General features: G+C 64.3%; 65 protein-coding genes and 1 riboswitch (2 of these 66 cut by a window edge). Of the genes, 31 read left to right on the top strand and 34 right to left on the bottom strand.

The features are described from left to right. Positions 1-949, bottom strand: partial view of a HAMP domain-containing protein gene (locus tag XH98_RS39670; protein WP_271621811.1) — the start only. Its footprint begins 5,345 nt before the window's first position; the window shows 949 of its 6,294 coding nt (coding positions 1-949); it begins with the start codon at positions 947-949; its stop codon lies off the left edge, out of view. A gap of 295 nt (positions 950-1,244) precedes the next feature. Here XH98_RS39670 and XH98_RS39675 point away from each other — a divergent pair, with 295 nt between their 5' ends. Then, positions 1,245-1,541 carry a hypothetical protein gene (locus XH98_RS39675; protein WP_271621812.1) on the top strand — a complete coding sequence of 99 codons (297 nt, stop codon included), beginning with the start codon at positions 1,245-1,247 and terminating at the stop codon, positions 1,539-1,541. 4 nt (positions 1,542-1,545) lie between these two features. Here XH98_RS39675 and XH98_RS39680 read toward each other — a convergent pair whose 3' ends face one another. After that, positions 1,546-2,058 (bottom strand): DUF4142 domain-containing protein, encoded by a 513-nt coding sequence (locus tag XH98_RS39680; protein ID WP_271621813.1) that lies wholly within the window; start codon positions 2,056-2,058, stop codon positions 1,546-1,548. A gap of 95 nt (positions 2,059-2,153) precedes the next feature. Here XH98_RS39680 and XH98_RS39685 point away from each other — a divergent pair, with 95 nt between their 5' ends. The 3 genes from XH98_RS39685 to XH98_RS39695 all read left to right on the top strand — a co-directional run bounded on the left by XH98_RS39685 (position 2,154) and on the right by XH98_RS39695 (position 2,907). Continuing rightward, the gene (locus XH98_RS39685) at positions 2,154-2,348 is read left to right on the top strand and encodes a hypothetical protein (RefSeq protein WP_220000590.1); all 195 of its coding nucleotides are present in this window, start codon (positions 2,154-2,156) and stop codon (positions 2,346-2,348) included. A gap of 136 nt (positions 2,349-2,484) precedes the next feature. Next, entirely contained in the window at positions 2,485-2,616 is a 132-nt protein-coding gene (locus XH98_RS39690) for a hypothetical protein (protein ID WP_271597155.1), read from the top strand. A gap of 84 nt (positions 2,617-2,700) precedes the next feature. Further along, a complete protein-coding gene (locus tag XH98_RS39695; protein ID WP_271597156.1) occupies positions 2,701-2,907 on the top strand; it encodes a hypothetical protein in 207 nt (68 codons plus the stop codon). 137 nt (positions 2,908-3,044) lie between these two features. Here the strand turns inward: XH98_RS39695 and XH98_RS39700 are convergent, their stop codons facing one another. Beyond that, positions 3,045-3,293 (bottom strand): hypothetical protein, encoded by a 249-nt coding sequence (locus XH98_RS39700; RefSeq protein WP_057753691.1) that lies wholly within the window; start codon positions 3,291-3,293, stop codon positions 3,045-3,047. A 173-nt stretch (positions 3,294-3,466) separates the two neighbouring features. Between XH98_RS39700 and XH98_RS39705 the strand changes: the two genes are divergently transcribed. Further along, entirely contained in the window at positions 3,467-3,637 is a 171-nt protein-coding gene (locus XH98_RS39705) for a hypothetical protein (protein ID WP_271597157.1), read from the top strand. Next, a complete protein-coding gene (locus XH98_RS39710; RefSeq protein ID WP_271621814.1) occupies positions 3,621-3,815 on the top strand; it encodes a hypothetical protein in 195 nt (64 codons plus the stop codon). The genes XH98_RS39705 and XH98_RS39710 overlap by 17 nt, the downstream gene beginning before the upstream one ends. 13 nt (positions 3,816-3,828) lie before the next feature. Here the strand turns inward: XH98_RS39710 and XH98_RS39715 are convergent, their stop codons facing one another. The 7 genes from XH98_RS39715 to XH98_RS39745 form a co-directional block, all read right to left on the bottom strand. Continuing rightward, entirely contained in the window at positions 3,829-4,269 is a 441-nt protein-coding gene (locus XH98_RS39715; RefSeq protein ID WP_271621815.1) for a hypothetical protein, read from the bottom strand. After that, entirely contained in the window at positions 4,269-4,616 is a 348-nt protein-coding gene (locus XH98_RS39720; RefSeq protein ID WP_271597159.1) for a DUF3147 family protein, read from the bottom strand. Before XH98_RS39720 ends, XH98_RS39715 begins: the two co-directional genes overlap by 1 nt. Continuing rightward, positions 4,609-5,193, bottom strand: a complete 585-nt coding sequence (locus XH98_RS39725) for a phosphatase PAP2 family protein (RefSeq protein ID WP_271597160.1) — start codon at positions 5,191-5,193, stop codon at positions 4,609-4,611. Before XH98_RS39725 ends, XH98_RS39720 begins: the two co-directional genes overlap by 8 nt. A gap of 81 nt (positions 5,194-5,274) precedes the next feature. After that, positions 5,275-6,165 (bottom strand): SDR family oxidoreductase, encoded by an 891-nt coding sequence (locus tag XH98_RS39730; protein ID WP_271621953.1) that lies wholly within the window; start codon positions 6,163-6,165, stop codon positions 5,275-5,277. A 215-nt stretch (positions 6,166-6,380) separates the two neighbouring features. Beyond that, positions 6,381-6,932 carry a DUF4142 domain-containing protein gene (locus XH98_RS39735; RefSeq protein WP_271621816.1) on the bottom strand — a complete coding sequence of 184 codons (552 nt, stop codon included), beginning with the start codon at positions 6,930-6,932 and terminating at the stop codon, positions 6,381-6,383. 81 nt (positions 6,933-7,013) lie between these two features. Further along, positions 7,014-7,241: a hypothetical protein gene (locus XH98_RS39740; protein ID WP_128953211.1), complete on the bottom strand. Its 228-nt coding sequence runs from the start codon at positions 7,239-7,241 to the stop codon at positions 7,014-7,016. Between the two features lie 8 nt (positions 7,242-7,249). Beyond that, positions 7,250-9,049, bottom strand: coding sequence for a thiamine pyrophosphate-requiring protein (locus XH98_RS39745; protein WP_271621817.1), 1,800 nt, complete (start codon positions 9,047-9,049; stop codon positions 7,250-7,252). Between the two features lie 155 nt (positions 9,050-9,204). On the opposite strand from XH98_RS39745, the gene XH98_RS39750 reads away from it, so the two are divergent. The 4 genes from XH98_RS39750 to XH98_RS39765 all read left to right on the top strand — a co-directional run bounded on the left by XH98_RS39750 (position 9,205) and on the right by XH98_RS39765 (position 12,725). After that, positions 9,205-9,579, top strand: a complete 375-nt coding sequence (locus XH98_RS39750; protein WP_271621818.1) for a PRC-barrel domain-containing protein — start codon at positions 9,205-9,207, stop codon at positions 9,577-9,579. 27 nt (positions 9,580-9,606) lie between these two features. Then, complete coding sequence (locus XH98_RS39755; protein ID WP_271621819.1) at positions 9,607-9,765, top strand: hypothetical protein; 159 nt, start codon at positions 9,607-9,609, stop codon at positions 9,763-9,765. Positions 9,766-9,951: 186 nt separating this feature from the next. After that, complete coding sequence (locus XH98_RS39760) at positions 9,952-11,109, top strand: HlyD family secretion protein (RefSeq protein ID WP_271621820.1); 1,158 nt, start codon at positions 9,952-9,954, stop codon at positions 11,107-11,109. After that, positions 11,106-12,725 (top strand): DHA2 family efflux MFS transporter permease subunit, encoded by a 1,620-nt coding sequence (locus XH98_RS39765; RefSeq protein WP_271621821.1) that lies wholly within the window; start codon positions 11,106-11,108, stop codon positions 12,723-12,725. Before XH98_RS39760 ends, XH98_RS39765 begins: the two co-directional genes overlap by 4 nt. A gap of 98 nt (positions 12,726-12,823) precedes the next feature. Here XH98_RS39765 and XH98_RS39770 read toward each other — a convergent pair whose 3' ends face one another. Next, positions 12,824-13,288: a winged helix-turn-helix transcriptional regulator gene (locus XH98_RS39770; protein ID WP_271601662.1), complete on the bottom strand. Its 465-nt coding sequence runs from the start codon at positions 13,286-13,288 to the stop codon at positions 12,824-12,826. A gap of 162 nt (positions 13,289-13,450) precedes the next feature. Between XH98_RS39770 and XH98_RS39775 the strand changes: the two genes are divergently transcribed. The 4 genes from XH98_RS39775 (at position 13,451) to XH98_RS39790 (ending at position 17,040) form a co-directional block, all read left to right on the top strand. Then, entirely contained in the window at positions 13,451-14,188 is a 738-nt protein-coding gene (locus tag XH98_RS39775) for an SDR family oxidoreductase (protein WP_271621822.1), read from the top strand. 65 nt (positions 14,189-14,253) lie between these two features. Beyond that, positions 14,254-15,255 (top strand): NAD(P)H-dependent flavin oxidoreductase, encoded by a 1,002-nt coding sequence (locus XH98_RS39780; RefSeq protein ID WP_271621823.1) that lies wholly within the window; start codon positions 14,254-14,256, stop codon positions 15,253-15,255. A gap of 108 nt (positions 15,256-15,363) precedes the next feature. Next, positions 15,364-15,798 (top strand): hypothetical protein, encoded by a 435-nt coding sequence (locus XH98_RS39785; RefSeq protein WP_271621824.1) that lies wholly within the window; start codon positions 15,364-15,366, stop codon positions 15,796-15,798. Positions 15,799-16,221: 423 nt separating this feature from the next. Then, positions 16,222-17,040, top strand: coding sequence for an aldo/keto reductase (locus XH98_RS39790; protein WP_271621825.1), 819 nt, complete (start codon positions 16,222-16,224; stop codon positions 17,038-17,040). 230 nt (positions 17,041-17,270) lie between these two features. On the opposite strand, the gene XH98_RS39795 is transcribed toward XH98_RS39790, so the two are convergent. Then, positions 17,271-17,489: a hypothetical protein gene (locus XH98_RS39795; protein WP_271601666.1), complete on the bottom strand. Its 219-nt coding sequence runs from the start codon at positions 17,487-17,489 to the stop codon at positions 17,271-17,273. A gap of 93 nt (positions 17,490-17,582) precedes the next feature. Then, the gene (locus XH98_RS39800; protein WP_271621826.1) at positions 17,583-18,047 is read right to left on the bottom strand and encodes a hypothetical protein; all 465 of its coding nucleotides are present in this window, start codon (positions 18,045-18,047) and stop codon (positions 17,583-17,585) included. Between the two features lie 162 nt (positions 18,048-18,209). On the opposite strand from XH98_RS39800, the gene XH98_RS39805 reads away from it, so the two are divergent. Beyond that, on the top strand, positions 18,210-18,482 hold the full coding sequence (locus tag XH98_RS39805; RefSeq protein ID WP_271601668.1) for a helix-turn-helix domain-containing protein: 273 nt from the start codon (positions 18,210-18,212) through the stop codon (positions 18,480-18,482). A 250-nt stretch (positions 18,483-18,732) separates the two neighbouring features. Here XH98_RS39805 and XH98_RS39810 read toward each other — a convergent pair whose 3' ends face one another. Together XH98_RS39810 and XH98_RS39815 are read right to left on the bottom strand one after the other, a co-directional pair. After that, the gene (locus tag XH98_RS39810; RefSeq protein WP_271621827.1) at positions 18,733-19,965 is read right to left on the bottom strand and encodes an aminotransferase-like domain-containing protein; all 1,233 of its coding nucleotides are present in this window, start codon (positions 19,963-19,965) and stop codon (positions 18,733-18,735) included. Between the two features lie 256 nt (positions 19,966-20,221). Beyond that, entirely contained in the window at positions 20,222-20,752 is a 531-nt protein-coding gene (locus XH98_RS39815; RefSeq protein ID WP_271621954.1) for a DUF3124 domain-containing protein, read from the bottom strand. A 288-nt stretch (positions 20,753-21,040) separates the two neighbouring features. Here XH98_RS39815 and ribB point away from each other — a divergent pair, with 288 nt between their 5' ends. The 3 genes from ribB (at position 21,041) to XH98_RS39830 (ending at position 24,471) form a co-directional block, all read left to right on the top strand. Further along, a complete protein-coding gene (gene ribB / locus XH98_RS39820; RefSeq protein WP_271621828.1) occupies positions 21,041-22,117 on the top strand; it encodes a 3,4-dihydroxy-2-butanone-4-phosphate synthase in 1,077 nt (358 codons plus the stop codon). A gap of 83 nt (positions 22,118-22,200) precedes the next feature. After that, positions 22,201-23,415, top strand: coding sequence for an acyl-CoA dehydrogenase (locus XH98_RS39825; RefSeq protein ID WP_271621829.1), 1,215 nt, complete (start codon positions 22,201-22,203; stop codon positions 23,413-23,415). A gap of 135 nt (positions 23,416-23,550) precedes the next feature. Further along, positions 23,551-24,471: an MBL fold metallo-hydrolase gene (locus XH98_RS39830; RefSeq protein ID WP_271621830.1), complete on the top strand. Its 921-nt coding sequence runs from the start codon at positions 23,551-23,553 to the stop codon at positions 24,469-24,471. Positions 24,472-24,577: 106 nt separating this feature from the next. On the opposite strand, the gene XH98_RS39835 is transcribed toward XH98_RS39830, so the two are convergent. Continuing rightward, positions 24,578-25,435, bottom strand: a complete 858-nt coding sequence (locus XH98_RS39835; protein ID WP_271621831.1) for a DUF1499 domain-containing protein — start codon at positions 25,433-25,435, stop codon at positions 24,578-24,580. A gap of 234 nt (positions 25,436-25,669) precedes the next feature. Continuing rightward, positions 25,670-27,298 (bottom strand): fatty-acid--CoA ligase, encoded by a 1,629-nt coding sequence (locus XH98_RS39840; RefSeq protein ID WP_057753623.1) that lies wholly within the window; start codon positions 27,296-27,298, stop codon positions 25,670-25,672. A 65-nt stretch (positions 27,299-27,363) separates the two neighbouring features. On the opposite strand from XH98_RS39840, the gene XH98_RS39845 reads away from it, so the two are divergent. After that, a complete protein-coding gene (locus XH98_RS39845) occupies positions 27,364-28,470 on the top strand; it encodes an extensin family protein (RefSeq protein ID WP_271621832.1) in 1,107 nt (368 codons plus the stop codon). A gap of 41 nt (positions 28,471-28,511) precedes the next feature. Here the strand turns inward: XH98_RS39845 and XH98_RS39850 are convergent, their stop codons facing one another. Beyond that, entirely contained in the window at positions 28,512-29,195 is a 684-nt protein-coding gene (locus XH98_RS39850) for a L,D-transpeptidase (protein WP_057753617.1), read from the bottom strand. A gap of 338 nt (positions 29,196-29,533) precedes the next feature. Here XH98_RS39850 and XH98_RS39855 point away from each other — a divergent pair, with 338 nt between their 5' ends. Next, positions 29,534-30,511: a magnesium transporter CorA family protein gene (locus XH98_RS39855; RefSeq protein ID WP_271621833.1), complete on the top strand. Its 978-nt coding sequence runs from the start codon at positions 29,534-29,536 to the stop codon at positions 30,509-30,511. Positions 30,512-30,718: 207 nt separating this feature from the next. Next, positions 30,719-30,937, top strand: coding sequence for a hypothetical protein (locus XH98_RS39860; RefSeq protein ID WP_271601674.1), 219 nt, complete (start codon positions 30,719-30,721; stop codon positions 30,935-30,937). Between the two features lie 179 nt (positions 30,938-31,116). Here XH98_RS39860 and XH98_RS39865 read toward each other — a convergent pair whose 3' ends face one another. Together XH98_RS39865 and pdxH are read right to left on the bottom strand one after the other, a co-directional pair. Beyond that, positions 31,117-31,869, bottom strand: a complete 753-nt coding sequence (locus tag XH98_RS39865; protein ID WP_271621834.1) for an SDR family NAD(P)-dependent oxidoreductase — start codon at positions 31,867-31,869, stop codon at positions 31,117-31,119. 38 nt (positions 31,870-31,907) lie between these two features. Further along, the gene (gene pdxH / locus XH98_RS39870) at positions 31,908-32,549 is read right to left on the bottom strand and encodes a pyridoxamine 5'-phosphate oxidase (RefSeq protein ID WP_057753611.1); all 642 of its coding nucleotides are present in this window, start codon (positions 32,547-32,549) and stop codon (positions 31,908-31,910) included. A gap of 92 nt (positions 32,550-32,641) precedes the next feature. Between pdxH and XH98_RS39875 the strand changes: the two genes are divergently transcribed. Continuing rightward, entirely contained in the window at positions 32,642-33,070 is a 429-nt protein-coding gene (locus XH98_RS39875; RefSeq protein ID WP_271621835.1) for an RT0821/Lpp0805 family surface protein, read from the top strand. A gap of 166 nt (positions 33,071-33,236) precedes the next feature. After that, positions 33,237-34,196, top strand: coding sequence for a DnaJ C-terminal domain-containing protein (locus tag XH98_RS39880; RefSeq protein WP_271621836.1), 960 nt, complete (start codon positions 33,237-33,239; stop codon positions 34,194-34,196). Between the two features lie 318 nt (positions 34,197-34,514). Here XH98_RS39880 and XH98_RS39885 read toward each other — a convergent pair whose 3' ends face one another. Together XH98_RS39885 and XH98_RS39890 are read right to left on the bottom strand one after the other, a co-directional pair. Beyond that, entirely contained in the window at positions 34,515-35,288 is a 774-nt protein-coding gene (locus XH98_RS39885) for an anti-sigma factor family protein (RefSeq protein ID WP_057753603.1), read from the bottom strand. 105 nt (positions 35,289-35,393) lie between these two features. Continuing rightward, positions 35,394-35,882 (bottom strand): sigma-70 family RNA polymerase sigma factor, encoded by a 489-nt coding sequence (locus XH98_RS39890; protein WP_057753870.1) that lies wholly within the window; start codon positions 35,880-35,882, stop codon positions 35,394-35,396. A 172-nt stretch (positions 35,883-36,054) separates the two neighbouring features. Here XH98_RS39890 and fabI point away from each other — a divergent pair, with 172 nt between their 5' ends. The 4 genes from fabI (at position 36,055) to XH98_RS39910 (ending at position 40,014) form a co-directional block, all read left to right on the top strand. Then, the gene (fabI, locus tag XH98_RS39895) at positions 36,055-36,879 is read left to right on the top strand and encodes an enoyl-ACP reductase FabI (RefSeq protein ID WP_271601679.1); all 825 of its coding nucleotides are present in this window, start codon (positions 36,055-36,057) and stop codon (positions 36,877-36,879) included. Positions 36,880-36,891: 12 nt separating this feature from the next. Further along, positions 36,892-37,491: a histidine phosphatase family protein gene (locus tag XH98_RS39900; protein ID WP_271621837.1), complete on the top strand. Its 600-nt coding sequence runs from the start codon at positions 36,892-36,894 to the stop codon at positions 37,489-37,491. A 173-nt stretch (positions 37,492-37,664) separates the two neighbouring features. Then, positions 37,665-38,753, top strand: a complete 1,089-nt coding sequence (aroC, locus tag XH98_RS39905) for a chorismate synthase (RefSeq protein ID WP_220000628.1) — start codon at positions 37,665-37,667, stop codon at positions 38,751-38,753. Positions 38,754-38,823: 70 nt separating this feature from the next. Further along, entirely contained in the window at positions 38,824-40,014 is a 1,191-nt protein-coding gene (locus tag XH98_RS39910) for an adenylate/guanylate cyclase domain-containing protein (RefSeq protein ID WP_271621838.1), read from the top strand. 50 nt (positions 40,015-40,064) lie between these two features. On the opposite strand, the gene XH98_RS39915 is transcribed toward XH98_RS39910, so the two are convergent. From XH98_RS39915 to leuC, 3 genes are read right to left on the bottom strand one after another with little or no spacing between them, the layout of a single operon-like run. Then, entirely contained in the window at positions 40,065-41,378 is a 1,314-nt protein-coding gene (locus XH98_RS39915) for a 2-hydroxycarboxylate transporter family protein (protein ID WP_271601683.1), read from the bottom strand. Between the two features lie 47 nt (positions 41,379-41,425). Further along, on the bottom strand, positions 41,426-42,025 hold the full coding sequence (leuD, locus tag XH98_RS39920; RefSeq protein ID WP_271621839.1) for a 3-isopropylmalate dehydratase small subunit: 600 nt from the start codon (positions 42,023-42,025) through the stop codon (positions 41,426-41,428). Then, entirely contained in the window at positions 42,022-43,446 is a 1,425-nt protein-coding gene (leuC, locus tag XH98_RS39925) for a 3-isopropylmalate dehydratase large subunit (protein WP_271621840.1), read from the bottom strand. Before leuC ends, leuD begins: the two co-directional genes overlap by 4 nt. Before the next feature lie 113 nt (positions 43,447-43,559). On the opposite strand from leuC, the gene XH98_RS39930 reads away from it, so the two are divergent. Next, positions 43,560-44,528, top strand: a complete 969-nt coding sequence (locus tag XH98_RS39930) for a LysR family transcriptional regulator (protein ID WP_271621841.1) — start codon at positions 43,560-43,562, stop codon at positions 44,526-44,528. Here XH98_RS39930 and clpS read toward each other — a convergent pair. Genes clpS through XH98_RS39955 form a run of 5 tightly spaced genes read right to left on the bottom strand, consistent with a single transcriptional unit; the run spans position 44,506 to position 47,249 of the window. Beyond that, positions 44,506-44,811, bottom strand: coding sequence for an ATP-dependent Clp protease adapter ClpS (gene clpS / locus XH98_RS39935; RefSeq protein WP_271601687.1), 306 nt, complete (start codon positions 44,809-44,811; stop codon positions 44,506-44,508). The two genes, XH98_RS39930 and clpS, sit on opposite strands and share 23 nt — an antisense overlap. A 44-nt stretch (positions 44,812-44,855) precedes the next feature. After that, on the bottom strand, positions 44,856-45,197 hold the full coding sequence (locus tag XH98_RS39940; RefSeq protein WP_271601688.1) for a DUF190 domain-containing protein: 342 nt from the start codon (positions 45,195-45,197) through the stop codon (positions 44,856-44,858). A gap of 2 nt (positions 45,198-45,199) precedes the next feature. Next, positions 45,200-45,625 (bottom strand): fluoride efflux transporter CrcB, encoded by a 426-nt coding sequence (gene crcB, locus XH98_RS39945; RefSeq protein WP_271601689.1) that lies wholly within the window; start codon positions 45,623-45,625, stop codon positions 45,200-45,202. Between the two features lie 6 nt (positions 45,626-45,631). Next, positions 45,632-46,021, bottom strand: coding sequence for a fluoride efflux transporter CrcB (gene crcB / locus XH98_RS39950; protein ID WP_442868689.1), 390 nt, complete (start codon positions 46,019-46,021; stop codon positions 45,632-45,634). A 19-nt stretch (positions 46,022-46,040) separates the two neighbouring features. Next, the gene (locus XH98_RS39955; RefSeq protein ID WP_271621842.1) at positions 46,041-47,249 is read right to left on the bottom strand and encodes an MFS transporter; all 1,209 of its coding nucleotides are present in this window, start codon (positions 47,247-47,249) and stop codon (positions 46,041-46,043) included. Between the two features lie 98 nt (positions 47,250-47,347). Then, positions 47,348-47,426, bottom strand: a riboswitch (Fluoride riboswitch). 318 nt (positions 47,427-47,744) lie between these two features. On the opposite strand from XH98_RS39955, the gene XH98_RS39960 reads away from it, so the two are divergent. Together XH98_RS39960 and XH98_RS39965 are read left to right on the top strand one after the other, a co-directional pair. Then, positions 47,745-48,617 carry a DUF1194 domain-containing protein gene (locus XH98_RS39960; protein ID WP_271621843.1) on the top strand — a complete coding sequence of 291 codons (873 nt, stop codon included), beginning with the start codon at positions 47,745-47,747 and terminating at the stop codon, positions 48,615-48,617. Positions 48,618-48,779: 162 nt separating this feature from the next. Continuing rightward, complete coding sequence (locus XH98_RS39965) at positions 48,780-49,415, top strand: hypothetical protein (RefSeq protein WP_271601692.1); 636 nt, start codon at positions 48,780-48,782, stop codon at positions 49,413-49,415. A 70-nt stretch (positions 49,416-49,485) separates the two neighbouring features. Here XH98_RS39965 and XH98_RS39970 read toward each other — a convergent pair whose 3' ends face one another. Further along, entirely contained in the window at positions 49,486-50,544 is a 1,059-nt protein-coding gene (locus XH98_RS39970) for a class I SAM-dependent methyltransferase (protein WP_271621844.1), read from the bottom strand. Positions 50,545-50,790: 246 nt separating this feature from the next. Here XH98_RS39970 and XH98_RS39975 point away from each other — a divergent pair, with 246 nt between their 5' ends. Then, positions 50,791-51,348 (top strand): hypothetical protein, encoded by a 558-nt coding sequence (locus tag XH98_RS39975; RefSeq protein ID WP_271621845.1) that lies wholly within the window; start codon positions 50,791-50,793, stop codon positions 51,346-51,348. A gap of 35 nt (positions 51,349-51,383) precedes the next feature. Here XH98_RS39975 and XH98_RS39980 read toward each other — a convergent pair whose 3' ends face one another. The 3 genes in view from XH98_RS39980 to XH98_RS39990 are tightly spaced (at most 22 nt apart) and all read right to left on the bottom strand, a layout consistent with a single transcriptional unit that may run on beyond the window. Next, on the bottom strand, positions 51,384-52,631 hold the full coding sequence (locus XH98_RS39980; protein ID WP_271621846.1) for a class I SAM-dependent RNA methyltransferase: 1,248 nt from the start codon (positions 52,629-52,631) through the stop codon (positions 51,384-51,386). Continuing rightward, complete coding sequence (locus XH98_RS39985) at positions 52,624-53,358, bottom strand: TlyA family RNA methyltransferase (protein WP_271621847.1); 735 nt, start codon at positions 53,356-53,358, stop codon at positions 52,624-52,626. Before XH98_RS39985 ends, XH98_RS39980 begins: the two co-directional genes overlap by 8 nt. A 22-nt stretch (positions 53,359-53,380) precedes the next feature. Further along, positions 53,381-53,471, bottom strand: partial view of a nucleoside 2-deoxyribosyltransferase gene (locus tag XH98_RS39990; RefSeq protein WP_271621848.1) — the end only. It continues 464 nt past the right edge of the window; 91 of the gene's 555 nt are visible here — the last part of the coding sequence; the start codon falls outside the window, past its right edge; it ends in the stop codon at positions 53,381-53,383.

The raw sequence follows: 53,471 nt of genomic DNA on the forward strand, positions 1-53,471 counted from the left end.
CGTTGGCGATGTTGCGAACCTGTGCGGTGAGGTTGCCGCACATCGCGTTGACGGAGTCGGTCAAGTCCTTCCAGGTTCCGGCAACGCCGGGCACGATGGCCTGGCCGCCGAGCTTGCCGTCGGTGCCGACTTCGCGCGCCACGCGCGTCACTTCCGAGGCGAAGGAGCGCAGCTGGTCGACCATCGTGTTGATGGCTTCCTTGAGCTGAAGGATCTCGCCGCGGACGTCGACGGTGATCTTTTTCGACAGGTCGCCGTTGGCGACCGCGATCGTCACCTCGGCGATGTTGCGAACCTGGTTGGTCAGGTTGTTCGCCATCGAGTTGACGCTCTCGGTCAGGTCCTTCCAGACGCCGGTCACCTCAGGCACCTGGGCCTGGCCGCCGAGCTTGCCTTCGGTGCCGACCTCGCGCGCGACGCGCGTCACCTCGGAGGTGAACACGCCGAGCTGCTTGATCATCGTGTTGACGATGGTCGCCGATTGCAGGAATTCGCCCCGCAGCGGGCGGCCATCGACGTCGAGCTTGACCGTCTGAAGCAGGTCGCCCTGCGCCACGGCCGCCACGGCGCGCGTCACCTCGCGCGTCGGCCAGAGCAGATCGTCGATCAAGGTGTTGACGGACCCTTCCATGTCGGCCCAGGAGCCGGAGGCGAGGCCGAACTTGACGCGCTGGCGCGTCTTGCCTTCGCGTCCGACCACCTGGCCGACCAGCTCGAGCTGCTGCGCCATGCGCTGGTTGGCTGCGATGATTTCGTTAAGAGTGTCGGCGATCTTGCCGTCGATGCCGAGATAGTCGCCGCTCATGCGCACGGAGAAATCGCCGCTGCGCATGGCCTGGAGCGCCAGCAGCAATTCCTGCCGAGCATCCGGCTCTGAGGTGCCATTGGGTTTGGGTTTTGGGACGCGACGACCGGAGCGTGATGCAGTTCCGGGATCGAGGTCGCTCATACTGATTCCCCCGCAGGCGTCCGCCGAATCTCTTGGCGCGACGCGTCTGGTCAAACTTAGAGCGTCAGCCAAATTCGAAATCAAGCGCCAAGGTAGCGACGCCGGGAATTGGAACCTGCCGTGCTCAGCCCGACGAAGCTAACGGCAAAGAGTATCGAGAGTTCCATCCGATTAGCTAAAAGTTCTTCGACCCTTAAGGGGGTGGGCGATGTTCCGGTTTCGAAACCCACGGCCCTGGGCTTTAGGAACGCCGGGACAGGTCCTGAGGTTAGCCGCAAACACAGGGAGAGCGCATATGAAAGCGGGATTGAGCGTCCTCATCGCCGCATTATTCACAACGGGGTCTGCGCTGGCGCAGGCCGGCGCGCCCAGCGGGCGCGGGGCCGCGACCGGAGATCCAGCCGCCAGCTCCGCCACGCCGCAGGCGGATTCGCAGACCACGGGGACCGCCACCAGGTCGAACCCCAGTGGCAGCGGCACCTCGACCTCGGGCGGCAAGGACGCCAATGGCGACGCCGGGCGGGACAACATGCCCAACAGCGATCGCACGGTGCGTCCGATGGATCAGCAACCTCATCCGCAGGACAAGTAAGGCACTACTTGTCGGCCATGGTGCGCTCGGCGTCCTTCAACTGGGCACGCAGCAGGGGAAGGTGCTCCCGCGCAAAGGCTGCGAGCGCGGGATTGTCGGGCGTCCTCAGATAGCGCTCGAGCAGCGTGATCGCGGACTCGTATTCGGGGATCTGGGCGGCATAGAAAGTTCTGACATAGGCCGGTCCCTCGGCATCATCGGGTTTTGCGAGGCCGATGCCGGTCGACGTCGCCTTGCTCAGGCGCGGCTCGGCGCCGATCGCATCCTGAATCTCCTTCAGCGTCTTGTCGCGCTTGACCGCCTCCTCGGCGCGAAGTGCGGCGAGGTTCTTGACTTCCGCATTGCCCTTGAGGTCGGTACTCTCCAACAGGCCCTGCTGAAATTGGCTGAAAGTGTAGAGGCCACTGATGAGCTCGGTGGCGTCAGGCACACGATCTCCGCGCATTTGCTCGCCGGTGCTGTCGGCAACGGCCGCAGTGCTGATGAAGGCCAGGATGATCGCGACAAATATCCGCATGATCATTCAATGACCTGTAAGGTGCAAAGTTCCGGCGGAGGTTACGATCCCGTTAGGCGGTTGCGGGCGCGGGGTTCCGTACCCACGTCTAAGGCATGAAACAGTCTGATATCTTCAGGGACAACGCAGAGAACTGCCTGCAATTGGCCGAGCGCTCCGAAGGGCGGCCCGCCTTCAATCGCTATTCCCGCATGGCGGATGCCTGGACGGCCTTGGCGAGAGAGCAGGACTGGCTCGACGGCGAAGTCCCGCCCGTCAGGGTCAGCGTCGTGCAAAGCCAGGGCGTCTGAAGCTAGGGCCGTCTGGCGGCTGCCTTTGTCGTGGCTCTGCGTGTGAGGCGGCTCACGGAATGAACTGCAGAAATCAATGATCATCCTGGAATAGTCGGTCGCATTGATTTTTCGATTCCAGAAGGAGGTTCTTGCGATGGCTCCACGTCTGGCACTTCTCTCACTCATTCTCGCCTTTGGCGTCTCCGTCGCGTTTGCGACGGTGACGACGATCCGGCAGGTCCATCAGGAAAACGCATCCGTGGCGGTGCACGCGGCGCACAGCTAGCACTGCTTCCTCTCGCGCTCGTAGGAACATTCGGTGCAGGGAAGCGTAAGCGCTTCGAGGCATCGGAAGAAGCGAGAGGACATCATGGCACATTCCGACCACGGCATCGTCAAGGACAAGCGCGGGGAGGATCAGCCGCGCGACAAGCACCGTGCGCAGACCGTGCACAAGACAAACGAAACCGGTTCGCCATCGCGCGAGGCGACGCGCGATCCCAAGCTCAACGACAACAGCAAGACGCCAGGCTCAGGCATGACGCCGGATGATTCCGGCGCTGCTCCGAGCGGCTAATTTTTCGCGAGGAACGAATCGTCCTGCGAAGAGTCGACTGATTGCTTCCGGTGACATGCCCCCGGTGCTCCGGAAGCAATCTCCAAGGACGGCCCTGGCACCCCCCGTGCCGGGGTCGTTTTGCTGTGAGGCCGTGATCAGCCCTGGGTGCCGTTTTCGGGATCGTTCTGAGTGTGCCCCTCCGGTCCGCGCCCGAATACGCCGAAGCTGCTCGACTTGACCCCGGGTATTGCATCAACGCCAACGGCGGCCAGTCCCGACTTGAGAAGTTCGCGGACCGCTGCCGCACGCGTCGGCATGCGGTGCTTGAACCGGAAATCGTCAACCGCGGCCAGCTCTTCCGGAGAAAGCATGACCTGGAGACGCTCGGCGCGAAGGTCATTCATGGTCGATCACACAAAGTGAGTAAGTTGAGTAGTTTGTTCAACGGGCGAGATCGGCGCGGGTTCCACAAGAGTCGTCAAAACCTCCAAATGAGTAGAAATAATCAATGAAATCAATAAGTTAATATTGAAACGAGTTGGGCTTTGGTGCATTCTCCTGGAAAGGGAGATTGGCCATGACAGATGAAGTCAGGTTACCCCGCAAGCTTTCCGATGAGCCCGAAGGACCAAAGCCGGTGCGTCCGAGCCACCAGAAGGTCATCGAGCAGATCGAGCGCTGGGCCAACAGCCCGGGCCTGCAACCCCCAAGGAAACCCCCAAGGACAGATGATGCGAAAACGATCTGAGCCCCATACGTTCGAACAGCGTCTCCATGAGCAGAGGCTTCGGCTCGAGAATGAGCTGTCGCGCCTGCCGGACGGTGGTCAGCGCGATGCCCTCGCGGCCCGTATCGATCAGTTGAAAACGGCAGCCGAGATGTACGATTTCCTCAAGTTGGGGGAAGCGGCAGCGGCTGCTCGCTGATCGCCCTCAGCGTTCAGTCTGCGTGACGTGAGGTGATGCGAAGCTTTCGCCTCAGCCACCACGCCGCCACAGAGACGGTAGCCCATACCAGGATAGAAGCCGCGAATGCCCCGATCACGCTCGCCGTGACCAGGGCGTGGAAGGTCGCGGCAAACGCCGCAAGACCAATGCTTCCGAGGCCAGCCCCCGCAGCCTCGAGAGCTGCAGCCTGCTGCCCGCGTCGCCGTCCGGCAAGACCGGCCTTTTCCTTGGCGCGGCGCTCGTGGCTCTCGATCAGGGTCGCGCTGGCGCAGAAGATGGCGGGGAGCGCGAGGAAGAGCCCGCCGATGGCCACGCCAAAGCGTGCGCTGACGAGGCCGGTGAAAACGGTCGCCAATCCGCCGAGCACGAAGCGAATGCCGTACTCGTACCACTGCGTTTGCTTGAGGGAGGCCGACGACATCTTGATTAGCATCAGGCGCCTCCACCGAATCCTGCGAGCAGGGCAAAGGCAACCGCAAGCCATACGGCGAAAGCGATGATGGTGGCGGGGAGCGCCGCGAAGCGAAACCTCATCAGGAGCTGGCAGACCGCGATGCTGTAGCAGGCGAGGGCAGCTGCGCCATAGATCATGGTCCAGCTTTCCGCCGCAGCATATTGCGGGCCGTGCTGAACGACGGCGATGCTGAGCGTTGCCAGCGCCACCGACGGCGCCGCCGCGAGGAGCCCGGCGAAACTCTTGGGTCGCAACATGTCGCCGAGAATCGCGAAGGCCGATACGATCGCGCCGCCGGCGATGAATCGGAGGACATACTCAGTCATGACCCCCGCCTTTGCCGGGCTCGGTGCTCCGCCTTGCCAGCGTCCACGGTCGCATCATCCGCTCGATGGCGATGCCCAGCATGAAGCCCGCGGCCACGTCGCTGGCCCAATGCGCGAGCAGAGCGATGCGCGTCAGCGAAAGGCCCACGGCAATGCCGCGCACGAGACGCCGGCGGAGCGGCGGCAACAGGCCCGCGGCGGATGCCAGCGCGCCCATATGCACGGCATGGCCGGACGGAAAGGCATCGCGCGCCTGCCCCGAGAACGGGACGCCGCGGCGATGGCCTCGTATCGTCAGCCGATCAGGCCTGACCTGATCGAACGTGGATTTCAGGATGTGCGGAAGCATCGCCGTGACCAGCGACACTGCGAGGATATGGTTGGCCGTACGACGCTCTTCGGCAGGTCGCGTTCTGGCGTACAGCCACCCGGCAGCGGCGAGGGCGAGCATCACATGCTCGTCGGCGCCCCAGGTCAACGCTTTGGCCGTTTCCTCGAGCTCCGGGGTGGCGTGCTCAGCGATCTCGTTCGCGATCGCGATATCGGTCCGCGTCGGTTTGACTGTTACTGGCGCCATTGATCCAAGGTGTTGGCGAAAGGTTCTCCGTGACAGTTTTGTAAAGCCGAACGATCGATGATCGTTCCTCAAGCGGACGCGTTACGGCTGGCCCGATCCACCCGCGGAGCCATAGACCTGGCCGGTCGCGTAACTCGCATCGGCCGCGGCAAGCTGCACGTAGATCGAAGCCAGCTCGGCGGGTTGGCCGGGACGGCCAAGCGGCGTCATGCCGCCGAACTTTTCCAGCTTCTCCATCGTCGCGCCGCCGGAGACCTGGAGCGGCGTCCAGATCGGTCCCGGCGCAACGCCGTTGACGCGAATGCCCTTCGAGGCGAGCTGCTTGGCCAGCGACTTCACATAGCTCATCGTCGCCGCCTTGGTCTGCGCGTAGTCGTAGAGATCCGGCGAAGGATCGTAGGCCTGCTCGGATGTCGTGCCGATGATACAGGAGCCGGGCTTGAGATGCGGCAGCGCCGCCTTGATGATCCAGAACGGCGCGTAGATGTTGGTTTTCATGGTCGCGTCGAAATCCTCCGACGAGACGTCGAGGATGGACGCGCGGGTCTGCTGCCGGGCGGCGTTGTTGACGATGATGTCGAGCCCGCCGAGGCCCTGGACGGTCTCGTCCACCAGCTTCTTGCAGAAAGCTTCGTCCTTGAGATCGCCGGGAATGGCGAGGCCGGTGCGACCTTCCTTCTTGATCAATGCGATCACCTCCTGCGCGTCCGGCTCCTCCGCGGGCAGATAGTTGATGGCGACGTCGGCGCCTTCGCGCGCATAGGCGATCGCGGCCGCCCGGCCCATGCCGGAATCGCCGCCGGTGATCAGCGCCTTGCGGCCTTTGAGGCGGCCGGAGCCTTTGTAGCTGCTCTCGCCGTGATCCGGCCTCGGCTCCATCTTGCCGGCGAGGCCGGGCCAGGATTGCGATTGCTTCTTGAAGGGCGGCTTGGGATAGCGGGTGACGGGATCGATCAGGTCTTGCTCGGCCATGTCAGCGTTCATGTCAGCGTTTCCTTGCGCGGTCGACGACGCCAGCGAAGCCGCAGCGAGCGTGGCGCTCGCCGCGCGGACGACGTGCCGGCGGGACACTGAAGTCTTGTCTTGATGTGCCATGAGGGCCTCCACATTCGCGATCTCAATGCGCGGAGGCTGGCATCGTTGCAGAATGATGGACGCCGGGGGCACCGGCGTCCTCACGAAGGCTTCTACTTCGACTGCCCAACGCTCGGTGCTTTGCCGAGCTCCTTGGCCATGTCGAGGTGGTGCCTGAGCGCGGGCAGCGTCTTACCCGCCCAATCCTTCAGCTCGGAATTATCGCCGCCCTTGGCGTAACGCTCAAAAAGGGAGACTGCGTCCTCGTGGGCGCTGACTTGGTAGGAGTTGTAGTCCGTGCTGAAATCCTTGCCCGAGGCACTCTTGAGCTTGTCGAGCTTGCTCTGGTGCGAGCTGTCGAGCGCGGTCGGCAACGTCGCCTGGACCTTGCCGTTACCGACGAGGCCCTTCAGCTCGCTGCTGGTCTTGGTGTGGTCGGTGACCATTTGCTGCGCAAAGCTCTTCTCCTGCGCGTTGCCCTTCTGCTCTGCGAGCTTGCTCGACTCGATCTCGAACATGTCGCTGACGGCGACCTCCTTGACGAAATCGGCGGTCGCAGGCGCGACGCCGAGCGCCGAATTGACGCCGGTCTTCTCGCCAAGCGACTGGGCGAGAGCTGGGCCTGCAAGCAGCACGCAGGCAATGGCGATGACGGTACGTTTCATGGTCCGGTCCCTCTGATGAGCGGCGCGGCACTTGCCCCACCGGTCTTTCCGGCGATCAACACGGCTTCGGGACCGAGGTTCCTAATCCGTGGGGTGACGGCCGGTGCGGGGATTGATCGGATCGGTCGGCTTCCGCCGCAGCCGCTCGGGCAGGAACGGCTCGGACGGCGAGGCCGACGGTTCGGCTCGCACGTCGGCATGACGCTGCGCCCGCTCGTGCGGCGTCTGGTTGGTGTTGATCTGACGCTTCACGTCGACGCCGTCGACGGGATCGTTGACGCCATGCTGAATGTCGCGAAAGTCGCTCATGGTTCACCTCATTCCTTTCCAGGCAGGATCGATTCAAGCACCTGCCGCGCCGCGCCCTTGATCACGCTGCTCTCGTTGGGATCGCCCTTCATCAAGGCGAGCGAGAAGTTCTTCGCCTGCTGCAAGGTGATGTGCGGTGGCAGCGGCGGCACCTCGGGATCGGTCTTCACCTCCAGGACCACAGGCTTCTCGCTTGCCAGCGCCTGTTCCCAGGCCGAGCCGAGCAGCTGCGGGCTGTCGACGAAGATGCCGGTGAGGCCGATCATCTCGGCAAAGCGCGAATAGGGCACGTCGGGGATGCGCTGGGAGGCCTCGAATTTGGGGTCGCCATTGATGATGCGCTGCTCCCAGGTGACCTGGTTGAGGTCCTCGTTGTTGAAGACGCAGACGACGAAGCGCGGATCGCGCCAGGATCGCCAGTATTTGGCGGCCGTGATCAATTCGGCCATGTTGTTCATCTGCATGGCGCCGTCGCCGACCAATGCGATCACGGGGCGGTCAGGATGGGCATATTTCGCCGCCAGCGCATAAGGCACGGCGGCGCCCATCGAGGCGAGACCGCCGGAGAGCGAGGCCATCATGCCGCGTCGTATTTTCAGATCGCGCGCAAACCAGTTGGCGCAGGAGCCGGAATCGCTGGTGATGATGGCGTTCTCGGGCAGGCGCGGCGACAATTCCCAGGCGACGAGCTGCGGATTGATCGGCGCGGCGGGCTGATGCGCCCGGCCGTCCAGCGTTGTCCACCATTTGGCGACGTCATCGGCGATCGACTGCCGCCAGGCGCCGTCGCTCTTGGGGGCGAGCCGCGGCAGCAGGCTCCGCAACGTCTCGGCGGCATCGCCGACCAGGCTGACCTCCATGGGGAAACGGATCGACGTCATGCCGGCGTCGATGTCGATCTGAACGCCGCGCGCGGCGCCTTCCTTGGGAAGGAATTCTGCGTAAGGGAACGCGGAGCCGACCATCAGCAGCGTGTCGCATTCCATCATCATGTTGTAGCTCGGCTCGGTGCCGAGCAGGCCGATCGAGCCCGTCACCCATGGCAGGTCGTCCGGCAGCGCCGCCTTGCCGAGCAGCGCCTTGGCGCAGCCGGCCGACAGGCGGTCGGCGACTGCAATCACTTCGTCAGTGGCGTGCAGCGCGCCCGCACCGACCAGCATCGCGACCTTCTTGCCGGCGTTGAGAACTTCGGCGGCATGATCGAGCTCGGCCTCGCGCGGCATCATTCGTGGACCGCTGTAGCCGACGCCGGAATGCAGCGTGCCGTGCGCGTGCGGAGGCCCTTCATAGGGCTCTTCCTGCAGGTCGTTGGGCAGGATGATGGCCGTCGGGGCCCGGCGTGCGAGCGCGATCCGTACCGCGCGGTCGATCAGGTGCCGCACTTGAGCGGGCGAGGAAGCCTGCGCGACATAGGCGCCGGCAACGTCCTTGAACATCGAGACGAGATCGAGTTCCTGCTGGTAGCTGCCACCGAGCGCGTTTCGCGCCTGCTGGCCGACAATCGCCAGCACGGGCTGGTGGTCGAGCAGCGCGTCATAGAGCCCGGTGATGAGATGCGAGGCGCCGGGGCCCGACGTCGCGATGCAGACGCCAAGCTCGCCGCAGAATTTCGCATAGGCCGATGCCATGAACGCCGCCATCTCCTCGTGGCGGGCCTGCACGAAGCCGATCCTGGTCTCGGCCTTGGCCTCGGCCCGGTTCAGGGCGCCGAACACGCCATTGATGCCGTCGCCGGGGTAACCGAAGATGTGACGCACGCCCCATTGATGCAGACGCTGGACGATGAAGTCTGAGACGGTCTGAGACATCGTGGGCGGCTCCCGGTTTGCGTGCGCTTTCTCTTGGGCTGGAAAACCAAGAACAGCGCGCCTGCGGTGATGTTCCTGTCAGGGCGCAGGGGCCCTCTGGAACGATCGCCCCTTGGCGCTCGTTGGTCCAGATACTGGCTGAGTGGAGAATAGACATGTTGAATCAAGGCGAGCTGGACGGCAGCGAGATGGGCCGTCTGATCGGCAGCGACAAGGTCGAGGGAACATCGGTCTACGGTGCCGACCGCAACCGGATCGGTTCGATCGAACGCGTGATGATCGACAAGATCAGCGGCAAGGTGTCCTACGCCGTGCTCGGCTTCGGCGGATTCCTGGGGATCGGCAACGATCACTATCCGTTGCCCTGGCAGTCGCTGAAATACGACACCGAGCTCGGCGGCTATGTCACCGGAATCACCGCGAAGGCGCTCGAAGGCGCGCCGAAATATGGCGAGCGCAGCGACTGGAACTGGGGTGATGACGCCGCGATGCGCGGCGTCAATGCCTATTATGGCGTTCCGTTTGCTTAAAGCTCGTTGCAGACAAAGGCAGACCCGATGAGCAAGGAAAAGCCCACCGACGATCCCAGGCAGCAGAACGACTGGGGATCGCACGCCCAGACGGACAAGCCCTGGAAGGGCAATCCGGAGAAGGAGCAGAGGTCCGGCGACAAGAAGCCCGATCTGGAGAAATGGCAGGAGAGCAAAACGCACTGATCTGGTGCGCAGGCAATGAATGAAGCGCGGTACCGCCGGTGCCGCGCTTCTTTCTTGTGCAATGCGTTCACGATTGACGGCGGTGCTTCCGGCAGCCGGAACCATGCCCCAGCGCTGCGGTTAGGTTCCGGCGTGCGCGCAAGGCGAGCCTCTGCCGCAGCAAAAACCCCGATCGAGGTGTTCGCCGTGGATGCTCAAATCCGGGAGCGTGGCCCGTCGGCGGAGCAGCCGCAGAAGGCGGAAGCTCCAAAGACTTCGCCTGATCCAAAGCACGAGAGCAAGGGGCAGCCGGCCAAGCCGGACCAAACTCCGACGCTGCGCGAGCGGATCGCCGAGCACTGGCTGCTCGCAACCGTCGGCGCCATCGTGCTGATCGCCGCGTTGGTCGGCGGTCTGCTCTACTGGCTCCAGGTCCGCCACTATGAATCCACTGATGATGCCTTCGTCGCCGCCCGCAGCTTTTCCGTGGCCTCGAAGGTCGGCGGCTACGTCACCGATATCCCTGTGACCGACAACCAGCATGTCAATGCCGGCGATCTCCTCGCCAGGATCGACGAGCGCGATTATCGCATCGCCGTCGATCAGGCCGAGGCCCAGGTCGAGGTCTCCAAGGCCAACATCAGCAATGTCGCGGCGCAGATCGATTCCCAACAGGAGCAGATCAAGCAGGCCCAGGCGCAGCTCGAGCAGGCGCAGGCCCAGCTTCAGTTCGCGCAGGAGGAGTTCAACCGCGCACAAGATCTCGTCGAGAAGGGCGCCGGCACCGTGCAGCGTCAGCAGCAGACCCGCTCCGATCTTCAGGCCCAACAGGCCAACACGGAGCGCGCGAAGACGGCGGTGATTGCGGCGCAGGTCGGCATCAAGAGTCTGCAAGCCCAGCTGGAAGGCGCCAAGGCGCAACTCGAGCAGTCGCAGGCGCAGCTCGATCAGGCCAGGCTGAACCTGCAATACACCGGCGTCGTCGCGGCGCAGTCCGGCCGCGTCGTCAAGCTCTCCGGCGCCAAGGGCACGTTCGTTACCGCAGGCCAGAGCCTGATGATGTTCGTCCCCGACGATGTCTGGATCGTCGCCAATTACAAGGAGACTCAACTTGCCGACATGCGGCCGGGCCAGCCGGTCGAGATCCGCATCGACGCCTATCCCGGGCGCAAGCTGACCGGCCATGTCGATTCCGTGCAGCCGGGCTCCGGCACCGCCTTCAGCCTGCTGCCGGCGGAGAATGCCACCGGCAATTACGTCAAGGTGGTGCAGCGCGTGCCGGTGAAGATCGTGGTCGACGTTTGGCCGGCCGACCTGCCTGTCGGCCCCGGCATGTCGGTCGTGCCCTGGACCAGGGTGCGATGACGAACTCAACGCAAGACGGCGCGTCCACTGGTGCCTGGTCGCCGGAGCGCTCGGCGGCCGGCGGGCACAATCCTTATCTCATCGCCTTCGTGGTCTCGATCGCGACCTTCATGGAGGTGCTCGACACCACCATCGCCAATGTCGCGTTGCGCCACATTGCCGGCGGGCTCGCGGTCGGCATCGACGAGAGCACCTACGTCATCACCAGCTATCTCGTCGCCAATGCCATCGTGCTGTCGATCTCGGGCTGGCTGTCGACCGTGATCGGCCGCAAGCGCTTCTACATGCTCTGCGTGGCGACCTTCTCGGTGGCGTCCCTGTTGTGCGGCTTCGCGTGGAATTTGCAGGCACTGGTGCTGTTCCGCATCCTGCAAGGTCTCGGCGGCGGCGGCATGGCCACCAGCGAGCAGGCGATCCTCGCCGATTCCTTCCCGCCGGAGAAACGGGGCCAGGCCTTTGCGATCTATGGCGTCGCCGTGGTCGTCGCGCCGGTGGTCGGCCCGACGCTCGGCGGCTGGATCACCGATACCTATAGCTGGCACTGGGTGTTCCTGATCAACGTGCCGATGGGACTGCTCTCGCTGTTCCTGGTCGGCACGCTGGTCAAGGAGCCGTCAGGCGCGGAGGAGGAGCGGGCGAAGCTGCTCGCGAAGGGCCTGCGCGTCGACTATATCGGCTTCCTACTCGTCGCGATCGGGCTTGGCTCGCTCGAATTCGTGCTCGACGAAGGCCAGCGCAACGACTGGTTCGGCTCGAATATGATCGTGCTTTTCGCGGTGCTCGCGGCAGTCTCGCTGCTCGCGCTCATCCCGTGGGAGCTGACGCGCGAAGACCCCATCGTGGATCTCCGCCTGCTCGGCCGCCGCCAGTTCGCCGCCTGCTTCCTGGTCATGCTCGGCACCGGCGCGGTGCTGATCTCGACCACGCAGCTTCTGCCGCAACTGCTTCAGACCGAGCTGAACTACACGGCCATGCTGGCTGGTCTCGCGTTGTCGCCCGGCGGTATCGCAACATTGTTGCTGATGCCCGTGGTTGGCAGGCTCGTCAGTACGGTGCAGCCCAAATATCTCATCATGTTCGGCGCCGCGGTCGTCGCGTTCTCGATGTGGCATCTGACCGGGCTCAATGGCGACATCACCTACGGCTACGCGGCGCTGGCTCGCATCTTCCTCGCGATCGGCCTTCCCTTCCTGTTTCTGCCGGTGACGACGGCTTCATATGACGGCGTGCCGCCCGACAAGACCAACCAGGCCTCGGCGCTGATCAATGTCGCCCGCAATATCGGCGGCTCCATGGGCGTCGCGCTGGCGCAAACGATGCTTGCGCAGCGCCAGCAATTCCATCAGAGCCGCCTGATCGAGCATGCCGCGCCATCCGACCTCGGCTACCAGCAGACCATCGAGGCGATGACGCGCTACTTCCAGGCCCAGGGCTCGAATGCGAGCGATGCCGCCTCGCAGGCGGTCGCCTGGGTCGGCAGGACTTTGCAGCAGCAGGTCGATTTCCTCGCTTATATCGACGTGTTCTGGACGCTCGCGATCATCGCCGTGCTGATGATCCCGATTGCCGCCGTACTGCGCCCGATCAATCTCGGCGCGCCGGCGCGGGGGCATTGAGCGCAATGGCGGTCAGTGCGTCGATGGCGTGAGATCGTATCCCACCCTCGGCGTCATCGCCCGCGGAGCCGGGCGATGACGGCTGTGGTTGGAGCAGCTTACGCAATCGCCCTTGCCTGCCCAGGCCCCGCATGCACATGAACCTGCTTGGCATGCAGCACATCGCCGCATTCCGAGCACACCATCACCGGGTCGAACAGCTTGCCGCAGCTCTTGTGCTCATGCAGCAGCGGGCGGCCGCGCTCGTCGCCCATGTGGGTGTCGCCCCAATGCACCATCGCCATGATGACAGGATAGAGGTCGAGGCCCTTCTGCGTCAGGATGTATTCGTAGCGCTTGGGCGCTTCGGAATAGGGGACGCGGCGCAGGATGCCGAAGCGGACCAGCTTCTTCAGCCGCTCCGACAAGAGATGCCGCGTGATCTGGAGCGACGACTGAAACGCTTCGAAGCGTCGCACCCGCAAAAAGCATTCGCGCAGGATCAGCAGCGTCCAGCGGTCGCCGACCACGGCGACGGTGCGGGAGAGCGAGCAGGGCTCTTCATCCAGCGTATCCCATTTCATGATGCTGTCTCCGGCACGGAATTCGTCAGTCAGAAAAAGGAACTGACTTTGAATGAACAAGGATATTTCGACTTGAAGCTAGCATTCGGATCGCAAGTTTGACAGTTCTATTTTAGAACTATAGCCTCCGGCCCAATCATGCTCTCATCGGAGGAGGCGACGATGTCCAGGCGAAACGCGACCGCGGCCGTGATCGGGGCCGGCGATTTCATCGGCGCCGAGATAGCCAAGAAATTTGCAGCCGAAGGCTTCTCGATCTACGCGGGCCGCCGCAACGGCGACAAGCTCGCGCCGCTGGTGAAGGATATCGAAGCCGCCGGCGGTGAGATCCACGCGCGGTCGCTGGACGCCCGCAAGGAGGAGGAGGTCATCTCCTTCCTCAACGACGCCGACAAGCATGCGCCGCTGGAGGTCTGCATCTTCAATGTCGGCGCCAACGTCAACTTCCCGATCCTCGACACCACCGAGCGCGTGTTCCGGAAAGTGTGGGAGATGGCCTGCTATTCCGGTTTCCTCGCCGGCCGCGAGGCGGCGCGGCTGATGCTGCCGCGCGGTAGCGGCAATATCTTCTTCACCGGCGCGACGGCGAGCTTGCGCGGCGGCAGCGGCTTTGCCGCCTTTGCCAGCGCCAAGTTCGGCTTGCGCGCCGTGGCGCAGGCGATGGCGCGCGAGCTCGGGCCGAAGAACATCCACGTCGCCCATCTCATCATCGATGCCGGCGTCGATACCGAATGGGTGCGGCAGCGCCGGCTCGAGGCGCTCGGCCCCAACGCGCTCGACAATCCCGACCTGCTGATGCCTCCGTCGGCCGTCGCCGAGTCCTATTGGCAGCTTTATCAGCAGCCGAAGAGCGCCTGGACCTTCGAAATGGAGATCCGCCCCTTCGGCGAGACATGGTGACCCCTGCGCAAAAGTCCGGCTAGACTGAACGCAACATCAGGCCAAATTCCGGGGAGGAGAATGAAGTGAAGACCGCGATCACCGAACTGTTCGGCATCGAGCATCCCATCATCCAGGGCGGCATGCATTTCGTCGGCTTTGCCGAGCTTGCCGCTGCCGTCTCCAATGCCGGAGGCCTCGGCATCATCACCGGCCTCACCCAGAAGACGCCGGAGCTGCTGGCCAAGGAGATCGCCCGCTGCCGCGACATGACCGACAAGCCGTTCGGCGTGAACCTCACCTTCCTGCCGGCTTTCTCGGCCCCGCCTTATCCGGAATACATCGCCGCCATCGTCGAAGGCGGCATCAAGGCGGTGGAGACCGCGGGCCGCAGCCCGGAAGCATACATGCCGGCGCTGAAGGCGGCGGGCATCAAGGTGATCCACAAATGCACCTCGGTGCGTCATTCCCTGAAGGCCGAGCGCATCGGCTGCGACGCCGTCAGCGTGGACGGCTTCGAGTGCGGCGGCCATCCCGGCGAGGACGACATTCCCAACATGATCCTGCTGCCGCGCGCGGCGGAGGAGTTGAAGATCCCGTTCGTCGCCTCCGGCGGCATGGCCGACGGCCGCAGCCTCGTCGCGGCGCTGGCGCTGGGGGCATCAGGCATGAACATGGGCACGCGTTTCATCGCCACCAAGGAAGCGCCGGTGCATCAGAACGTGAAGAACGCGCTGGTCGCGGCGACCGAGCTCGACACCCGCCTGATCATGCGGGCCTTGCGCAACACCGAGCGCGTCTTGAAGAACGCCAATGTCGAGCGCCTGCTCGAGATTGAGCACGCCAGGGGCGACAAGCTCACGATCGCCGACATCCACGACCAGGTCGCGGGCGTCTATCCCAGGATCATGCTGGAGGGGCAGATGGATGCCGGCGCCTGGAGCTGCGGCATGGTCGCAGGCCTCATCCACGACATCCCCAGCTGCAAGGAACTCATCGATCGCATCATGACTGAGGCGGAACAAATCATTCGTAACAGGCTGATCGGGTTCCTGGATGGGACGGATGCGACGCGAAAGGTCGCCTGACACCGCCAAACTTCTTAACCACTGTTACATTTGGCCGCTGGAAATGCACGCGGCGCCTCCTAAATAGGGGTAAATTACTCCTTAACTATTCAATTTCAGGAGGCGTCCGTGGTCCTGAAAAGCATTCCCAGTGTGGTTGCCATTGCGCTCGTGCTCGCAGTGGGCGGTATCGCGCGCGCTGACGATTACAAGCCTGACGAATATCTCGGTCTCGATCTCTCCAAGGCAGTGCTGTCGCCGAAGCGGCTCGGGCCCGAGACCCATTTCGCTCCGGTCGCGCTGGAAGCGAAGGGCGGCAATGAGGCGCAGGCCCGGGCCGAGCCGGTCGACGTGCCGAAGAAGGTCGCGGCCGAACGCGTGCACGTCTCCGAGCCCAAGATCGCTCACACCGAGATCGCTCACACCAACAGCACCCAGCCGCGCGGCGCAGCCCGCACCAGGCTCGCGCACCGTCACGGCAACCCGCTCGACGCGCAGGCGATGGACACCCGCATCCAGACCTGGCCGTGCCGTTCCGGCGGCATCTGCAACTGGAAGCACTGAGGCGTAGCTGCTGATCATCCGCCTCTGCCGCTTGCGCCGGGACGATCGCCTATGAGGAAGCGTGGCGGATGGCTCGCGTGCGGCCATCCTTCGAGACGCCCGCCTCCGGCGGGCCCTCAGGATGAGGGCGGAATGTGTGGCAGCTGTCTCGATGGGCGACGCAGCTGTTTAGCCTCATCCTGAGGAGACCGCTGGAAGCGGTCGTCTCGAAGGACGAGGTGCTCGCTCGGGCCTCGCCGAGCTCATATACGACGGGCCCTGCGCTCGCTGGAGAGGCGGCCCTAACCCGATCTTGATTGGCCGCTGCCCATCCGCCGCGCTATCATGCCCGCTCCCGCCACCTCTTTTCCATCACCGAAGAGTCTGCTCACGCGGCATCGCCGCGTGCATCCGGCGGGCTGCAATATCTCAGGAGCCTGTTCCATGGACCATCTGAAAACACGGGGCATCAGCATGCCCAAGCTCGGTCTCGGCACCTTCCGCATGCAGGGCGATGTCTGCCGCGAAGCGGTCGAGAGCGCGCTGTCGATCGGCTATCGCCACATCGACACCGCCGAAATGTACGCCAACGAGGAGGCCATCGGCGCCGCGCTCGCGGCTAGCTCCGTGCCGCGCGGCGAGCTGCATGTCACGACCAAGGTCTGGCACGAGAATCTCAGCCCGGATGCGATCCGCCGCGCCTTCGACGCCAGCCTGGGAAAGCTCAGGCTCGACCATGTCGACCTCTATCTCGTGCACTGGCCGTCGAGATCGGCGAACTGGGGCGCGGTGTTCGAGACCTTGATGAAGCTGAAAGAGGAGGGGCGGACGCGGGCGATCGGCGTTGCCAATTTCACTACGGCATTGCTCAAGATCGCGGTCGAGGACATCAAGGCGCCGATCGCCTGCAACCAGGTCGAATATCACGCGATGCTGGATCAATCGAAGCTGCTGGCCTATCTCAGGGCGAAGTCGATCCCGCTGGTCGCCTATTGTCCGCTGGCGCAAGGACGCTTTGCCACCGACCCGGTGCTCGCCGAGATCGGCGCCAGGCACAATGCGAGCGCGGCGCAGGTCGCGCTGAAATGGCTGCTCGACCAGGACGGCGTCGGCGCGATCCCCAAGGCGTCGCGCCGCGAGAGCCAGCAGGCCAATCTGGATGCGCTGAAGATCAAGCTGGATGACGCCGATCGCAAGAAGATCGCCGCGCTGCCGAAGGACAAGCGCTGCGTCAATCCGGGATTTGCGCCGCAGTGGGATTGATGGGCTCGCACAGTATCGTAGGGTGGGCAAAGGCGCTCTTGCGCCGTGCCCACGATCTCTCTCAGTAAGGCAAAAATCGTGGGCACGTCGCGCGAAAGAGTGCGCCTTTGCCCACCCTACGATTTCGGACTTGTGGAGAGATACCTCTCGCCCGTCTCGCCTTGCAAGGGAGAGGACGCAGAACGCATAGAAATGGCCCCGCGAGGGGCCAATTCCATTTGCGTTGCGCATTAGTCCCAGTGGTGATGCCGATGCTTGATCACCACGACGCGGTCGTGATGGCGCCAGCCGCGATGCAGGCCATAGTCGCGATGCTCGCGGAATTCGGCGCGGGCGCCGTACGGGCCGTGATGGCCGTGCTTGACGATCACAGTCTCAGCACTTGCCAGCGTCGGCGCCGCAACCGCGAGCGCACCCAGAGCGGCAACGACATAACCAAGCTTCTTCATGATGTCCTCCTCCAATCGAATGCAAATCTAAACCGCGCATCCGCATGAACGTTCCGGCGAAACGGGAAGAGAATTCTGAATGGATGTTCAGGATCAGGACGATGGCTGTGTGCAGCGTTGCTGTGGAAGCGTCGGCGCGCCAGTCTTCACGTATTTGCCATCCTTGATCGTGTATTCGCCCCGATCGCTGCGATTATAGATCGCGCGCAGGCTGCCGTCATTCGCATGCAGCAATCCGAATTCGCGCGTCTGATGCAACGATGCGAAGTAGACCATCAGGTTGAGCAGGCCCTCGGCGTCGACGGAGGCGGACACCACCTCGTTCTCGTCTTTGGTGTCGCCGAAATTGCGCCGGTACATCACGCGGCCGTCCTTCCGGATTTCGTAAGTCAGCACCGCGCCCTTGTCGCGGTCGGGCCTGATAGCGCAGTCGACCGCCCATGACCCGAGCAGGCCCCATTGCTCGATCGTCGCCGCGAGCGTCTCGGCACGCGCGAGCGAACTGAACGCAACCCAAAGCACCGCCGCGCTGGTCCAGCGACTCAAATGACGCATCATGTCCCGAAAGGCCCCGCCTCGAACAATTTCAAACAGACTCTAGCATCCCCGTCGCGATCGTCCACGGCAGGTCCCGATCGCGCGCGAATTTGATCCGCGTCAATGAGGCTCTGCGCTGACGGGGTAAGATGACGCTCCCGAAGGCGATGCGTGGTGAGAGCGATGCTGAATCAAGTCATGGATTTTGCGGGTGAGGTGCTGCCGGGGAGCTGTGCCGCACCGCCTAGTTCCGAGACCGCGTTTCTGGCGGAGCTGGGCGAGCGCCTGAAGTCGTCCCGCGCCCGCTGCGAGCTGTCGCGCCGGGAGCTGGCCCGACGCTCCGGGATTTCGGAGCGCTACATCGCCCAGATCGAGGCCGGCAAGGGCAACGTCTCGATTGTCCTGTTGCTGCGGCTGGCCTCCGCGATCCACGGCAGCCAGCCTCAGGCGGCCTGATGTGCCGCCAAAGGCGAAACCTGCGTTGGTAAAATCGATGCGAACCGAGCGCTCCAGTTCACCTCTCCCGTAGGGAGAGGTCGGAGCGCATCGAAGATGCGGTCCGGGTGAGGGGTTCTGGTCTCACTAGGTGCCGCAGCCCCCTCACCCGGATTGCTCAGGCGCGCAATTGCGCGCCCAAAGCAATCCGACCTCTCCCCGTCGGGGAGAGGTGATCTCATACGTCGATCCTACCTGAGTCCAATGCGCGCTACGCGCGCTTCTCCACATTGGCGCTGCGGGCCGGCACGCCGAACTCCTGGCGGCAGATTTCGGCCAGCAGGGCGACGCCCTCGCGAATCTGCTGATGCGACGGACTTGCAAAGCATAGCCGCAGGCGCGAGCTTGAATAGCCTTTGTTGGTCGACCATTCCGGGCCCGGATTGATCGAGACCCCGGCAGCGAGCGCAGCCTGATAGAGCTTGAGCGTATCGACCTGGTCGGGCAGCTTCACCCACAGGAAGATGCCGCCTTTGGGCTCCCTGAACTCGGCCGCGGTCCCGAACTGCTCGTTGAGGGCTTCCATCAGCGTGTCGAGCTTGGTGCGCAGCGCCTTGGACAGCGCCGGCACGTGGCTTGCGAAATGCGGCTTGCAATAGGTGGCAAGCACCATCTGCTCCAGCGCGCCGGAGCCGGCATCCGTCTTCAGCGCCAGCATCCGCGACATCACATCCCAGGGCGCCACGATGAAGCCGACGCGCAGCGCCGGCGCGATCGACTTCGAGAACGAGCCGATATGGATCACCCCGCCGTTCCGGCTCATCGCGTAGATCGCCGGCGGGCGCTCTCCGGACCAGACCAGGTCGGCATAGCAATCGTCCTCGAACACAGGCACGCCATGTTCGGCCGACAGCCGCAGCAACTCGGCGCGGCGGCTCTCCGGCATGATGCTGCCGGTCGGGTTCTGCACGGTCGGGATGGTGTAGATGTATTTCGGCCGGATGCCGCGGCTCCTGAGGTCGGCCAGCGTCGAGGCCAGCGCATCCATCCGCATGCCGTCGTCGTCGAGGGGAATGCCGACGATGTTGACGCCGAGCCGCGTCAGCCGCTGCAACGCCCCCTGATAGGTCTCCTGCTCGACCACCACGGTATCGCCGCGCGAAAGCAGCGTGTTGTTGACGAGGTCGAGCGCCTGCAGCGAGCCCGAGACGATCATGAGATCATCGACCGTGCAGCCGATGCCGGCATCGCGCTTCAGCTTTGTCACCAGGAATTCGCGCAGGGGCACGTAACCCTGTGGGCCGTGCGCGAGCCCGTAGGTCGCCAGCGAACGGCCCTCGCGTCGCAAGGCTTGATCGGCCGCCTCGATCAGCTCGTCGAGCGGCAGCTGCTCGGAATCGTTGTTGCCGCCGACAAAGCTGTATTTGGCAAGGCCCGTCCAGCGCGCAGAAGGGGCCGGCAGCCCTGCGGGAAACAGGGGCGCGAAGTCAAAGCTGGACGTCATGGGGGTTCCTCGTTGTTTTTTATTAAGTGTTGTTTTTATTAGGCAGGCCGGCGTGGTGCCGACCGGGCGCCGCGATGTCGATCATGACATCATGCCAGTGTTTTGCCCGACGCGTCAAACGAAATTCGTAAAATCCGCATCCTCATCGCGCATGGGAACAATGCGTTGATTTCACTGATGCGGCTACTGTGCATGGGGTTGTTTTCGTGGTTTCGGTGGGCGGTCGCGACGGCACCCGCTCGAAGCAGCGGCCGCGTTACTTCTTGCCCACCGTCCTGGTCGGACGTCCCTGGCTGATGAAAGCGTAATGCGCATTGGCGACGCCGCCAACCATCAAGGCCTCGACGACGGGCTCGGCGATCTCGCCCGTGGCGGCCCAGTCGACGATGAAATTGGCTCCGGTCCCGCCGCGCACATCGTCGGTCGGAATGACGATGGAGATGGTGGCGAGCGGCTTCATCGCGACCGGCGCCTTCAGATAGCTCTCGACCTGTTTCCCGGCGGTGTCGAAATAGGCGATGCGCCTGACGACCAGTGCTTGCGTCTCCGAGGCGTTGTGGACGCTCAGCGTCACCGAGAAGTCGACCCGCAGCTTGCCCTGGCTCATCGCCACGCTGGAATAGGCCGGCACATAGAAGCCACCGGAGATGGCGAGCTCCTCCTTCGGCATCGCTGTGAGCGAGCCGGCGAAGGTCTGCTCGATCTCGACCTTGCTCTGTGCGAGCGCCGGCGTGACCAGGACGAGGGGGCACAAGAGGCCCGCGAGGATCGGAGCGACGAATCTCATCTGGTGCATTGCCCGTTTCACCCTTGTCACCCTTGGCGTAGTTTGCCCGGCAGCCACGATCCTGACTACCCTATTGCCGGGGATTGCACAGCTCTATCAGGCGCGGAGCGGGTCTGGTCAGGGGGGGCTCGGACACCTTCCGCGCGCCCCCGCCACGCCTATATGGCTGGTATCCGCCGGTACAAGGCTCAAGGCCGGTACGGGCGCATATGCGGTTGCGGCCGGGGCACTAGCGCATGGATCGGAGTCCGGCTAAGCCTCCCGCCCACACCATTAAGAGATTGGGAAATGCCCGATACCGTTCAGGAAGTTTTGCAGGCCTTTGCCCGGGGCGAGCTCGTCGTCGTGACCGACGACGAGGACCGCGAGGGCGAGGGCGATCTGATCGTCGCCGCCTCATTCTGCACGGCGGAAAAGATGGCCTTCATCATCCGTCACACCTCCGGCATCGTCTGCGCGCCCATTACCCCCGACGATGCGCGCCGGCTGCGGCTCGATCCCATGGTCGCCCACAACGATTCCGCGCACACTACCGCCTTTACGGTCTCGATCGACTACAAGCCGGACGGCGGCACCGGCATCTCGGCCGAGGAGCGCGCCTCCTGCTGCCGTGCGCTCGCCAATCCCAATGTCGGCGCCAACGACTTCGCCCGCCCGGGCCACATCTTCCCGCTGATCGCCAAGGACGGCGGCGTGCTGCTGCGCTCCGGCCATACCGAGGCCGCGGTCGATCTCTGCAAGCTCTCGGGCCTTCCGCCGGTCGGCGTCATCAGCGAATTGATGAACGACGACGGCAGCGTGATGAAGGGCGAGCAGGTCGCCCAGTTCGCCGCCAGGCACAAGCTGAAGCACGTCACCATCGCCGACATGATCGCCTACCGGCAGGCGCGCGAAAAGCTGATCGAGCGCGTGTCGACCTTCACGACCGAAAGCCCGATCGGCCCGCTTCAGGGCTATGCCTACCGCTCGCCGTTCGATTCCATCGCCCACGTTGCATTCGTTTACAACGGCGTCGGCGACGGCAAGAATGTGCTGACGCGCTTCCACAAGCCGAACATCGTCAAGGACACCTTTACCGGCCACAAGCGCATGGCTGTCGTGCTCGAGCACTTCAAGAAATCAGGCAGCGGTGTGCTGGTGTACTTGCGCGATGGCGCGGCCGGCGTTCCCGTCTCGCCGCTGCCGGATGAGACGTCGACGGAGGCTGACCGCAACCGCCAGTGGCGCGAGGTCGGCGTCGGCGCGCAGATCCTGCGTGATCTCGGCGTCACCTCGATCCGCCATCTCACCTCGTCGGTGCACGACTACAAGGGCCTCTCCGGCTTCGGCATCGAGATCGTCGCCAACGAGCAGCTCGAAAGCTGACGCCAACGCAATTGCACTTGTGGCGCCGGCGCTTTAGTTTGTCGGGCAATTTCTAGACGGAACCAGATGCGAAAGGACGTTTCATGAGCGTGCGCCCTCAGACCAAGGACAGGCCGGCTGCGGCTTCCTTCCAGTGGGACGATCCGTTCCTGCTCGACGAGCAGCTCACCGAAGACGAGCGCATGGTGCGCGACACGGCGCGCGCCTACGCCCAGGACAAGCTGCTGCCACGCGTCACCAAGGCCTATCTGGAAGAGAAGACCGATCGCGAGATCTTCAACGAGATGGGCGAACTCGGCCTGATCGGCATCACGCTGCCCGAGGAGTATGGCTGCGCCAATGCGAGCTACGTGGCTTACGGCCTCGTCGCGCGCGAGATCGAGCGGGTCGATTCCGGCTATCGCTCGATGAACTCGGTGCAGTCGTCGCTGGTGATGTACCCGATCTACGCCTATGGCGACGAGAACCAGCGCAAGAAGTACCTGCCGAAGCTTGCCAGCGGCGAGTGGGTCGGCTGCTTCGGCCTGACCGAGCCCGACGCCGGCTCCGACCCGGCCGGCATGAAGACCCGCGCCGAGAAGGTCTCGGACGGTTATCGCCTGACCGGCAGCAAGATGTGGATCTCGAACGCGCCCATCGCGGACGTGTTCGTGATCTGGGCCAAGTCGGCCGAGCACGACAACCAGATCCGCGGCTTCGTGCTGGAGAAGGGCATGAAAGGCCTCTCCGCGCCAAAGATCGGCAGCAAGCTGAGCTTGCGCGCCTCCATCACCGGCGAGGTCGTGATGGACGGCGTCGTGGTTCCTGAAAGCGCGCTGCTGCCCAACGTCTCCGGCCTCAAGGGCCCGTTTGGCTGCCTCAACCGCGCCCGCTATGGCATCTCCTGGGGCGCGCTCGGCGCCGCCGAAGACTGCATGCATCGCGCCCGCCAATACACGCTCGACCGCAAGCAGTTCGGCAGGCCGCTTGCCGCGACCCAGCTGGTGCAGAAGAAGCTCGCCGACATGGAGACCGAGATCGCGCTCGGCCTGCAGGGTTCGCTTCGCGTCGGCCGTCTGATGGACGAGGGCAAGTTCGCGCCCGAGATGATCTCGATCATGAAGCGCAACAATTGCGGCAAGGCGCTCGACATCGCCCGCGTCGCGCGCGACATGCACGGCGGCAACGGCATCTCGGCCGAATTCCACGTGATGCGCCACGTCCATAACCTAGAGACGGTCAACACCTACGAGGGCACCCACGACGTCCACGCCCTGATCCTGGGCCGCGCCATCACGGGCATCCAGGCGTTTTTCTGATTGGGCATCCCTCATTCCGGGGCGCGCGAAGTGCGAACCCGGAATCTCGGGCCGCATCATTCCTGTTCCATCGAGATTCCGGGTCTGGCCCTGACGGGCCATCCCGGAATGACGTCAAAGAACAAAGAAGAAGCCATGTCCGACAATGACGACGTCCCGTTCAATCGCAACTTTCCGCTGAAGGCCGGCGTCGTCGAGGAAGTCCGCCCCGGCGTGCGGCGAGTGCTGTGTGACAATCCTAGTCCGTTCACCTTCACCGGCACCGTCAGCTACATCGTCGGCACGGGCAACGTCGCGATCATCGATCCCGGTCCCGATGATGAGGCCCATGCGGCCGCCCTGCTCGATGCCGTGCGCGGCGAGACTGTGAGCCACATCTTCGTCACCCACACCCACCGCGACCATTCGCCGAACACGTCGCGGATCAAGCAGGCGACCGGCGCGCCAGTCTATGCCGAGGGCCCGCATCGCGCCTCGCGGCCCCGCTTCGAGAGCGAGAAGCACAATCCGGAATCCGGATCGGATCGCGACTTCGTGCCCGATATCAGGATCGCCCATGGTGACGTCGTCGAAGGCGCCGGCTGGCGGCTCGAGGCCGTGGCGACGCCCGGTCACACCGCCAATCATCTCGCCTTTGCCTGGCCCGAGCGGAAATTCAACTTCGTCGGCGATCACGTGATGGGCTGGTCGACCTCCATCGTGGCGCCGCCCGACGGCTCGATGATCGACTACATGGACTCGCTCGACCGGCTCGCTGCGCGCGAGGAGGATCTGTATTTCTCCGGCCACGGCCCGGAGATCCCGGAGGGGCAACGCTTCGTGCGCTTCCTGATCCGTCACCGCAAGGCGCGTGAGGCCTCGATCCTGCACCGCCTCGCCAAGGGCGAGACCGATATCCCGTCCATGGTGCGCGCGATCTATATCGGCATCGATCCCAGGCTGACGACGGCCGCCGGCTATTCCGTGCTGGCGCATCTGGAAGACCTCGTCGCACGCGGCATCGTCGCGACGGATGGCGATCCCGTGATTGGTGGGTCGTACCGGATGGCGGGTTAACCTCGGTCATTCCGGGGCTCGCGAAGCGAGAACCAGGAATCTCGAGGGAGCGGCGCGAGATCCCGGGTTCGCGCTAATGCGCGCCCCGGGATGACGCTCTATCGCGTCACTTCTTCACCGTCTTTGCCGGAGCCTTGGGTGGCGGCGCCACCGGGGTCTTCTTCGCCGGCTTCAGCGCATCGGCCTCGGCCGCGGTGTTGAGATCATCGATGAACTTCGTCACGCGCGCGGCGTTGCTGCCGAGATCGCTGTCGAAATAGCGCGAGGCGGAGCGGATGTCGACGCGGGAATCGTCGCCGTCAGGCACGACCCTGATCGAGACATCCTCGCGAAAGCCCATGATCGGCGTGCGCGCCACCGCCTCGATGCGACCCATGCGGCGCGGCGGCTGCGGCTCGCGTTCGTCGATGACGGTCCATTTGCGCTTGATCACGAGCTGGCGCGCGATCGCATAGGCGCGGTCGACGGGGATCTCGAGCTCGATCGGCTCGATATCGGGATAGAACTGACGCTGCTGCTCAGCCGAATACAGGCCGGCATAGACGGCGGTGTTGGTGCCGTCGCCGGTGCGCAGGCGCGACAGCGCCTCGAAGCGCGGCGGGTCGATCGGGTCGGTCGTGACGTCGTAGATATGAGGCAGCTTGCGGTAAAGCAGCGCCTGATAGGCGGGATAGGCGAGAATCGCTCCGTCGATCAGGAAGGCGAGCAGGATGCGCGCCATGCCGCGCGAGCCGTTTTGCCAGATCGCGGCAAAGCCAGCGAGGCCGAACAGGATGGACAGTCCAGCGATCGCGAGCCCGCCAAAAAAGGTGGCCAGCGCCGGTTTCATCTCCAGGAAGTCGAAGCGGACGATGATGACCGACACCGCCACCGTCACCACCGCGAACACGGCCAGATTGCGCGCCCAGGTGGCGAGGCTGGACACGGGCTCCGTCTGATAGGGAGCGGAAAACCTGCGGGCCATCGGATGAGCTCAACGGGGGTTTTGGGGCGGTGCCGGCCGATTTGGCGCGACGGTCAGCCGTTGAGACCACGGTCTGGCGGCAAATTCAAGAGTTCCGCAGGACCCAGTTCGTCATGCCCGGGCTTGTCCCGCCTGCGCGGCCGTAGCCGCCTCGGCGCGGCGAAGGCCCGGCCATGACGTTGTGGAGGCTTCAGAGCATTCAACGCTCGCAGCCTCCAGGGGACGCACCGAGCCCTACGCTGCCGCGTTCGGGAAGCGATAATCCTTGAACTGGTCGCGCAACGCGGTCTTCAGGATCTTGCCGGTCGCGGTATGCGGGATGCCGTCGACAAAGGCGACGTCGTCGGGCATCCACCATTTGGCGATCTTGCCGTCCATGAATTTCAGGATGTCCTCGCGCGTGGCCTGCTGGCCCTGCTTGAGCTGGACGATCAAGAGCGGGCGCTCGTCCCATTTCGGATGGAAGACGCCGATCACGGCGGCTTCCGCCACAGCAGGGTGGCCGACCGCGAGGTTTTCGAGGTCGATCGAGGAGATCCACTCGCCGCCGGACTTGATCACGTCCTTGGAGCGGTCGGTGATCCGCATATAGCCGCCCTCGTCGATGGTCGCGACGTCGCCGGTGTCGAAGAAGCCCTCCTCATCGAGGATGTTGGTGTCGAGGCGGAAATAGGCCTTTGCCACCGCGGGGCCGGAGACCTTGAGGCGGCCAAAGGTCTTGCCGTCCCAGGGCAGCTCCTTGCCGGCATCGTCGGTGATCTTCATCTCGACCGCGAAGGGCGCATAGCCCTGCATCTGCAGCACGTCGAGCCGCGCCTCGCCGGTCGCATTCTGGTGCGGCGGCTTCAACGCAGCGACGGTGCCGATGGGGCTCATCTCGGTCATCCCCCAGGCGTGGCGCACGTTCGAGCCCATGTCGAGGAAGGCCTTGATCATGGAGCGCGGCATCGCCGAGCCGCCGCAGATCACCATCTTCAGATGCGGCAGCTTCAGATTATTGGCAGTCATGTGCTGGAGCAGCATCAGCCACACGGTGGGCACGCCGGCGGTGTGCGTCACCTTTTCGGTTGCGAGCAGCTCGTAGACCGAGGCGCCGTCGAGCTTGGCGCCGGGCATCACCAGCTTGGTGCCCTGCGAGGGCGCGGAGAAAGCGATGCCCCAGCTGTTGGCATGGAACAGCGGAACCACCGGCAGCATTGTCTCGGAGGCGCTGGTGCCGAGCGCGTCGACATTGTTGGCCATCAGCGCGTGCAGCACGTTGGAGCGATGCGAATACAGCACACCCTTCGGATCGCCCGTGGTGCCCGAGGTGTAGCACATCGCAGCTGCCGTGTTCTCGTCAAAGTCCTTCCATTTGAATTTGCCGTCGGCCTCGGCGATCCAATCCTCGTAGGCCACGACGTTCTTCAACGTGGTCTCGGGCATATGGGCCTTGTCGGTGAGGATGATGTACCGTTCGACACTCGGCAGCTTGTCGGCGAGCTTCTCGACGACCGGCACGAAAGTCAGGTCGACCATCACGATGCGGTCCTGCGCATGGTTGATGATCCAGGCGATCTGCTCGGGGAAAAGGCGGGGATTGACGGTATGGCAGATGGCGCCGATGCCCATGATGCCGTACCAGACTTCGAGATGGCGCCAGGTGTTCCAGGCGATCGTGGCGACGCGGTCGCCGAGCTTGATGCCGTCGCGCTCCAGCATCTGCGAGACCTTGAGCGCCCGCTGGTGGATTTCGGCGTAGGTGGTGCGATGGATCGGTCCTTCGATCGATCGCGTGACGACCTCCTGCTTGCCGTGAATCTTGGCGGCGTGTTCGATGATCCGGTGACAGAGCAGGGGCCAATCTTGCATCAAACCGAGCATTCAGACGTTCCTCCGAGAAATCGCTGGGCGCATTGCCGCTCTCAGCGCAGGGCCAAAGAATTGACATGAGTTTTAGCCTGCCGGACTTTCGCCGCAAATGGTCTTATCGCGGCAATATGTCCGCCGGCGCGGCAATGGTTACCGCTGCGCTTGGGCTATCTCTTGTGCTGCCTGAGCCCGTGGATGCGCGAAACTATGCTGCACCGCTCGATATCTTTGGTCTTGGTACGCCACGGCGGCACCGGAGCGTTCACGCGACCAAGATACCGCTACCAAAGCCTCGCCCGGAGGAGGCGCCGAAGGCAGCGGCCGCGCCAGAACCCGACAGCAAGCCCTCCCCGGAGAAACCGAGCAAGCCGGCCGAGGCTGCGCCGCCTCCCGAGAAGCAACTCTCGGCGTGCCGGCTTGCGCTGACCGAGGAGATCGCGGTCGCGCCATCCATTCCCGACATCCACGGACCCGGCGCCTGTGGCGGCGAAGACCTGGTGCGGCTGGAGGCCATCGTGCTGCCGGACAAGCGCAAGGTCGCGGTCAAACCGGCGGCGATTCTCCGCTGTACCATGGCGTCGGCGATTGCGGATTGGGTGCGCACCGACATGGCGCCGCTGGCCACCAGCCTCGGCTCGACTATCACTGATCTGGACAATTTCGACAGCTTCGAGTGTCGTGGCCGCAACCGCGTCGCCGGCGCGATGCTGTCCGAGCACGGCAAGGCCAACGCGCTCGACGTCCGTTCGCTCAAGCTCGCCAACGGGCAATCGATCGGCCTGACCGATCGTACCCTATCCCGCGACGTGCGCGAGCGCGTGCTGCATTCGGTTTGCGCGCGCTTCTCCACCGTGCTCGGCCCGGGCTCGGACTGGTACCACGAGGATCACATCCATCTCGATCTTGCGCAGCGCCGCAACGACTACCGCATTTGCCAGTGGAACGTGTGGGATCCCTTGCCGCAGATCGCGCCCCTGCTGCCGGCGGAACGCCCCGAGGAGGCGCCGCCGCGCGAGGTCGCCGCCAAGTCGGAAGGCGCCAAGTCGGAAGGCGCCAAGTCGGAAGGTGCCAAGTCGGAAGGCGCCAAGGAAGAGGCCGACGATCAGGAGAGGCCTGCCGCGCCGGCGGGCAAGCCGGCAGCCGAGTCCGGCAAGAGCAAGCCGGCAAGAAAAAAGCGCCGGTAGGACCGGCGCTTTTCAAAAGCCTTCAGATCACATGGAATCCGCTAATTGCTGCTCGGAAAACCGCCGCCGCCCTGCAGCGCGAGGCGCGAATTGTAGGGCGAGTCGCCATGCTTCGGCTCGAGCACTACGACGATGGTGCCGATCTTGACGCGGCTGTAGAGGTCGATTGCGTCCTCGTTGGTCAGGCGGATGCAACCCGAAGAGATCGAAGCGCCGATATATTCGGGCTGGTTGGTGCCGTGGATACGGAACAGCGTGTCCTTGCCGCCTGAGTACAGGTACATCGCGCGCGAGCCCATCGGATTGTCCGGACCGGGGGCGACGTAGGTCGGAACGCCCAGACGCGAGATCTCGCCCGGCGTCGGGTGCCACGCCGGCCATTCCGTCATGCTGCCGACCTTGGCGATGCCGGACCAGGCCATGGCCTCTTCGCCGACGGTGATGCCGTAGCGGATCGCCTTGCCGCCATCCATCACGTAGTAGAGGTAGTGGTTGTCGGAATCGACCACGATCGAGCCCGGCGCCTCCTTGCGGTGGTAATCGACAATGGCACGACGGAACGGCTCTGCCACCGGCGTATTCTCGTACCGGATCTTGGCAAGGAGTTCCTTGTCCTTCGGCTTGAAATTCTGGGTGTTGGTGGCTTCGTAATGCGTGGCCTGCATGCAGCCCGAGAGCATGAAGCCCGCAGCCAAAACGCCCAACATAACTTTCAGCGACGACATGGTTTGGTTCCAATCAAACAAATACCGCGCAGGTCCTTGAAGCGTAGCACCCAAGGCCTTCGACTCCGTTGATTTCATTATCGTTGAAATCTGCCACAATTCCAGCTCTTAGGGGCTTATCCCGCGCTGCGAGACCCAACCTGTGGCTTTTTTGCCGCAAGTTTTCCGCGGATCGGCTGGCTTTTTGGCGCGAAAAGCACAGTCATCGAGTTCCGCCACAGTTGGGCCATGCGGCCGCCACAAATGCAAATGCTCCGTTAATGTGGTTGTCATCATGAACTTGTCAGAATCGCGCTAAGGGCAGTCATTCTGTCGCAGGCCCCCTGCTGGAGTTGTTCATGTTTTCTGTGTTCGTCCCCACCGACACCTCCCTGAAGAAGGCCGTCGTCAACGATCTCGAGGCGGTGCCTGATCACGCCGTGTGGGTCGACCTGGTCAATCCGACCGCGGCCGAAGACAAGGCCGTGGAACGGCTGCTGGGCATCGCGATCCCGACCCGCGAGGACATGCAGGAAATCGAGATCTCCAGCCGCCTCTATATCGAGAACGGCGCGCGCTACATGACCGCGACACTGATGTGTCATTCCGATACCGATATGCCCCGGACCACAGCGGTGACCTTCATCCTCGGCGACCACCGCCTGGTCACCGTGCGCTACGACCAGCCCAAGCCTTTCGCCCTGGTGGAGGCGAAGCTTGCCCGCACCTGCGCCCCTGCGATCACGGGCGAGATGGTGCTGATGGAACTGCTGGACGCCGTGATCGACCGCTGCGCCGACATTCTGGAACGCTGCGGCACGGAGATCGACCAGGTCAGCCACGACATCTTCGAGCCGGAAAGCGAGCGCCACGGCCACGCCAAGCAATATTCGCAAATCCTGATCTCGATCGGCCGCAAGGGCGACCTGACCTCCAAGGTCCGTGAGAGCCTGGTGTCGATCGGCCGCGTCGTCACCTTCCTGTCGGCGGTGGTGGAGGGCGTGAAATGGTCCAAGGACATGCGCGAGCAGCTCAAGACCATGCAGCGCGACGTCGCCTCGCTGACCGATCACGCCTCCTATCTCTCCAGCAAGATCACCTTCGTGCTCGACGCGATGCTCGGCGTCGTCAACCTCGAGCAGAACAACATCATCAAGCTGTTTTCGGTCATGGCCGTTGTCCTGATGCCGCCGACGCTGATCGCCTCGATCTACGGCATGAACTTCAAGGCGATGCCGGAACTCGAATGGGCGCACGGCTATCCGTATGCGCTGGTGCTGATGGTGATCGCCGCCGTCGTGCCGTACTGGATCTTCAAATGGAAGAAGTGGCTGTGATCCGGCTCGCGTTTTTCGAAATGGCTACCGAGACCTTACGCCGGGTGCCAAGCCAAGGCTGATGGTGTCGCAGAATAGAGCGTCATTGCGGCCGCGCTGTGATGTGTGTGCCGTGCCCCAATTCCTCCGGTAAAATTTGAGCGGTGGGCTGAACGTTTGCGCGAAACTTGTCTGCGATAAGCAGCGGGTTAGCCGCGAGGAAGAACCATGGTTGAAAAACACATAACGACGCCCCCCAACGTCATCGATCTGACGAGCTATCGTCAGGTGGTGGCGAGCGGCAAGGCGCCGTCGTTGTCGGTGCGTATGTGCCGGCACTGTGGTGCTCCGCTGCTCGATGGCGAGAACGATGACGACTGCTCGACGGCATTCAACGCAGCCGCACCGCGGCTGCACGAACGGTCGCGTCGAATTCGCCTGGACTGAGGAGCGGAAGGAAGGGCGGGCGATCCAGTCTTGCGGCGGCGTTGTCTGGATCGCCTGGCTTCCCTAAGCGCAAAATTTCGTCATTGCGAGAGCGAAGCGACGAAGCAATCCAGACTGTCTCCGCGGAGGCAGTCTGGATTGCTTCGCTGCGCTCGCAATGACAGAGGATAGAGGATTGCCTAGACGTGCTGACCGCCGTTGATGTGGATCTCGGCGCCGTTGACGTAAGAACTGGTGTCCGTGCACAGCACATAGACGATCTTGGCGACTTCGTCGGGCGTGCCGAGACGGTGCATCGGAATCTGCTGGTCGACGATCTTCTCGGTGCCCGGCGACAGGATCGAGGTGTCGATCTCGCCCGGCGCGATCGCGTTGACGCGCACGCCGACGCGGCCGAAGTCGGAGGCCATCTCGCGCGTCAGCGAGGCAAGCGCCGCCTTGGAGGTCGCGTACGCCGCGCCCGCGAAGGGATGCACGCGCGAGCCGGCGATCGAGGTGACGTTTACGACCGAGCCCTTGGCCGCTTTCAATTCCTCCATCAGGCCACGCGCGATCATGATCGGCGCGAAGAAATTGACGTTGAAGACGTGCGTCCAGGTGTCGAGATCGGTGTCGACCGAGCCGAGGCGGGAGCCGCCGGGCCCCTTCGGCGAGATCGCGGCGTTGTTGACGAGGGCATGCAGCATGCCGCCTTCGAGGCGGCTCCGGATTTCTGAGATCGCGCGCGCGGTGTCTTGGGGGTCGCCGAGGTCGACCTGGATGTGATCCTCAGGGCCGGCATCCCACGGGCAATCCTCAGGGAAGGGATGCCGCGAACAGGTGATGACGCGCCAGCCCGCCGACGAGAAGCGGATCACGGTGGCGTGGCCGATGCCGCGGCTCGCTCCGGTCAGGAGCAGCGTGCGGCGCGGCGCATTGGACGAATGCGGCATGGACATCTTTCAGGTCGGGCCAATGATTGAGGCAGAGCTCAAGGATACATCCGCGTCTTGGACCACGGCTGGCCGGCCGCGTCACGACGAAATTCGATGCGGTCGTGCAGGCGGAACGGACGGTCGTGCCAGAACTCGATGCGAACAGGCGTGATGCGCCAACCGCTCCAGCCGGGCGGACGCGGCACCTCGCCGATGACGTATTTGGCCGCGACCTTGGCGATGGCCTGCTCGAAGGCGAAGCGGCTCTCGAGCTCTTGCGACTGCTTGCTGGCCCAGGCGCCGATCTGCGCCTGCTTCGGTCGTGTTGCGAAATAGGCGTCGGCCTCGGCATCGGTCACCGGCGTCACGTTGCCGCGGATGCGGACCTGACGGCGCAGCGACTTCCAGTGAAAAAGTAAAGCCGCCTTAGGATTTGCGGCAAGTTCGCGGCCTTTCTGGCTGGCGATGTGGCTGTAGAAGACGAAGCCCCCGGTATCGAAGCCCTTCATCAGCACCATGCGCACGTCGGGCAGGCCATCGGGATCGACGGTTGCAAGCGCCATCGCGTTCGGATCGTTCGGCTCGCTCTTGATCGCCTCGTTCAACCAGGCCTCGAACAGCGCAAACGGCTCGTCGGCGGCGGTGAAATCACCGGATGTTAAGGGTGTCTGGTGTTTCATCGAGGTCGTGTCGGTCATGTCTGGAGTCCGAATTGCGTCCCGCGGCCAAAAGCGCGCTGTCATCTGCACCTGCCCTATATAGGGCATGGGGACGCGTTGGCCTATCGGCGATGCGGTCATCCAGCTTCGTCCTTACAACGATTCTGATCGGCCTCGGCGCCGCCGGCTGCAGCATGTCCCGCACCGGCACCAACGCCTACGCCAAGGCTGACGACGGCGACCGCACGGGTTCGATCGCGCGGCCGGCCAAGGACGCCGCACCGACCGAGACCGACCTGGCCTTTGCCCGCAACGCCGCCTCCGACGTGCTCAGCATGGGTGACAAGGACGCCAGCCAGCACTGGGAGAATCCGGAAACCGGCGCGCGCGGCTCGGTAACGCCGATCGCGCAATCCTACGCCGCCGAGGACGGCCGCAAGTGCCGCGATTTCCTGGCGAGTTATGTCAACGGCACCACCGAAAGCTGGCTCCAAGGCGCCGGTTGTCAAAGCAGCCGTGGCCGTTGGGAGATTCATACGCTAAAGCCGTGGCGGAGCTGAGCATGATCCGGGGAAGTGGGAACCGGTTCTCTGATAAGATCATGCTCCAGACGTAAAGAGTCGGCTGGCCTGACTAGTTGCAAAAATGCCACGCCCTCCCCACATGGATGCCAGGTGGGGCGGGGAGCCCTTTGAACAATTGGATTCCGTGAAGGAGACGTGACGGATGCGCGACCCCTATGAGGTCTTGGGGGTGCCGCGGAGCGCCACCGCTGCCGCGATCAAGAGCGCCTATCGCAAGCTTGCCAAGAAGCACCATCCCGACAGCAACAAGAACGACCCGAAGGCTGCGGAGCGTTTTTCCGAGCTCAATTCGGCCAACGAGATCATCGGCGACGAGGACAAGCGCAAGCAGTTCGATCGCGGTGAGATCGACGCCGAGGGCAAGCCGCGCTTCCAGGGCTTTCCGGGCGGCGGCGGGCCGCGCGGCCGCGCCGGTCCCGGCGGGTTCGAGAGCTATTCGTTCCGTAGCGGCGGCGCAGGTCCGGGCGCCGGCGCGTTCGAGGACATTCTCAACAGCATGTTCGGCGGCGGCATGCGCGGCGCTCGCCCCGGGGCCGGCGGTGGCGCCCAGTTCGAATTCGACACGGGCGGGATCGGCCTCGATCTCGACGTCAATGTCGCCATGTCCGTCTCGTTGGAAGAAGCGGTCAAGGGCGGCGAGAAGCGCGTCCGGCTGCCGAACGGCAAGGAACTTAACGTCAAGATTCCGGCCGGCGTCATCGAGGGCCAGCAGATCCGTCTGCGAGGACAGGGCGAGACCGCGCAAGGCCATCCGCCCGGCGACCTCCTGATCACCATCAGCATTGCGGCTCATCCCTTCTTCAAGGTCGATGGTGCGGATTTGAGGATCGACCTGCCGGTCACGCTTTACGAGGCCGTGCTCGGCGGCAAGGTCCGCGTGCCCACGCTCGGCAATGCCGTGGAATTGTCGGTCCCGAAGAACACCTCCAGCGGCCGGACCTTCCGCCTCAAAGGCAAGGGCCTGCCGAAATCTGGTGGAACCGGGGATCTCTTCGTCACCATCAGGATTATGCTACCGGACGGGAACGACGCCGAGCTTGAAGCATTGATGGAAAAGTGGCGGGACCAGCACCCCTACAATCCACGTAGCGGGCTTGGCTGACGCATGATCCAAGCGAAGGGGTTTCTCCTAAAGACCTAAGGCGTCGTCGAGCGGATGATGCCCATCATATGTCCGAGGCCTAGTAGCGCTTCGTATGCTCGACGTGTCGACTGTCCGGCCGGGCAGCCGATAAAAAGGTGCGGCCTCGAGAGGGGGACCAGCGCGGTACCAAAAACCCCAATCGAGGCCGCCCGCGTCGATCGGCGGATCGAACGCTGCACATTTTCGCGTGAGCATCCGGTGCGATAATGAGACGCGCCCATGTCCTGATTCCAAATTTTCAATGACGGAATCTGGGCACGGCGTTTGCTCGGTTGTTTAGCCGCCGTTTTTCTCGGCTTGGTCGTACACGGCCTGCGCCACCTTGGTCAGGCGATCGCGGTCGGCGCCGCCGCCGCTGACGACGTAACCGACGCCGCGCTCGGCCCAGAACAGCGCCCCGTCCTTGTCCGTCCTGGCATAGCGCATCTGCGTTGCGCCGGTCTCGGTCTTGGCAGTGTAGATCGTGTAGCGCTCGCCCGAGGCGCCCTCATACATCAGGAAGGACGCCGGCCCATTCGGCCCCGGCAGCAACCGTCCGCCGACCAGCTTCAGCCCGCTCGCCTCCAGATTGGGCGCGAACACGGTCCAGCCACAGCGCCGGGTCAGCCAGGCCTGGAGGTGGTCGCGTTCATTGCCGCCAACCTCGACGGGGTGGCGCACCTCGACGACATAGAGGCGGTGGGCGTCGAGCGCATCCGCCGTGAAGGCCTGGAACGTCGAGGGCGCATTCGCGGCGCCATGCGCGACCCAGCCGGCCGTGCCGCCGGCGACGAAGGCAACCAGCGTGGCCGCGATGGCGCCATAGAGCCATTGCCGCGGACGGCGCTCCAGCCGCTCGAGTTCCAGCCGGGCTGGCACCGGCTCCTGGGCGACGCCGTCGTAACGGGCGTGCAGCATCTCGGCCATGGTGCGCCAGGACTGTACCCGCTCGGCATCCTCGGGGTGGGCGGCAAGCCAGGCTTCGACGTCGGCGCGGCGCTCGGGCGGCAACTCGCCATCGACAAAGGCGTGCAATTCGTCTTCGGTCACTGGAATATTGTGCTCGTTCATATCGGTCGTCTCTGGCTCTGCGGCCCAAAATATCTGACGTGGTTCAACTGCGCCGTTTCTCTCGTCATGCAGGGACGCAGCATCCGCGATGCATCAATCCTGCCATCATTTCACCCGCCTGAGCGCCGGGCGCTCACCCTCCAGCGACGCTTTGACGTGGGCGCGGGCGCGTGCCAGGCGCGACATCACGGTGCCGATCGGCACGCCCTGGATGTCCGCGACCTCGCGATAGCTCATGCCCTCCAGCATCACCAGCAGCAGCACCGAGCGTTGCTCCTCGACCAATGTCGAAAGGGCTCGCTCGATGTCGCGTCCCTCGGCCTCCGTCCCGCTGGCATCCGGATTGTTCTCCGTCAGCTGCATGAATTGCGGCCGCCTTGCCAGCGAGCGCCGCCGGTTCTTGTTGAGGTTGGTCAGGATCGTGTAGAGCCAGCTCCTGACGTCGCCTCCCAGAAACAATCGCTCCGAGCGCAGCGCACGCACCAGCGTGTCCTGCACCAGATCGTCGGCCGCATCCGCATCGCGCGTCAGCGCGCGGGCGTAGCGGCGCAACGCCGGGATCATGGCTTCTACATTCTGGCGAAACGCACTCATGCCGTCCTTGCTGTCCTGCCGTTCGGCGCGAGCGCCTCCAGCAATCATAACACCCGAATGGAACGGCTATTCCGGCGCCGGAAACAGCGTTAACGCCGCGGATTAGGACTGTACCACAGGGGAGGGCTGGTGTACCTCCAGACCTTGATCCAGTTCGACGGGACGTGAAGAAATGGCGCAGAATTCAGGTCTGATGCAAGGATTGATGCAAGGCAAGCGCGGGGTCATACTCGGCGTTGCCAACAACCGCTCGATCGCCTGGGGCATCGCCAAGGCATGCCAGGCAGCCGGCGCCGAGATCGCGCTCACTTACCAGGGCGATGCGCTGAAGAAGCGGGTCGAGCCGCTCGCCGTCGAGCTTGGCGCGCTCATGCTTGGCCATTGCGACGTCACCGATGCTGCGACCATCGACGCGGTGTTCGATGTGCTGAAGGAGAAGTGGGGCAAGATCGACTTCGTCGTGCACGCCATCGCGTTTGCCGACAAGGACGAGCTCGAGGGCCGCTATGTCGACACCACCGCGGACAATTTCTCCAAGTCGATGCTGATCTCCTGCTACTCGCTGACCGCCATCGCGCAGCGCGCCGAGAAGCTGATGACCGACGGCGGCTCGATCATCACGCTGAGCTATTACGGCTCCGAGAAATGGATGCCGAATTACAACGTCATGGGCGTCGCGAAAGCGGCCCTGGAGGCGAGCGTGCGCTATCTGGCCGCCGATCTCGGCGTGAAGGCGATCCGCGTCAATGCGATCTCGGCAGGGCCGATCAAGACGCTGGCCTTCGCCGGCATCGCCGATTCGCGCCTGCTGCTGAAATACAACGAGATCAACGCACCGCTACGGCGCAACGTGACGATCGAGGAGGTCGGCGACAGCGCGGTGTATTTCCTCTCGGACATGTCGCGCGGCGTCACCGGCGAGGTGCATCATGTCGATTCCGGCTACAACGTGTTGGGCATGATGCGGGCTGAAGCCGCGGATACGTCGAAGGACTGATCACCGCCCGCAATGCCCGTGCCCACGATCTACTATCTTCGCCATGGCGAGACCGAGTGGAATGCGCTCGGCAGGCTTCAGGGCACCAGGGACATTCCGCTGAATGCGCGCGGCCGCGACCAGGCGTTGCAGGCGGGCCTGATCCTCGCCGATCTCTTCAGGCGCGACGGCCGCGACAAGGCTGATCTGCCCTATGTCTCGAGCCCGCTCGGCCGCGCCCGCCAGACCATGGAGCTCGCGCGCGGCAGGCTCGAATTGCCGGTGGCGGATTATGCGCTGGACGATCGGCTGCGCGAGATCGGTTACGGCGTCTGGGAAGGGCTGACGCTGGTCGAAAGCGAGGCGAGAGACCCCGAGATCTATGCCCGGCGCCTCGCCGACAAATGGACCGTGGCGCCCGCGGGCGCCGAGACCTATGCCGACGTGCAGGTCCGGGTCCGTGCCTGGTATGACGAGCTCAAGGCCGACACGGTCGCGGTCGCCCATGGCGGCACTTGCCGGGCCCTGATGGTCTCGCTCGGCCTGGAGACGCCGGCTAGCGCCGCCGATCTCTATATCGAGCAGGGCGCCGTCTACGTGTTCCGCGACGGCCGGCTGGAGAAGTATAGCTAGGTGCCGTCATTCCGGGGCGGTGCGCCAGCACCGAACCCGGAATCTCGAGATTCCGGGTTCGCCCTGCGGGCGCCCCGGAATGACGGAACGAGGGTTGAACCCAATCCTCCTCGGCGCTACGACGTTGACAAACAACGTTTATGCAAAACGTCAAAGCTAGGCAGCATCTCGGCATGTCCTTCAACACCTTCGGCCACATGTTCCGCGTCACCACCTTTGGCGAGAGCCATGGAGTGGCGATCGGCTGCGTGGTTGACGGCTGCCCGCCGATGATCCCGCTGACCGAGGCCGACATCCAGCGGGACCTCGATCGCCGCAAGCCGGGCCAGTCGCGCTTCACCACCCAGCGCCAGGAGCCGGACCAGGTCAAGATCCTGTCCGGCGTGATGGCGCATCCGGAGACCGGCGTGCAGGTGACGACCGGCACGCCGATCGGGCTCCTGATCGAGAACACCGATCAGCGCTCGAAGGATTATTCGGAGATCAAGGACAAGTTTCGCCCCGGCCATGCCGACTTCACCTATGAGGCGAAGTACGGCCTGCGCGATTATCGCGGCGGCGGCCGCTCCTCGGCGCGCGAGACCGCGATGCGGGTCGCCGCCGGTGCGATCGCGCGAAAGGTGCTGCCCGATGTGAAGGTGCGCGGCGCGCTGGTGCAGATGGGCCCGCACAAGATCGATCGCGCCAAGTGGGACTGGGACGAGATCGCCAGAAATCCGTTCTTCTGTCCCGACAAGGACAAGGCTGCGTTCTTCGAGACCTATCTCGACGGCATCCGCAAGAGCGGCTCCTCGATCGGCGCCGTGCTCGAGATCGTCGCCGAGGGCGTGCCGGCGGGCCTCGGCGCGCCGATCTACGCCAAGCTGGATTCCGATCTCGCCGGCGCGATGATGACCATCAACGCCGTGAAGGGCGTCGAGATCGGCGCCGGCTTCGGCGCAGCCGAACTCACCGGCGAAGAGAACGCCGACGAGATGCGCACCGGCAATGACGGCACGCGTTTCCTGTCCAACCATGCCGGCGGCATTCTGGGCGGCATCTCCACCGGGCAGCCCATCGTGGTGCGCTTCGCGGTGAAGCCGACGTCGTCGATCCTGCAACCGCGCCTCACCGTGGATCGCCAGGGCGCCGACACCGAGATCATGACAAAGGGCCGCCACGACCCCTGCGTCGGCATCCGCGCCGTCCCCGTCGGCGAAGCCATGATGGCCTGCGTGCTGGCCGATCACTTCCTGCGCGACCGCGGGCAGGTCGGGCGCTGAGTTCTTACCTCTCGCGGTACCAGCCCACCGCGCAGCTTGACGATTCCACAACTTCGTCGGCTAATGCGGCATGGAAAACTCCGAGCTCCAGCGTATCGTCAATTGGCTGATCGACGGTGCCAGGTCGTCGCGCGGGTCGGCCGAGATGATCTCGGACGCCTGCGAGCAGCTGGTTGCGGCCGGCCTGCCGTTGTGGCGGTTCGGCGTCTTCATCCGCACGCTTCATCCTGAAATCTTCGGCCGCAATTTCATCTGGCGGCAGGGCGAGGACGTCGAGATCGGCACCGTCGATTTCGAAATTCTCGCCACACCCGAATTCGAGCGAAGCCCGCTGCGCATCGTGTTCGAGGAAGGCCTGGAGGTGAGGGGCCGCATGGACGACCCCGACAGCAAGCGCTTTCCGTTCCTGGACGACATGCGCGCCGAGGGTGTCACCGACTACATCGCGACGCCGATGCGGTTTCTCGACGGCTCGATCCATGCCATCAGCTGGAGCACGCGACATCCCCGTGGCTTCAGCGATGAGGACATCGCGACGATCCGCTCCATCGTCGCGCCGCTCGCGCGCGTCAGCGAGATCGTCACCTTGCGCCGCACCGCTGCGACCCTGCTCGACACCTATGTGGGCAATCGCGCCGGCGAGAGGATCCTCGCCGGCCAGATCCGCCGCGGTCACAACGACACCATGCAGGCTGCGATCTGGCTGTCGGACCTGCGCGGCTTTACCGCGCTGTCGGACCGGCTGCCGGCCGAGACGGTGGTCGATATCCTCAACCGCTATTTTGACTGCCAGGTCACCGCCATCCGGGGGCACGGCGGCGAGGTGTTGAAATTCATGGGCGATGGCCTGCTCGCGGTGTTCCCGATCGACGAATATGTCGGTGACGCCGCGCATGTCTGTTCGCGCGTGCTGGAAGCGGCGCGCGAAGCCCGCGCCAGCGTCGAGGCGTTGGCCCATCCGGTCGGCGATGTCGTCGAGCGCTTCCGCTTCGGCGTCGCGCTGCATGTCGGCAACATCCTCTATGGCAATATCGGCGGCGGCAACCGCCTCGACTTCACCTGCATCGGCCCGGCCATCAACCTGGCGGCGCGGCTGGAGAAGATCGCCGGCCGCCTCGGGCGGACCGTCGTGGCGTCCGAGGGCTTTGCCAAAGCCTGCCAGCACGATTGGCGCAATCTCGGCGAGTTTCCGATCGCAGGGTTCTCCAAGGCGCAGCGCGTGTACGGGCTCGCCGAGGAAACGCCGGTGGTGATGGCGTGAAGGCGGCGGCTGACGATGTTTTGGATCGCCTGCCGCCGCGATAGCGCGTCTTAAAAAGCAACCTTCATCGCGAGCGTCGCGATCACGATCATGATGGCGCCGCCGACGCGGGTTGCGATCTGGGCGAAGGCCATCAGGCCCATGCGATCCGCGGCGCCGAGGATGGCGACGTCGCCGGTGCCGCCGAGGCCGGAATGACATGCGGTCACGATCGCCGCCTCGACCGGATACATGTTCAGCCATTGGCCGACGAAGAAGCCGGAGGCGACCATCGCCAGCACCGTCGCGGTGCAGATCGCGATGTAGCCGGGATTGAACGACGCCACCAGCTGCTGCCATGACACCAGCAGCGTTCCCATCGCCACCAGGATGGCGAAGGTGAGGTTGGTCGACATGAACTTGTTGATCTGGTAGGCGCCGAGCTCCATCTCTGCTGGAAGCAGCTTCGTCAGCTTCAGCGTAACAGCGGCGATGATCATCAGGATCGGACCGGGAATGCCGGTCGTGGGCGCGAGCACCATGCCGAGCACGAACAGCCCACAGGACAGCACGATGCCGGCACCTAACAGGCCGAGATCGATCGGATGATCGGATCGCGCCGGGCCGAGGATGTCGTCATCGCCTGTCTTCACCAACATGCCCTGGCCATTGAGATCGCGCCGCTTCTCGGCGAGCCGCGCGAGCAGCCCGGCCGCGACGATGGCGACGACATTGCCGAGCAGCGCTGCCGGCACCATCTGCGCCACCAGCTCTGCTTGCGGCCGGTGCAGCATCTCGGAATAGGCAATGGACAGCGGCAGCACGCCTTCCGCAAGGCCGCCGCCGATGATCGGGATGATGACGAAGAAGAACGTCTCCTTGGGGCTGTGGCCGAACAGCAGGCCGACAGCAATGCCGATCGCGATCGCGCTGAGCGTGCCGACCAATAGCGGTACGAACATGCGCAAGAAGCCCTGCACCAGCACGCGGTGCGGCATGCCGAGGATCGAGCCGGCGACGAGGCAGGCGATGAAGAAATACTGGAAGTTGGCGGTGCGGAACGTCGTCGCGATCGCCTTCAGCGCCGTTTCCGGCATCAGGCCGTAGGCGACCAGCGCCGCGGGCACGAACAGACACATGATCGCCGTGCCGCCGATCCGCTTCAGAAGCGGGATGGTCTGGCCGAGCTTGCCGAGCAGGAAGCCGAGCAGCATCAGCACCGAGAGGCCACCGATCACGTCGTTCGGCAGCTTGCCGGAATAGACCGCCGCCGCGCAGACGAGCGCTGCGGGAACATAGACGGTGATCGGCAGCGGGCCGATTTTCAGCGCCGCGAGCGCCGATGGTGGCGTCGTCTCCGCCAGCTTCACGGTGGTGTCGGTCAAGAAAGCCTCCCCTTGTCTTCTTCATTTTTGCTCTTGTGGACGCGCGCTCAGAACCAGGGATTGTCCGCCCGGTGTCGCGCCTCGAAGGCGCGGATGTCGTCGGCAAGGACGAGCGTCGAGCTGATGGCGTCGCGCCCCGTCAGGAATGCCTCTTTCCGGGCTGGCTCGATCGCGAACGGAATAATCCCGCCGGCGAAGCGGATGATCTGCGGCTCGAGGTCGATGGTGAGGCGGTTGCTCGCGGGGCTCGCGACGATGCCGGCGAGGGTACCGACGGTCGCGGCGTCGAGGCTGATCGTCAGCAGGCCGTTATTGGCGCAATTGTCGCTGAAGATTCCGGCGAAACTCGTGCCGATCAGGGCGCGGATGCCAAGCTGCTGAAGCCCCCAGACCGCGTGCTCGCGGCTCGACCCGCAGCCGAAATTCGGGCCGACCACGAGAAAGCAGGCATCGCGATAGCCGTCTCTGTTCAGCACGAAGTCGGGATTGGGCCTGCCCGCGCGGAAGCGCAGCAGGTTGAAGGCGCCTTCACCGAGCCCGCTGCGATCGACGCCTTTCAGGAACATCTTTGGCATGATCACGTCGGTGTCGATATTGGGCGTCATCATCGGTGCGGCGACGCCGGAGACGGAATGGAACGGCGTCATGGCAGATCTCCTTCGATCAGCTCGCGCACATCGGTGATGCGGCCGGTGACTGCGGCGGCAGCCACCATCGCGGGACTCATCAGATGCGTGCGCGCGCCGGGCCCCTGGCGGCCCTCGAAATTACGGTTGGTCGAGGAGGCCGAGCGCTGGCCCGGTGCAAGAATGTCGTCGTTCATCGCAAGGCACATCGAGCAGCCCGATTGCCGCCACTCCACGCCCGCATCGATCAGGATCCGCGCGATCCCCTCCGCTTCGGCCTGGGCGCGGACCTGCGTCGAGCCGGGGACGACGATGGCGCGCACGCCTGATGCGACCTGGCGGCCTCTGAAGACGCGCGCCGCATCGCGCAGGTCTTCGATGCGGGAGTTGGTGCACGAGCCGATGAAGGCAAGGTCGATCGGCACCGACTGGATCGGTGTTCCCGGCGTCAGGCCCATATAGGCCAGAGCGCGTCTCGCCGCCGTCTTGCCGTCGGCGGCCGCGTTGCTCTCGGGATCGGGCACGCTGTCGGTCACAGCGATCGCCTGGTCCGGGCTGGTGCCCCACGTTACCAGCGGCGCGACATCGCCGGCATCGATCGTCATCTCACGGTCGAAATGGGCATCGGAATCGGAGCGGAGCTGCAGCCACGCCTTGGCGGCGCGATCCCACATCTCGCCCTTCGGCGCGCGCGGGCGCCCCCCGAGATAATCGAGCACTTTCTGATCGGGCGCGATGACGACGCCGCGGGCGCCGGCCTCGACGATCATGATCGACATCACGATGCGTCCCTCGACACTCATCTCGCTCACCGCAGGGCCGGCGAACTCCACCGCATAGCCGCTGGCTCCATCGGCGCCGATGCGCCGGATGATCTCCATGACGATGTCCTTTGACGTGACGCCAAGCGCCGGACGCCCGGTCACGACGATGCGCATCGTCTTCAGGCGGCGATATCGCACGGTCGAGGTCGCCAGATAATGCTCGATGTCGGAGGTGCCGATGCCGTAGCCGAGCGCGCCGAACGCACCGTAGGCGGTCGTGTGGCTGTCGCCGGCGGCGATCACCATGCCGGGCATGACGAGGCCCTGTTCGGGGGCGACGACATGCTCGATGCCCTGGCGCGGATCGAGAATGTCGAAATATTCGATGCCGAAATCGCGGGCGTTGTCGGCGAAATAGTCGACCTGCCGCGCAGCGTCGGCATCCGGCATCTGCCGGGTGCGGCGGGCCGCGGTCGGATTGACGTGGTCGACCACCATCAGCGCCGCGGACGGATTCCACACCTTGCGCCCGGCGGTGCGCAGGCCCGCGAACGCCTGCGGGCTGGTGTATTCGTTGAGCACGGTGCGGTCGACATAGAGCAGCACCAGTCCGTCATCGTCGAGGCGGCGGACCACATGCGCGTCGATCAGCTTGTCGTACAGCGTACGCCCTGACATCAGGCCTCCAATGGATATTTGACTTTCCCAGGAGGGTGGCGGCCCGCCTTCTGGAAATCCAATGTCACCTCATGATATGATTATGCAGGATTTGCATAAGCGGGACGGATGCCATGGAGATCAACTGGCTGCACGATTTCATCGCGGTGGCATCGACGCGCAGCTTTTCGCGCGCCGCCGAGCAGCGCAATTCGTCGCAGCCGGCGCTGAGCCGCAGGATCAAGGCGCTGGAAGTATGGGCGGGCGCGGCGCTGTTCGAGCGCACCACGCATGCCGTCAGTCTCACCGCCGCGGGCGATGCATTCCGCCTGACCGCGGAGGACATCATCCGCCGCCTGTCCACCGGCCGCCTCGAGGCCCAGGAGCTCGCGCGAGGCTCATCCGACGTGCTGAAATTCGCCTCGACCAACGCGCTGTCGCTGACGTTCTTTCCGGACTGGCTGCGCGGAATCGAGACGACGCTGTCCTTCGTGCCGAACGTGCAGCTCGTCGCCAACCACATGGAGGCGTGCGAGCGCATGCTGCTGGCGGGGGAGGTGCATTTCCTGCTTTGCCATCATCATCCGTCCGTGGTCACTGCGCTGACGACGTCGCAATTCCGCTCGGCCCATGTCGGCGATGATCGCCTGATCCCGGCATCCGTACCGCTCTCCAGGTCGAGCAAGACGCCGCGCTTCAGGCTGCCGGGAACGGCGGCAGCGCCAGTGCAATTCCTGAGCTATCGCTCCGAGTCAGGCATGGGCACGATTCTCGAGGCCGTCCGCTCGACTTCACCGCTCAAGGCGGAGCTGAAGCCGGCATTCACCTCGCATCTTGCAAAGCTGCTGGTCACCATGGTCCAGGCCGGCCGCGGCATGGCCTGGCTTCCGCAAAGCCTGATTGTGGATCAGCTCGCGTGCGGCGAGCTGGTGAAAGCCGGCGGACAGGAGTGGGAGATCCCGATCGAGATCAGGGTGTTCCGCCCGAGGTCGCGACTGACGCCGGCGGCAGAGGCATTCTGGACCCATGTTCAGGAGGATCCCGCAGGGAGCCCGCGCAAGGCGCCTCGCGCGCGTCGCCCTATTCCTCAGGCTCGGTCGTGAACAACAGCGGATAGCCCTTGGCGCGGCCGGCGTCGGTGGCACGGGTGGCTTTGGTTTCGGCAACGTCCTTGGTGAAGACGGCGACGACGCAGGTGCCCAGCTTGTGCGCGGTGATCATGACCTTGTAGGCCTGATCCTCGGTCATGCGGAATTCGGCCTTGAGCACCATGGTGACGAATTCACGCGGCGTGTAGTCGTCATTGATCAGGATGACCTTGTGCAGCTTCGGCCGCTCGACCTTGGTCTTCGTCCTGGTTTTCGGCGTCGTAACAGTGTCGTTCATTCCGCCTCCTGGACACGGCGGGCTCGGGTTCCGGGCCGGAGCGATCAGCTCGCGACCTTCGCACCATATTGCAGGACCTGCACCTTCTCCAAGGTGATCAGGCCGCTCGACATCATGCCATCCAGGATGGGCAGGAATGCGTTGATGTTGTCTTCGCTGTCGACGATCTCGATCAGCAGCGGCAGATCTTCCGAGAGCCGCAGGATTTTCGAGGTGTGCAGCCGGCTCGACTTGCCGAAGCCCATGGGGCCACGCAGCACGGTGGCGCCGGCAAGGTGCCGCTCGCGCGCCGTCATCACGATGGCTTCATAGAGCGGCTTGCCGTCGTAATGGTCGCTCTCGCCGATGAAGATCCGCAGCGAAACAGCCTGATTGGGGATTTGCATGGTCAACTCCTCGTCAAGCGGTTGTAGCGGCTCGCCATCATATGCCCTGCCCATACCGACACCAGCCAGCAGACGACGGACGCCGCGACATAGGCGATGGCGGTATATTTCATGCCGCCGTGGAACAGGCGAAAGGTCTCCAGGCTGAAGGTCGAGAACGTGGTGTAGCCGCCGCAGAAGCCGGTCATGACGAACTGCCGGTGCTCCGGTCGCGCCAGCATGCGCCCGTCGGGCCCGGTCAGCGTCGCGTAGAAGCCGATGATCAGCGAGCCCGTGGCGTTGATGAACAATGTGGCGAAGGGAAAGCCCGGGCCGGTATCGAGCGCGAGCCCGACCAGATAGCGCGTCAGCCCGCCGACGATGCTGCCGGCAGAAACCCAGGCATAAAGGATCGCAACGCGCCAGCGGTCGGCAGAGGAGGGCTTCATTCGCCTCTATCCCCCCAAACCGTCCGCAAGGAGGAAGCCGCAGCTCACGGCCGCAAGGCACAGGCCGACCGAGAACACGACATTGCCGAGCGCGTGTGCCGGCTCGCCGTTGCGGGCCAGGGTCAGCGTTTGCAGGCTGAACGAGGACACCGTGGTGTAGCAGCCGAGGAAGCCTGTGACCGCGAACAGCCACGGATTGGGCGTCGCGAACACCGAGCCGGGATGGGTCGCCAGCGCGCCAAACATACCGATCAGGAAGGCGCCTGTGACGTTGATGGTCATGGTGCCCCAGGGAAAGGTCTCGCCCAGCCGGCGCGCGATGACGCCGGAGACGAAATAGCGGGCGCAGCCGCCCAGCACGCTGCCGGCCACGATCGCGATCACTCCGCTCAGCACGATGAACAGCCCCCTGTCATCACTTCTTCTCCATGGCCAGGCCGTCGCCGACCGTCAACAGTCCCACCAGCGCGGCCAGTGCGAAGCCGAGCCCGGCAAGGAACGTGCCGACCGGCCCATAGGCGTCCCACAGTGCGCCGGCGATCACGCTCGCGGCCAGCATCGCAAGGCCGGTGAACAGGTTGAAATAGCCGAACGCGGTGCCGCGCAGGCTTGGGGGTGCAGTATCGGCGACGAGGGCCGAGAGCAAGCCTTGCGTCAGTCCCATATGCAGGCCCCACAGCACGACGCCGAGCGCGAGGCCGGCCAGATCAGGCAGTAGCGCCAGCGCAAGGTCGGCGCCAGCGAGGAGGACGAGGCCGAGTCCGAGCAGGGCGGTCCGATTGATCCGGTCCGACAGCGCGCCGGCCGGGTAGGCGGAGAGGGCGTAAGCGATGTTCATCAGCACCAGCACCGCCGGCACCCACATCGCATTGAGCCCGATGTTCTGCGCCCGCAGGATCAGGAAGGCCTCGCTGAAACGCGCCAAGGTGAAGATGACGCCGACCGCAACGACCCGCCAGTAGACCGGTCCGAGTTGCCGCATTGCGGCAGTGTTGAGCGGACTCTTCGCGGGCTCCCGGCTGGCATCCGGCTCCGGCTCGGTCACTGCGAAGGTGATCAGTCCGAACGACAGGAACGCCGGCAGCACCGCCACCCAGAACACGGCGACAAAATGATCTGAGGTCCACCACATCAGTCCGATTGCGACCAGCGGTCCGACGAAGGCGCCGACCGTGTCGAGCGATTGCCGCAGGCCGAAGCTCGCGCCGCGCAGGCCCATCGGCGAAATATCGGCGATCAGTGCATCGCGCGGTGCGCCGCGAATGCCTTTGCCGACGCGATCGATGAAGCGCGCTGCCACCAGCCAGCCCACGCTTGGGGCAAGCGGGAACAACGGTTTTGTCAGTGCAGCCAGCCCGTAGCCCAGGGCCGCGAGCAGCTTGCGACGGCCGAGCCAGTCGGACAGGGCTCCGGAGAAGATCTTGGTGATGGCGGCGGTCGCCTCCGCGATGCCCTCGATGAAGCCGACGGTGAGGGTGGAGGCGCCGAGCATGGTGACGAGATAGACCGGCAGCAGCGCATGAATCATCTCGGAGGAGATATCCATCAGCATCGAGACGAAGCCGAGCACCCAGATCCCCCTGGGCAGCCTGGCATGGGCGGCATTCGGTGTGGTCGTCGTCACGTCGTGGACGTCTCCTTGGTCTTCGTTTCAGGCAACAAAAAACCCGCCAGCGGCGGGTTTGTCCATGCTCCCGCCACAGGCAGAGGCTGATGGCGTTGCCTTGGGCAGGAGTCATCAGCCCATTGCAGTCACGCGACCGCCGGGCGGTTGTCGGGGGACTCCATCCCCATCTGTCGGGTCAGCCTAGCATGGAAATCAGGGGGAACAAGAGATGTCTCCGTCATTCCGGGGCGATGCGCGGCATCGAATCCGGAATCTCGAGCTTCCCCGGTGCGCAATTGCGCACCTGAGGTTCGGCTCTTCGAGCCGCCCCGGAATGACGGCTGAAAGTCAGCACCGCGGCGCGCGAGCGTGGCGAATTCGCGGTGGCTTTGCGCGAAGCCCTCGAATCTCTAACCCGCAAATCTCTAACCTGAATGTGAAGCCCAAGCGATCTTCGTGCTTTGCGGCACGGCGTTTGCGTGTCACCATCGCGTCATACGACGGGAGACTGCGATGCGCTTGCTGTTCTCGATCGGGGCTGTGCTGGTGGCCGGCGTGCTTGCCGGAGGGGACGTCGCGGGCTTCGCGGCACCAAGTTCTAAATTCGGATCGCCGAAATTCGAACCAATGAGACAGCAGCGACAGGCGGCCGACGGCGATGCGCAGTCGGTTGATGTCGAGCTGATCCTCGCGGTCGATGTCTCCTACTCCATGGATATGGACGAGCTCGCGATCCAGCGCGAGGGCTATGCCCAGGCGATCCAGTCCAAGGAGTTCCTGCAGGCGCTCAAGGCCGGCCCCAACGGCAGGATCGCGGTGACCTATTTCGAGTGGGCCGCCTCGAGCGACCAGAAGATCATCATCCCCTGGCGCCTCATCGACGGACCGGAGACGGCGGATGCGGTCGCAGCCGAGATCTTGAAGACGCCGATCCGGCGCGCCTCACGCACCTCGATCTCAGGCGCGATTGGATTTGCCATGCCGCTGTTCGACGAGAATCCCTATCACGGGCTTCGCCGCGTCATCGACATCTCGGGCGATGGTCCCAACAACAATGGCGGCCCTGTCACGGTGGCGCGCGATCTCGCACTCGAGAAGGGCATCATCATCAACGGCCTGCCGATCATGGTGAAGGAGCCGTCCTATTCGACGATGGATATCGACAATCTCGATTACTATTACGAGGACTGCGTGATCGGCGGACCCGGCTCCTTCGTGATCGCGATCAAGGATCGCGAGAAGTTCAAGGAGGCGATCCGCACCAAGCTGCTGATGGAGGTGGCGGGCCGAACTCCCACGGTGGTGCACGTTGCGGACAAGGACAAGGAGCCGCGCGTGAGCTGCCTGATCGGCGAGAAGATCTGGTCGGATCGCTGGGGCCGCTGAGGTGCTCGATGAGACCATCCGTCGCCTCGCGGCCGGCGGCTGAAATTAACTGTCCGTTAACTCCGCCGTGCCCCTAATCCAACTGTTTCTGAACGTTGCTGATGCTGCCTGTCGCCGCTCGCAGGCCAGCGAGCCCGTCGAACTCGTCCATCGCATATACTCATGTCCGTCGTCGCGCCAAGCACCAGCCAGATTTCGCCCGCCAACGAGCGGCTGTACCACCAGAGCGCCTTGATCGGCGACTGGAAGGGCACTTGGGCGGGCAACAACCAGCCTGTCGGCTTCAAGGTCGTGAACATCCGCGGCAACCGAGCGCAGGTCGAGTACACCCATAACGGCCACACCGAGCGCGGCTTTGGCGAAGTTCAGGGCACGCTCATCAACTTCGGCGGGGTCACGGTCGGCACCAAGGACGGCAAGAACATGGTGCTGCTGTTCTCCTTTGGGGGCAGCGGCAAGCAGACTGCAACTCTCGAGAAGCAGGCGCCACCGGCCTCCGACAGCCGCCTGATGGGGAGCTGGGGTGGCTATTCCAGCGACATCGGCAAGAGCGCGAGCTTCAAGGTGCTCTCGGTCAACGGCAATGAAGCCCAGGTCAGCGTCACCACCGAGGGCATCACCCGCCAGGGCACCGGCATCGTCTACAAGAACGTCATCATGTTCGGCCAGGCGCAGATCGCGACGGACGACGGGCAGAACGGCAAGATCACCTACCAGGTCGGCACCAAATCCTTCATGGTGCCGGTGACGAAATATCCGCCGGCGGATTCGTCATCCTCGGTCGACCGGACCGCGTAGCAGTTCGCCGGTGCTTCGCACCGACGCCGCAGCTTGACATGGTCGGCTGCGGCGCCCAGCGCGATCAAAATCAGATCCGTGCTTCCAGGATCAGGTTGAACGGCGTTTCCGCGGCGCGGCGGAAGCGCGACAAGCCGCCTTCGTTCGCGACCTTGCGTAGCCTTGCCTCGCCGGCTTGCGCGCCGAGTGCGAGGCCCACCTCCTGGTCGAGCGAGGCCGGTGTGCAGATCATGGTCGATGCCGCGTAATAGACGCGCCCGACCGGGTTGAGATTGTCTTCGAGCCGGTCGCCCGCGAATGGCTCGACCAGCATGCAGGTGCCGTCCTTCGCCATGCTCTGGCGCACATGACTGATGGCGCCGACGGGATCGCCCATGTCGTGCAGGCAGTCGAAGAAGCAGACGAGATCGTAGCCCTCGGCCGGATAGGTCTTGGCCGAGTGAACCGCGAAGCTGACGCGATCGCCGAGCCTGGCCTCGGCGGCCGCCTTGCGCGCCGCCTCGATCGAACCCTCGTGATAGTCGAAGCCATAGAAGCGGGAGTTTGGAAAGGCCTCCGCCATCAGCCGTGTCGAGACGCCATGTCCGCAGCCGACATCGGCGACCTTGGCGCCGCGCTTCAGCTTGTCCACGACGCCGTCAAGCGCGGGCAGCCATTCCTGCACCAGGTGATGCATGTAGCCGGTGCGGAAGAAGCGGGCGGTGCCGCAGAACAGGCACTCGCTGCGCCGGTTCCAGCCGACGCCCTTGCCGGACTTGAAGGCGTCGGTGACCTTCGGCTCGTCGAGAAAGGCTGCGGCAATGACGTTGCCGACCGCGCCAAGGAACACCGGGCTGTCCTGGTCAGCGAGCGCCATCGCCTGCTCCGGCAGCATGGAGAACTTTCCCGAGCCGGCATCGTATTCGACGTAGCCGGATGCCGCCTGGCTCGCCAGCCATTCGCGGACATAGCGCTCCGCCGTTCCGGTGGCCTTTGCAAGTTCGGCCGAGTTCATCGGTCCCTTGGCGGCGAGAGCGCGATAGAGGCCGAGCTTGTCGCCCAGGAGGACCAGCGATGCGTTCATCGCCGCCCCGACCTCGGTAATCATCTTGCCCATAAAGGCATTCAACTTGTCGGAATTGACCTCCATGACAGCCTCCATCGAATGTCGGGCATTTTCAAAGGTCTGCGCAATCGCGCGTGATCGGACGGCATCGGGCTTTCGCGGTCAAAGCCGCGGCTTCAGCTTGCGCGTCCCTTTCAGTGGGTCAATCCGGCACGCAGGAGGTTCAAAGCGTCGGGTCTGGAACCCGATGGCGTGATCAGCGGCATCGCATCACTGGCATTCGCACCTTGGCGGGCGTATATTTTGCGCACCATTCTGACGGTTACCTCGATGCCCGGCTTTACTCGTACCTGCGGTCTTACTGCTCTTCTCGCACTGCTCTGCCTTGGCGGCGGACCTGCTCATGCCCAGGTCGCGCCTGTGCAGTATTGGATTCCGGGCGGGGCTTTCGGCTATGGCGGCAGCACTGAGAGCTACAGCAATGGCTATGATTTCCGTCCCGGCTTTTTCGTCGGAAGCCAGAGCGGCAATCTCGGCCTGAGCGGTTTCACCCAGGCTGGATCTTCAGGCAATTTCAGCGCGCTCTCCTTCGACAGCACGCAGTTCGGCTACAACATGAAGACCGCGGGCGGCTCGCCCGTGACCTTCTTTGCCGGCTTCGACACGCTGAAATACGGTAACGGCATCGGCAGCTCGGTTGCACCGCTGACCTCCGCCGCCGGTCCCGGCTACGGCGGATTTGCGGGCGTCGAATTCAAGCCGACGTCCAATCTCAGCCTGTCGTTCGGCGCCGGGTTCACCCAGCGCGACTCCGGCCTCATGGACAGCGATATCAGGTCGAACATGCTGCCGGGCGAGTCGCCGGCGCTGGGCCAGCTGCGACGCTGAAGCGCGATGACGATTCAACCCGATCTCATCGCGCTTTAGCGGCTGAACTTCGCCACCAGCTCGACATGCGGCGTGTGGCGGAACTGATCGACCGGGACGACATTCTCGATCTTGTAACCGCCATCGATCAGCAGCCGCGCGTCACGGGCGAAGGTCGCGACATTGCAGGACACTGCGATCACCACGGGCACCTTGCTCGCCGCGAGTTTCAGCGCCTGTGCCTGTGCGCCCTGGCGCGGCGGATCGAATATCACGGCATCGAAATCGCGCAGCTCCGGTGGCACCAGCGGACGGCGGAACAGGTCACGCGGCTCGCACTTGATCGGCTTCAGTCCCGGCGTGCGCGCCGCCTTCGCGAGCGCGGCGATCGCGCCGGCGTCGCTGTCATAGGCGGTGACGCGGGCTTTCTCGGCGAGCCTGAGCGCAAACGGACCGACGCCGCAGAAGAGGTCGAGAACCTCCTTCGCCTTGCCGACGCGCTCGGCGACGAGTGAAGCAAGCGTCTCTTCACCGGCCACGGTTGCCTGCAGGAACGAGCCCGGCGGCAGCGTCACCTCGGCGCGGCCCATCCGCACCGTTGGCGGCAGGCGTTGCAGCACCAATTCGCCATGCCGCGTCAGCCGCGCCAGACCATGCTGCTCGGCGACGCGCGACAGCGCGGTGACCAGCGGCGTCGGCAGCGGGCCGGAGCCGCGCACGTCGACATCGAGGCCGTTGATGGTGGCGGTCACCTGGATGTCGAGCGGTTTGGTCACCGGCATTTTCGACGTCAGCGGCTCGGCAATGGCCCAGGCGGCATCGAGCGCGCCTTCCAGCGCGGGATCGAGGATCGGACAGCGGTCGATCGGGATCACGTCGTGCGAGCTCGTCGCGGAAAAGCCGACCTTGAGCACGTCATGCGTGCCGAACCTTCCGTGCAGCGTGACGCGCCTTCGCCCGGCACCATGCGCATCGACCAGCGGGGCCACCTCGCAAGGAACGCCGGCCTGCGCCAGCGTCTCGACCACGATGTTGCGTTTCCAGGCCTGGTAGGGCTCCGCCGCCCAATGCTGGATCGCACAGCCGCCGCAGACGCCGAAATGCGGGCAGAACGGTTCGATGCGCTCGGGGCTGGCGATATCGACCGCCAGCAGCTTGCGACGGTCGGGATGATGGCCGGCAACGTGATCGACCTCGACGCTCTCGCCGCCAAGCGTGTAGGGCACATAGATCGCATCGCCCGTCGTGAGTGAAACGCCGTCGCCGCGATGGCCGACATGATCGATCATGACACGTTCAACCACGGCGCGCGCCCAGGAAGAATTCGATATTGCCGTCACCGCCTGATATCGAGGAGGGAAACACCTCGATCTTGGTGCAGCCGAGCGAGGCGGCAAAGGCCGCGATGTCGTCGCAGATCTCTTGATGCACGGCGGCGTCGCGGATGATGCCTTTCTTGTTGTGCTTCCTGTCAGCCTCGAATTGCGGCTTGATCAGCGCCAGCAGGCTCATCGGCGCGGCCGCCAGCGACAGCGCAACGGGAAGTACGGTCTTCAGCGAAATGAAGCTGACGTCGATGACGACGACATCGGGCCGCGCCGGCAGCCGCTTGCCCTCATAGGCGCGGATGTCGGTCTCCTCCATCGACACGATTTTGGGATGCCCGCGCAGCGAGGCGTGCAACTGACTGGTGCCGACATCGACGGCGAACACCAGGCTCGCGCCGTTCGCCAGCAGCACCTCCGTAAAACCGCCGGTGGAGGCGCCGACGTCGAGGCAGACATGATCCTCGATCTCGATTCTGTAGCGCTCCAGCGCGCCGGCGAGCTTGACGCCGCCGCGCGAGACGTAGGGATGCGCCGGCTCGGCCTGGATCACGGCGTCCTCGGCGATCGTCTCCGAGGGTTTTTCGACCTGCTTGTCGTTGGCCGTGACGAGCCCGGCCTCGATTGCCGCGCGCGCCCGCGCCCGGCTCTCGAACAGGCCGCGCTCGACCAGCAGAACATCCGCGCGTTTGCGGGCAGGGGACATCGATCTCTCCAGCGATTGATCGCTATGTAGCGATCAATCGCGCGGCCGCCATCCGGACGCAAGCCTCGAACGCGGCCAGATCATGCCAGACGTCAACAGGCATTTGCGCCGGC

The sequence above is a fragment of the Bradyrhizobium sp. CCBAU 51745 genome (genome assembly GCF_028128715.1).
GTDB classification, from domain to species: Bacteria; Pseudomonadota; Alphaproteobacteria; order Rhizobiales; family Xanthobacteraceae; genus Bradyrhizobium; species Bradyrhizobium manausense.

Bases quoted from the DNA above. Each gene is read 5' to 3' on its own strand.
- XH98_RS39790 (WP_271621825.1), top strand. From the start codon at position 16,222: ATGGACCATCTGAAAACACGGGGCATCAGCATGCCCAAGCTCGGTCTC.
- XH98_RS39755 (WP_271621819.1), top strand. From the start codon at position 9,607: ATGAGCAAGGAAAAGCCCACCGACGATCCCAGGCAGCAGAACGACTGG.
- XH98_RS39770 (WP_271601662.1), bottom strand. From the start codon at position 13,288: ATGAAATGGGATACGCTGGATGAAGAGCCCTGCTCGCTCTCCCGCACC.
- XH98_RS39745 (WP_271621817.1), bottom strand. From the start codon at position 9,049: ATGTCTCAGACCGTCTCAGACTTCATCGTCCAGCGTCTGCATCAATGG.
- XH98_RS39830 (WP_271621830.1), top strand. From the start codon at position 23,551: ATGTCCGACAATGACGACGTCCCGTTCAATCGCAACTTTCCGCTGAAG.
- XH98_RS39680 (WP_271621813.1), bottom strand. From the start codon at position 2,058: ATGCGGATATTTGTCGCGATCATCCTGGCCTTCATCAGCACTGCGGCC.
- XH98_RS39720 (WP_271597159.1), bottom strand. From the start codon at position 4,616: ATGACTGAGTATGTCCTCCGATTCATCGCCGGCGGCGCGATCGTATCG.
- leuC (WP_271621840.1), bottom strand. From the start codon at position 43,446: ATGTCAGGGCGTACGCTGTACGACAAGCTGATCGACGCGCATGTGGTC.
- XH98_RS39795 (WP_271601666.1), bottom strand. From the start codon at position 17,489: ATGAAGAAGCTTGGTTATGTCGTTGCCGCTCTGGGTGCGCTCGCGGTT.
- XH98_RS39825 (WP_271621829.1), top strand. From the start codon at position 22,201: ATGAGCGTGCGCCCTCAGACCAAGGACAGGCCGGCTGCGGCTTCCTTC.
- aroC (WP_220000628.1), top strand. From the start codon at position 37,665: ATGTCCTTCAACACCTTCGGCCACATGTTCCGCGTCACCACCTTTGGC.
- XH98_RS39900 (WP_271621837.1), top strand. From the start codon at position 36,892: ATGCCCGTGCCCACGATCTACTATCTTCGCCATGGCGAGACCGAGTGG.
- XH98_RS39965 (WP_271601692.1), top strand. From the start codon at position 48,780: ATGTCCGTCGTCGCGCCAAGCACCAGCCAGATTTCGCCCGCCAACGAG.
- XH98_RS39685 (WP_220000590.1), top strand. From the start codon at position 2,154: ATGAAACAGTCTGATATCTTCAGGGACAACGCAGAGAACTGCCTGCAA.
- XH98_RS39765 (WP_271621821.1), top strand. From the start codon at position 11,106: ATGACGAACTCAACGCAAGACGGCGCGTCCACTGGTGCCTGGTCGCCG.
- XH98_RS39675 (WP_271621812.1), top strand. From the start codon at position 1,245: ATGAAAGCGGGATTGAGCGTCCTCATCGCCGCATTATTCACAACGGGG.
- clpS (WP_271601687.1), bottom strand. From the start codon at position 44,811: ATGAACGACACTGTTACGACGCCGAAAACCAGGACGAAGACCAAGGTC.
- XH98_RS39840 (WP_057753623.1), bottom strand. From the start codon at position 27,298: ATGCTCGGTTTGATGCAAGATTGGCCCCTGCTCTGTCACCGGATCATC.
- XH98_RS39810 (WP_271621827.1), bottom strand. From the start codon at position 19,965: ATGACGTCCAGCTTTGACTTCGCGCCCCTGTTTCCCGCAGGGCTGCCG.
- ribB (WP_271621828.1), top strand. From the start codon at position 21,041: ATGCCCGATACCGTTCAGGAAGTTTTGCAGGCCTTTGCCCGGGGCGAG.
- XH98_RS39875 (WP_271621835.1), top strand. From the start codon at position 32,642: ATGCGGTCATCCAGCTTCGTCCTTACAACGATTCTGATCGGCCTCGGC.
- XH98_RS39975 (WP_271621845.1), top strand. From the start codon at position 50,791: ATGCCCGGCTTTACTCGTACCTGCGGTCTTACTGCTCTTCTCGCACTG.
- XH98_RS39880 (WP_271621836.1), top strand. From the start codon at position 33,237: ATGCGCGACCCCTATGAGGTCTTGGGGGTGCCGCGGAGCGCCACCGCT.
- XH98_RS39865 (WP_271621834.1), bottom strand. From the start codon at position 31,869: ATGCCGCATTCGTCCAATGCGCCGCGCCGCACGCTGCTCCTGACCGGA.
- XH98_RS39960 (WP_271621843.1), top strand. From the start codon at position 47,745: ATGCGCTTGCTGTTCTCGATCGGGGCTGTGCTGGTGGCCGGCGTGCTT.
- XH98_RS39930 (WP_271621841.1), top strand. From the start codon at position 43,560: ATGGAGATCAACTGGCTGCACGATTTCATCGCGGTGGCATCGACGCGC.
- XH98_RS39715 (WP_271621815.1), bottom strand. From the start codon at position 4,269: ATGCTAATCAAGATGTCGTCGGCCTCCCTCAAGCAAACGCAGTGGTAC.
- XH98_RS39890 (WP_057753870.1), bottom strand. From the start codon at position 35,882: ATGAGTGCGTTTCGCCAGAATGTAGAAGCCATGATCCCGGCGTTGCGC.
- XH98_RS39850 (WP_057753617.1), bottom strand. From the start codon at position 29,195: ATGTCGTCGCTGAAAGTTATGTTGGGCGTTTTGGCTGCGGGCTTCATG.
- XH98_RS39860 (WP_271601674.1), top strand. From the start codon at position 30,719: ATGGTTGAAAAACACATAACGACGCCCCCCAACGTCATCGATCTGACG.
- XH98_RS39855 (WP_271621833.1), top strand. From the start codon at position 29,534: ATGTTTTCTGTGTTCGTCCCCACCGACACCTCCCTGAAGAAGGCCGTC.
- XH98_RS39740 (WP_128953211.1), bottom strand. From the start codon at position 7,241: ATGAGCGACTTTCGCGACATTCAGCATGGCGTCAACGATCCCGTCGAC.
- XH98_RS39885 (WP_057753603.1), bottom strand. From the start codon at position 35,288: ATGAACGAGCACAATATTCCAGTGACCGAAGACGAATTGCACGCCTTT.
- XH98_RS39800 (WP_271621826.1), bottom strand. From the start codon at position 18,047: ATGATGCGTCATTTGAGTCGCTGGACCAGCGCGGCGGTGCTTTGGGTT.
- XH98_RS39970 (WP_271621844.1), bottom strand. From the start codon at position 50,544: ATGGAGGTCAATTCCGACAAGTTGAATGCCTTTATGGGCAAGATGATT.
- XH98_RS39690 (WP_271597155.1), top strand. From the start codon at position 2,485: ATGGCTCCACGTCTGGCACTTCTCTCACTCATTCTCGCCTTTGGCGTC.
- XH98_RS39700 (WP_057753691.1), bottom strand. From the start codon at position 3,293: ATGAATGACCTTCGCGCCGAGCGTCTCCAGGTCATGCTTTCTCCGGAA.
- XH98_RS39910 (WP_271621838.1), top strand. From the start codon at position 38,824: ATGGAAAACTCCGAGCTCCAGCGTATCGTCAATTGGCTGATCGACGGT.
- XH98_RS39940 (WP_271601688.1), bottom strand. From the start codon at position 45,197: ATGCAAATCCCCAATCAGGCTGTTTCGCTGCGGATCTTCATCGGCGAG.
- XH98_RS39775 (WP_271621822.1), top strand. From the start codon at position 13,451: ATGTCCAGGCGAAACGCGACCGCGGCCGTGATCGGGGCCGGCGATTTC.
- XH98_RS39750 (WP_271621818.1), top strand. From the start codon at position 9,205: ATGTTGAATCAAGGCGAGCTGGACGGCAGCGAGATGGGCCGTCTGATC.
- XH98_RS39815 (WP_271621954.1), bottom strand. From the start codon at position 20,752: ATGAGATTCGTCGCTCCGATCCTCGCGGGCCTCTTGTGCCCCCTCGTC.
- crcB (WP_271601689.1), bottom strand. From the start codon at position 45,625: ATGAAGCCCTCCTCTGCCGACCGCTGGCGCGTTGCGATCCTTTATGCC.
- XH98_RS39705 (WP_271597157.1), top strand. From the start codon at position 3,467: ATGACAGATGAAGTCAGGTTACCCCGCAAGCTTTCCGATGAGCCCGAA.
- XH98_RS39710 (WP_271621814.1), top strand. From the start codon at position 3,621: ATGCGAAAACGATCTGAGCCCCATACGTTCGAACAGCGTCTCCATGAG.
- fabI (WP_271601679.1), top strand. From the start codon at position 36,055: ATGGCGCAGAATTCAGGTCTGATGCAAGGATTGATGCAAGGCAAGCGC.
- XH98_RS39730 (WP_271621953.1), bottom strand. From the start codon at position 6,165: ATGGCCGAGCAAGACCTGATCGATCCCGTCACCCGCTATCCCAAGCCG.
- XH98_RS39845 (WP_271621832.1), top strand. From the start codon at position 27,364: ATGAGTTTTAGCCTGCCGGACTTTCGCCGCAAATGGTCTTATCGCGGC.
- XH98_RS39725 (WP_271597160.1), bottom strand. From the start codon at position 5,193: ATGGCGCCAGTAACAGTCAAACCGACGCGGACCGATATCGCGATCGCG.
- XH98_RS39735 (WP_271621816.1), bottom strand. From the start codon at position 6,932: ATGAAACGTACCGTCATCGCCATTGCCTGCGTGCTGCTTGCAGGCCCA.
- XH98_RS39835 (WP_271621831.1), bottom strand. From the start codon at position 25,435: ATGGCCCGCAGGTTTTCCGCTCCCTATCAGACGGAGCCCGTGTCCAGC.
- XH98_RS39985 (WP_271621847.1), bottom strand. From the start codon at position 53,358: ATGTCCCCTGCCCGCAAACGCGCGGATGTTCTGCTGGTCGAGCGCGGC.
- XH98_RS39805 (WP_271601668.1), top strand. From the start codon at position 18,210: ATGCTGAATCAAGTCATGGATTTTGCGGGTGAGGTGCTGCCGGGGAGC.
- XH98_RS39695 (WP_271597156.1), top strand. From the start codon at position 2,701: ATGGCACATTCCGACCACGGCATCGTCAAGGACAAGCGCGGGGAGGAT.
- pdxH (WP_057753611.1), bottom strand. From the start codon at position 32,549: ATGACCGACACGACCTCGATGAAACACCAGACACCCTTAACATCCGGT.
- leuD (WP_271621839.1), bottom strand. From the start codon at position 42,025: ATGACGCCGTTCCATTCCGTCTCCGGCGTCGCCGCACCGATGATGACG.